The following is a 44,257-nucleotide window of genomic DNA, read 5'->3' as shown; positions in this document are numbered from 1 at the left end:
AGGCCGTGACACGTGACCGCCAGGCCGGTTGTCCACCCCGGCCGGGCGGTCATGTTCGCGGCCTTCGCAGTGGCCACCGTGTTCCCGGGTCGCCAGTGCCGCGTCGGCCCGGCTGGATCTGCGCGCCACCATCCCACTTCACTGCGCGGCCGGGGAGGCGTTCGGGTCGTTCACGGTACGGGCCGGCGAAACACATGGCTTCACCCTGGGGTACGCGCCGGCTTACGATGCCGGCCCGCCGGCGGTGCTCGATGCCGAGCAGGTGATCGACAACGCCGTCGCGGGCTGGCGCTCCTTCATGGGCCTGCACGACTACCGCGGCCTCTACCGTGACCAGGTGCGACCTCACCAAACATCATCTCGAGCACCTGGCCGGCTACGCCGGCAGCCGCCCGGTACTGGTGGGCAACGACGCCTGGCGACAACGGCAGAGCGACGTGTCCGGTGAGGCGCTCGCCGCTGCCTGGCTGATGCGCGAACATCTCGACCCGATGCCGCCAGACGTCCGCGAACTGCTGCGCGCGTTGATCGAGCGGGCCGAGCAGGACTGGCACCTGCCGGACGCCGGGATGTGGGAGGCACGCGACGCCCCGCGCCACTACGTGTCATCTAAGGTGCAGTGCTGGACGGCGTTGGACCGAGCCGTCCGCTTCGGACCCGACCTCGGCTCCAAGGCCGACGTCGCCAGGTGGGCAGCGGTACGGGACGAGGTGCGACGAGCCGTGCTGAGGCGGGGCTGGAGCGACCGCTTGGCGGCCTTTACCGCGGCCTTCGACACCGATGAGCTGGATGCGTCCGTGTTGGTGATGCCGCTGGTCGGCTTCCTTTCCGCCAGTGACCCGAGGATGCGATCCACCATCCGGATGATCGAGGAAAGGTTGTCCCACAACGGTCTGCTGCGCCGCTGGGAGGGCGACCCGGCCGGCTTCGTGATCTGTTCGTTCTGGTTGGTCAGCTGCCTGGCGCTGGCGGGCGAGCGGGACCGGGCCGGGCAGCTTTTCGAACGGCTCGCCGACGGGTCAATGACCTGGGCCTCCTCGCGGAGCAGATCGACCCGTCCAGCGGGGAAGCCCTGGGTAACTTTCCTCAGGCGTTCTCGCACATCGGTCTCATCAACGCCGCGGGTGACCTCACCGACCTGGACGCTGGGCGTCATGACCTGCCGCCGGCACCGAATCGGCTCATCCCGGCCATCGGGGAGAGCGGTCGGCCGGGGAACGACCAGCGACGGTGAACGGGGTGGGGCGGTCAGCCCAAGGGATGTGCTTGGGCTGACCGCCTTCACCTGTCGCAGCGTCTGGTCTGAATCGGGCGGATGCCGCCGGATCAGTCGGTGGCGTTGGCTGCTTCGGTGATGAGCTTGGTCACCGCGCCGGGCTGGCTGGCCATGACGCTGTGCGAGGCGCCCTCCACCTCGACGATCTTGCGAGCGCCGGCCCGGTTGTACTCGAAGCGCTGCAGGTCGGCCGGGATGGCCTTGTCAGCGGTCGCGACCAGGCCCCAGGAGGGGATGGTGCGCCAGGCGACGCCCTGCGTCGGGTCGGCGAATGCCTGGGCGCTGAACGGCCGCTGGGTCGCGGACATCACCGTGGTGGTCGACTCCGGCAGGTCGGCGGCGAAGACCGCACGGAACTTGTCCGCCTTGAGGTAGAGGTCCGTGCCGGTCGAGCCGTCCGGGTTGGGGTACGGCACGTGGTTGAGCGCGGCCTCGATCTCGCTGCCCGGGTACTTCGAGATCAGTTCCCCGAGCGACTCGCCCGTGTCGGGCACGAAGGCCGCGATGTAGACGAGCGCCTTGACGTCAGGGTCGTTGGCGGCTGCGTTGGTGATCACCGCACCGCCGTAGGAGTGGCCGACCAGCACGATCGGCCCCTCGATGCTGTCCAGCACGCTGGCGAGGTAGGCGGAGTCGGTGGCGAGGCCACGCAGGGGGTTGGCCGGCGCGACAACCGGGTAGCCCTGGTCCTGGAGCCGCTTGACCTCCCCTTCCCAACTGTTGGTGGCGTCGGCGAAGCCACCGTGCACCAGCACGACCGTGGGCTTGTCCTTGCTTCAGCCGAAGTGCTGCATCGGTGCGGCGGAAGCCATCGAGGCGAGAATGCCCGCCACGGCGGCGGCACCGGCCGTTGCGAGCCAGGCGGAAGGCCGCAGGATACGGCGAAGGTTCATTTCTACTTCTCTCTCGTGGAGGGGAAATGGGTAGCGGCCGCTGCTACACCAGGGCAAGCAGCCGGGTGAGAGCCGTCCGCAGCGGTCAGCCACGGCGAAGGGCCGGATCAGGATGTGCAGGAATTTCCGCAGGTTCGGCAGCAGCTGTTCAGCTGGCTGTCGACGCCGGGACGGGCATGGGAGGCCCTGGTCGCGACCCCGTCGACCGACGGCAGGCGACCAGGGTCTTCCGCGGCGGTCGAACTACGAGGCGCTGGTCGCTCCGCTGGCCGCCTGCTTGATCAGCGAAGCCACCGCGGCGGGCTGGGACACGTAGATCGAGTGGCTCCCCGCGGCCTCCACCACTGTCGCGCCGGTGCGCTCGCTCATGGCCCGCTGCGCGGGCGGCGGGATCATCCGGTCCTCGGTGGCGACCAGGTACCAGCTCGGCTTGCCGCGCCAGGCCGGCTCGGTCACCTGACCGCCGAGGGCGTGCACGCCCCACGGCACCTGCGAGTCCGCCATGAAGGCGGCCTGCTGCGCTGGCAGGTCGGCGGCGAAGGAGTCGGCGAACCTCTCGCGGTCGAGCAGCAGGAAGCCGTCCCGGGGCGGCAGGATCGGCGGCACCGGTGCGCCGGGCGGCGGGTCGGCGATGAGGGTCTGGACCGACTCCCCCTTGTCGGGAGCGAACGCCGCGATGTACACCAGCGCGGCCACGTTGGGGTGGTTCCCTGCCTCGCTGATGACGACGCCTCCGTAGGAGTGGCCAACGAGGACGACGGGGCCATCCTGTCCGTCCAGGACCCACCGGGTGGCCGCCACGTCCCCTTCGAGCGAGACGGTGGGGTTCTGAACGATGGTGACGTTGAAGCCGTCCTCGGTGAGCTGGTCGTACACGCCCTGCCAGCCGGACCCGTCCACGAAGCCACCGTGCACGAGGACGACGTTCTTCGTCGTCCAGTCTGCACTCATTGTGTTCCTCCTGTTTCAGAGCGCCACCGTGTGGCGCGTCTACGACAGTAGGGCGGCCCGGGTGTCGGCCGATTCAGTCATTTGACTTGCCCTCTGGAATGCCCCAGGACGGCCCGCTGCCCATCCCGCGCGGGCCGCATGCCCACGCATGCCGGCCGTCATTTCGGACCACGGCGGTCAATACCGCCCTACTCCGCCCTGCACGTGACGACGTTTCCTGCTGGTTGCACCTTCGGTGTCACCCTGAGCCGTCTGTGGCCGGGCGCTATTCGTACTGCCGCGGTTCGTCGACTTCCTTCGTCGGCAGCTTCGTGAGGGCGTCCCGTAGACCGGCGCGAGACGTGATGCCCAGTTTGGGGAAGAGCTGGTACAGATGGGCGGCCACGGTGCGGGAGGAGAGAGCGAGCCGGGCGCCGATCTGTTTGTTCGTCATGCCCTGCGCCGCCAGGATGGCGATCTGTTGTTGCTGGGGCGTCAGCACGGCGAGATAAATGGCGCGGCCGGTGGGGACGGCGAGGCCTGTTGCGCGCAGCTCGGCGGTGGCGCGCTCGACCCACGGGTCTGCCCCCAGCCGTTGGAAGGTCTCGAGCGCCTGGGTGAGATGCCGTCGACTTTCTGTGGTGGCCTTGCTGCGGCGGAGACGTTCCCCGTAGATGAGGTGGACCCGGGCCAGGTCGAAGGGCCAGCGCTGGGTATCCGGCAGCGAGAGCGCCTCCTCGAAGAGCTCGACGTCCCGGCCGGCGGGAGCGGCGACAGCCGCAGCGGCGGCCACGAGTAGCGCCAGACGCGGGGAGATGGCGGCGATTCCCGCCTGCCGGGCTGCGGCGGCGTGAGCTGTGGCCTCCCGGTGCCGTTTCGTCCGGGCAGCGGCCTCGGTGAGGTCCAGCACGAGCCACATCGCGTGGGGGTTGTGGGAGGCCAGGACTCCTGCGGGGCTGACCGCGGCGGCGTGCTGGTATGCGGCCCCGACGTCCCCTTCGCCGAACGCCGCCAGCGCCCGCACGTGAGCGGCATAGCACTGGACCAGGGCGACGCCCCTGGGGGTGGCCCATCCGGTCATCTCGTCGGCCATCGATGACGCTACGTCCGTCCGTCCCCGAGCAGCGTGGAGAGCCCTCGCAGGAACACCCCGGGCCAGGTCAACACTCGATAGCCGTGGTCGTCACACAGTGTGAGGCCTTCCTCGATCGCGGCGAGGGTTCGGTCCCACTCCCCGGCGAAGAAGCCGTCGTTGGCGAGCAGGAACAATGCCTCGATCGCCGAGGCAATCGCGCCACCGGCACGTCCGTTGTCCACCACTCGCCACAGTGCGGCGCGGCATGAGGCGAGCCGGTCGACGTAGGCGCAGGCAATGCCGATGCGGACGATCCGGCTCGGGTTCGCCTCGCTCTCGAGGCCGGGCAGCATGGCGTCGAGCCGGTCAAGGGCCTCCGGTGCGGTACGAGCCGGGTCGCCGACGGTCCTTCTGATGACCCAGAGGAGCTCGGGGGTCCGGGAGCCGAGTTCGCTGAGTACCGCGTCGAAGGGCGCGTACAACTCCGGTCGGCCGCCGAACAGGCAGACCAGGAAAACATGTGCAACGCCTCGACGAGGTTCTTCTCCTCAACGAGATCTGTGTCGCTCTGCATCTCCAGGGCGCTGACGAGCAAGCGGTGCGCCGTGTCGACGTCACCGTCACCGTTAAGCAGGAGCGACGAGGCCGCGACTGCTGCGGCAGTCAAGCAGTCGTAGAACTCTCGCCGGAACCTGTCCAGGTCCCCGACGGCATCAGCCGGACCACAGTCATGCACACTGGTCACCAGAACAGCCCTTGGTTATCGATGTTCTTCCCTAGACAAGAAGATCATCGACCAAGGGCTGTTTCCGTGATCGGTCGGGGTCCCCGCAGGACCTCAAGGGGGTTAAAGATCAAGTCAGTCCGGCACACCCTCCGCCTCGCGTTTCCCACCGCCGGGCGCACGCTACGCCGCCTCATCGACGGACGAGACGCCTGACGACTCCGCTGCCGCCAGGCAGTCACGTGGTAGCTACACGTCATCGGCACCCTTCGAAATCCACGAGGTCAGTGCGGCATGGCGGCCACGACACGGGTCAGCGCGGCCAGGAAGAGTTCCTCGTCCAGCGGCTCCTCGATGGCGATCATCGAAACCGTGACGAGGGTGTGGTCCACCCGCACGGTGGCCTGCGCCATCCGGGCCCGCACGGTGGCACCGGCGACGGTCGAGAGGTCGTAGTCCACCCGCCAGGCCTGGTCACCGACGCGGGGCGCGGTTGCGGCGTGCACCTCGTAGCTCAGTTGAAAGCCGTCGGCGGTGGTGGTTCTGAAACGTGGACAGCGAGCGCGGGCCCGTTCCGCATCGTGCAGCACCGTGTCGGGCACCGCGGAGGCGTACGAGACAACGGTGACCGTCATCGACGACGACGCCAGCTGGCCGCCGTTGCCCAGGAACAGCTGCGCCGACGCGCGTCGATCGCGGGCGAGGGGTTCGAGGAACCCGTCGGTGGCCAACGGCTGGCAGGCGGGCGGGTCGTAACTCGGTTCCGCCGAGGAATTTCCCTGCTCGTCGTCGGCCGTCCGCTTCCAGTGCGGAGGCAGGTCCCGCGCCGCCGCCTCGGCGGCGGCCGTGGCCTCAGCGGTGGTGAGTGCACGCCCGGGACGCGCCGCAGGACGCTCGACAGCGGCTGGTGCCGACGGCACGGGTGCAGCCGTCACCCCGTCCGGCTTCCCGGAGACGTACGTCGCGCGCAGCAGCCCGCCGCCTGTCCCCAACAGCACCGCCAGCAAGGCAGCAGACCAGGCCCACCGAGCCGCCGGACGGTGCGCCACCAGACGCGCCAGCAGCCCGTGGACCGCCGTGTGCACGACGGCCACCGCCACGCCGGCCAGCAGAGCGGCCAGCGCCCCCTTGACCGCCAGGGTGTCCAGCAGCCTGAGCGCCCAAGGCAGGTCGTCGGGGAGATCACAGGTCGACCAGCGGAACCGGAACGCGGCGACGCATCCGCCGAGCGTCTGCCCGGCGAGGACGGCCACGGTGCCGAGCACGGCGACCACGGCGGCGCCCAACTGCCCCAGCACCAGGCCGAGGGGACGGCCCTTGGCAGCCAGCACGCCACCGACCAAAGCCTGCACCAGACCCGCCGCCGCGAGCTCCGCGTAGTAGAAGTAACCGGAGAAGCCCGCCGTGCCGACCAGTTGCGGGACGGACAGCCGAAGCACCGCCCGGGCGGCCAGCACGGCGCCGGCGAAACCGGCGGCCCCGAGCAACGCCACCCGCAGGGCGGCACGCACCCCCTCGCCGAGACGCTGGTCGTCCGGTACCGGTGAACCGCGAGCGTCGTCCCCGGACGAGGAGATTTCCGGCCCATCAGGAGCGCGGTCGACGACTTCCCGGAGGCCGTGGGCGTCCCGCTCCGGCCCGGCGGCGTCGCAGCGGCGCACCGCTGACCGGTGACGCCGACCGGGCCGGCCCCACAGCCCTGCGGCGAGCGGGTACAGCCAGGCCAGCGCCACCACGGGCGCCGCCAGCAGCCGGCCGCGGAAAATCTCCAGCGGCGGGTAGAACAGTGTCAGCACGGCGAACCCGGGCCCCGGCCAGATGTCCACGCCAGCACGGGCGAGGTCGGCGGCGCCGATGCTGTAGAGGTGACCGACCAGGTAGGGGGCCACGCGCACCGGGTGCCAGGTCCCGATCCAGACGGCGAACGGCACAGCGGTGACGGCCACGCCGAGCGCCCAGGCCCAGCGGCCGGCCGCGCCCGGCGCCGACCAGGTCCGAGCGCCGGCCGCGCTCACCCCGGCCTGCGCCAGCATGCCGCCGGCCAGCAACACCGCCGCGAGGAGCGCCGAGCCCGCCCCGAAACCGCTCATCGTCGCGCCGTCGCCGACCGGAACCCGACCACCGGTCCACGGGCTGCCGAAGACCCCCCAACTGCCCGGGGCGATGGAGATCGTCACCAGGTCACCGACAAGCCAGCCGAGGCTGAACCCGAGAGCCGCGACGACCACGGTCCTGGTCCGGTCGGCGGGCGACCCGGGGCCGAGGCGGGCCCGCCAGGCCGCCGCGCCCAGGATCCCGGTGACGACGGGCGCGACGATCCAGGCGGCGGCACGGGGCCCGGCTGCGCCGTCGTGCGTCACCGCGAGCACGACGTAGTGGGACAGTCCGCTGAATGCGATCACCGTGGTCAGGCCGGCGAGGAACAGTTCGCCGAAGCCGGGCCGGTGCCGACGTGCCGGGTCGTCGACCGCGGCCAGCCGGGCCGCGACGGTGGGGTGGACGCCGAGCCGGCGCAGCCATCCCCGGGCGCCGTGCGGCGTCGCCGTGAGGGTGACGGCTCGGCGCAGGTCGGCTCCGGCGCCGAACTCGGCGACGCGAGCGTCGGCGTGCGTCTCGCGGGCACGCAGCACCGCGTTGCGGGCGAGGTACGCCACGGCGACGAAGACGACGGCCCGCCCACCCACATGCGCCACCGTCGGTTCGTAGCCGGAAACGTCCCACGGCGCCCGGCCAGGGTCGGCCACGATCGTGGGATACAGCAGGACGACGGCCAGCGGGACGAGGGCCACTGCGACGCAGGCCCGCCAGAGCGCCACCACCGCGTACGCCAGGTCGACGTCCCGGTTGCGGAGGTGGGCGAGTTCGTGTAGCACGACGGCGCGGAACGTGCCGGGACCGGTGACCGACAGCGGCACCAGCCCGGCGTTGATCCGCACCGCGTACCGGCCGACCCGGCCGAAGGCGAGCCCGCCGGGGCTGCCGGCGGCCGGATCGAGCAGAAAGGACGGTGGCCGCGCCAGCCCGGCAACGCTGGTGAGCCGAACCAGTTCGGCGTGCAGCCGGGGAAACCGGCCGGGCGTGACCTCGACCAGCCTCCCCCGGCGGCGGATCCACCCGGGCGTGGTGAGAAACAGCGCCGCCGCAACGGCCAGGAGCACAGCGAGACCGACGAGCACCCATCCGGCCTGGGCCTGTTCGAACGGCGCGAGGCAGCGGACCAGGTCCTGCTGTGCCCGCTCACTGGCGGCAACGTACCTGTCGAGATCCGCGTCGGCGGCGGGCAGTGCGTGGCGGTACGCCTCGGTGCACCGAGCGTAGGTCACCCCTCCGGCGGCGGCGTGCTCCGGCACGACGTAGTAGAGGGAACCGAAGGCGTACGTGGCGGTGCCGAGCACCGCGATGACGAGCGCGACGAAACGCAGCGTGGTGCCGGTCACCGGCGGTTCGTCCGGACGCCGGGAACGTGCCGCGCGCACGGTCACCCGTCGTGGTGAAGGGCACCGACCACGGCGTCGGCGATCAGGCCGGCCCGGTCGTCGTCGACGCCGGCCTGCCGGCACCGGGTGAGGACGATCTCGCGGATCCGCGCGTGGTCCGCAGGAGGAGCGGGAGCCGGAGAGGCGGCGGGGGCGGCCTCGGGGTCGCCGGTGTGCGGGGCGGGAGTCGCCTGCCCGTCGGCCGGGTCGGCGTCGCGCCGCCGCCGGAGCAGGCCGCGCAGCCGGTCGCCCACCTCGATCGCGCCGACCGCCTCCATGGTGAGGTGACGGACCACCTCGGCGCTGATGCCCAGCGCCAGCGGGGTCAGCAGCGCGGCGGCCGCCTCGACGCCGAAACCGAGCATCTGGTCACGCCCGCCGCCCGGACTGGTCAGCCGCTGCGGGTCTCGGCGGTAGGCATCCCGCACGATGTCGAAGATCTCCCCCTCCTCGGGGGCAACCCGCGATACCACCCGGCGGGCCAGTTCCTGCACCACGGCGTCCTCGACCGACGGCAGTTCCGAAACGCGGCGACTCTCCACGGAGCTGACCATACTGACCGACGGCAGCACGAACTGTCGCGTTTCCGTCGTGGACGGTCCCACGGTCGCCTGCCGCGCCCTTGTGCACCGGTGCCCGGCGAACGGCAGACCCTCCCGGACCTGCTGGTGCCAACGACCAGTAGCACGCCTCTCCTCGGACTGCGGTCATGGCATCAGGTCCAGTAGAGCCAACCTGGCTGAGGAGTACTTCGCCTAGAAGCGAGCGTCAGTTTGGAAGAGCGTGATCCGTCGCCCGTGATGCCCGAAACGCCTGCGGCCGGCGGCAGAGCCTGGGCCCGTCGTGCCCGCTGATGACCGCTCCGCGCCACGGCTACTGGCCCGTGGATGGCCCATGCCGCGCCTCGGTCTACTTCCCTTGATCCTGGCGTCCTTCGCGCCACAGCTCGTGCTCGCGGAGCACCCAAGCGAGCCAATAGAGGCCGAAGGAGACCACGAAGACGGCGAGCAACACCAAAGCCGCGACGCTCACAAAGCCGTTCGACGGCGGCTCGTTCAGGGCGAGAAGCACGATGCCCAAGACAGAGTGAGGTCAACATCAGCGATCGAAAGACCGGTTGCTCCACCGGATGCTTGCGGGGACTCGGCCTCAGCACTCCTTCCCGAGGTGGGCTCATACTCACGATTCAGGCAGCTTCCGGCAAGGGGCTGATCCGGTTGGAGTGCTAGCAGCACGAGGCGCGTTTGTCGGGTAGCGGATCTCCTCGTCGGGCAGTCGGCAGACCGTCCAGCCTCCCCGACGGGGACCAAGTGGAGCGCCCTACCGAATGAACGACCTGGTCCCCGCCCGGGGAGGCTGGTAGCCCTTGTGGTGCCCGGCGAGGTGAGCCGCGGCGGCATCTCTGAGGAGGGTCGGGGTTCGGGGCGGAGTCCCGAGGTCTTCATGGACTGGTCGGTCCAAAGCGGGGCCGGCCGGCCCGGCGCGGCCCGCTTTGCGGGCCGCCTTGATCCAAAGAGCGAACGATTCGGCAGGCATCCCGGCTGGACGCTTGAGACTTGACCAGCGGTCAAAAATCGTTAGCGAGCGTCGACGACCGATCGTGGTCCCCAGAATGCCGACAAGGCTGGCCCGACGTTTCGGACCAGCCTTGTGATCTGCTGTTTCACCTTGTCGGGACGGCCGGATTTGAACCGACGACCCCTTGACCCCCAGTCAAGTGCGCTACCAAACTGCGCCACGTCCCGATGCTCCCGCGCGGTCCTCCCCGCGACAGCCGGTACAGCGTACCGCACGATCTTCCTTCCGCCGCAATCGCCCCTCCCGCGCCACGAGGGCCACCGGCTCCACCCGGCGACCCTCGTCACCACCTCTAAAGCGTCCTAGGAGGGTGGGTCAGGGCGAGGATCGGTCAGCCGTGCGCCTTGCCCCGGCCGCCCGGGCCGAGCTTCTTGCGGGGGCGTACCGAGATCTCGATCGGGCTGCCCTCGAAGCCGAACTCCTCGCGGAGCTTGCGCTCGACGAAGCGCTGGTACCCCGCGTCCAGCGGACCCGTCGTGAACAGGACGAAGCGCGGCGGCGCGACGCCGGCCTGGGTGGCGAAGAGGATCTTCGGCGCCCGTCCCCCGCGCACCGGGTGCGGGGTCGCCTGCACCAGGGCGGTCAGCCACGCGTTGAGCTGCGCGGTCGGCACCCGGGTCTCCCAGCTCGCCAGGGCCTTGCGCAGCGCCGGGGCGAGCTTGTCGACCGCGCGCCCGGTCTTCGCGGACAGGTTGAGACGGATCGCCCAGGGGATGCGGCGCAGCTCCCGCTCGATCTCCTTGTCCAGGTAGTACCGGCGGTCGGCGTCGACCAGGTCCCACTTGTTGAAGGCGATCACCAGGGCGCGGCCGGCCTCGGTGACCATCGACAGGATCCGCTGGTCCTGCTCGCTGATGACCTCGCTGGCGTCGAGCAGCACCACGACCACCTCGGCGGCCTCGATGGCCGACGCGGTACGCAGGCTCGCGTAGTACTCGGTGCCGCTGGCCTTGCCGACCCGCTTGCGCAGGCCGGCGGTGTCGACGAGTTGCCACGTCTCGCCGCCGATCTCGACCAGGCTGTCGACCGGGTCGACGGTGGTGCCGGCGACCGCGTCGACAACCGCCCGCTCCTCGCCGGAGAAGCGGTTGAGCAGGCTGGACTTGCCGACGTTGGGCCGGCCGACCAGGGCGACCCGGCGCGGGCCACGAGGCCGGTGCTCGACGATCTTCGGCGCCTCCGGCATCGCCTCCATGATGGCGTCGAGCAGCTCACCGGAGCCGCGACCGTGCAGGGCGGAGACCGCGTGCGGCTCGCCGAGGCCGAGCGACCAGAGCGAGGTCGCCTCCATCTCGATCGAGCTGTTGTCGGCCTTGTTCGCCACCAGGATCACCGGCTTGGCGCTGCGGCGCAGCATCCGCACCGCCGCCTCGTCGACGTCGGTGGAGCCCACCATGGCATCGACCACGAACAGCACCACGTCGGCCGTGGCGACCGCCGACTCGGCCTGCGCGGCGATGGCGGCGGCCCGGTCCTTCGCGTCCGGCTCCCAGCCGCCGGTGTCCACGACGGTGAACTGCCGGCCGTTCCACTGCGCGTCGTACGGCACCCGGTCCCGGGTCACCCCGGGGATGTCCTCGACGACCGCCTGGCGGCGGCCGATGATGCGGTTGACCAGGGTCGACTTGCCCACGTTGGGACGGCCGACCACGGCCACCACGGGCTGCGGGCCGGGCGCCTCCTCGACGTCGAGGTCCGGCTCCCGCAGCTCCACCCAGCCTTCGAACTCGCTCACGCCACTCCCCGCTCGGTCAGCAGGTCGCGCAGGCGCGCCACGACCTCGTCGATGCCCAGTTCCGTGGTGTCCAGCACCACGGCGTCCGCCGCCTGGGTCAGCGGGTCGGCCGTACGGGTCGAGTCGAGCCGGTCCCGGCGGGCCAGGTCGGCCGCGGTGACAGCCACGTCGGTGGCGTCCTCGACACTGCGCCGGGCCGCACGGGCGGCCTCGGAGGCCGTCAGGTAGACCTTCAGGTCGGCGTCCGGCGCGACCACCGAGCCGATGTCGCGCCCCTCGACCACGATCCGGCCGGCGGCGGCGATCATCTCCCGCTGCCGGGCGACCAGAATCGCACGGACGGCCGGCACGGCGGCCACGGCGGAGACCGCCGAGGTCACCTCGGGCCCCCGGATCTCCACCTCGACGTGCACGCCGTCAGCGGTCACGCCGTACCCCTGGGGGTCGGTGCCGATCCGCAGGTCGGTCTCGCCGGCGACCTTGGCCACCGACGAGGCGTCGGCCAGGTCGACGCCCGACCGCAGCACCGCCCAGGTGACCGCCCGGTACATCGCGCCGGTGTCCAGGTAGCGGGCGCCGAGGCTGACCGCGAGCCGCCGGGAGACGGTGGACTTACCCGAACCGGACGGCCCGTCCACAGCGACCACGCAGCGCCCGGTCCGTGCCTTTTCCTCCACCGTCGTCCTCCTCAGTCCGTACCTCGCGGATCCTGCCCGCGAGCGGAAACCACACACACTGCCTTCAATCATGCCCGTCGCCGCGCCGCGCGCCGGCATCACGCCACCACGAGGCGACGCGCGACACCCGGAGCGAGGCCGCCGGAAGCCTACCGGCACCGGTACCCGCAGCCGCCCGCCTCAGTCGCCGACGGCCTTGAACAGCGCGGCGACCTCGGCGTTGGTCAGCCGGCGGGTACGCCCGGAGCGCAGGTCGCCCAGCCGGATCGGCCCGATCGAGGTCCGCACCAGCCGCGACACCGGGTGGCCGACCTCGGCGAGCAGGCGCCGCACGATGTGCTTGCGCCCTTCGTGCAGGGTCACCTCCACCTGGGCGGTCTTGCCCAGAGTGTCCACCACCCGGAAGGAGTCGACCTTCACGGGGCCGTCCTCCAGCTCCACACCCGCCGCGAGGCGCTTGCCGAGGTTACGCGGGATCGGCCCGGTGACCTGACACAGGTACGTCTTCGGCACCCCGTACGACGGGTGCATGAGCCGGTGCGCGAGCGTGCCGTCGTTGGTGAGCAGCAACAGGCCCTCGCTGTCGGCGTCGAGCCGGCCCACGTGGTAGACCCGCTGCTCCACCCGGTTGCCGAGGAAGTCGGCGAGGGCGGTGCGCCCCTTCTCGTCGGCCATCGTCGAGACCACGCCGCGGGGCTTGTTCATCGCGAGGTAGACCAGGCGGGTGTCGACCTGGAGGCGCTGCCCGTCGACGTGGATGACGTCGCGGGTCGGGTCGGCCCGGTCGCCGAGCTGCGCGACCCGGCCGTTCACCGTCACCCGCCGACGGAAGATCAGGTCCTCGCAGGCCCGCCGGGAGCCGACGCCCGCGGCGGCGAGCACCTTCTGGAGGCGCTCGGGACCGGTGTAGACGGGCGCGTCGGACTTCGGGGCACGGTCATCGCGAGGCATCGGCAAGGTCTTCCACATCGTCGGGGAGGAACGGGGCCAGCGGCGGCAGGTCGGCGACGCTGTCCAACCCGAGCTTCTCCAGGAACAGGGTGGTGGTCCGGTAGAGGTGGGCGCCGCTCTCCGTCTCGGTGCCGCACTCCTCGACCAGCCCCCGGGAGACCAGGGTACGGATCACGCCGTCGCAGTTGACACCGCGGATGGCGGAGATCCGCGAGCGGGTCACCGGCTGCTTGTAGGCGACCACGGCCAGGGTCTCCAGCGCCGCCTGGGTCAGCCGCACGGACTGCCCGTCCAACACGAACCGCTCGACGTACCCCGCGTATTCCTGCCGGGTGTAGAGCCGCCAGCCGCCGGCGGCCCGGCGCAGCTCGAACCCGTGGCCGGCCGCCGTGTACCCGGCGGCGATCTCGGCCAGCATCGCCGCGATCCGCTCCGCCGGCTGCTCCAGCACGTCGGCGAGGGTCGCCTCGGCGACCGGCTCGTCCACCACCAGCAGGATCGCCTCCAGCGCGCCGCGCAGCTCCGCGTCGTCGAGGACCGGCGCCGGCTCCGGCGGTGCCGTCACCCGCCGCCGGGGTCGTGGCGCCCGGTCGGGTACGCGGGCAGCCTCCCCACCCGGCGCCGGCTCCCCGGCCTCGGCCGTCGGCGCCACCGGCTCCCGGGCCTCGGCCGTCGGCGCCACCGGCTCCCCGGCGTCCACGCTCGGCCGCTGCTCCTCGCCCGCGGGCCGCCCCACGCCCGCAGCCGCCTCCTCGGCGGCCGCGCCGTGATCGTCGCTCGCGGACTCCCCCGAGATCTCGGCAGGTTCCGGCCCCTCCGGGGGCCGTTCCTCGCCCCGACCTTCGGTGCGATCGGCGGGCGGTTCCGGACGGCGTTCCCACGGGGGGATCCAGGCGGCGGCCTGGTCGGCCAGGGAGTCCCGGCGCTCCTCGTCACTCATCCCGCTCGCCCTCCGTCGATCCCGTCCCGTCCCCCGCCGCAGCCGGCTCCGGCGGCACGGGCTCCCCCGGCTCGGCCGCGCCGGCCGGCTCCCCCTCGGCCGCGGGTGCGCCGGCCGGTGACGGGGTGCCGGCGTACTCGTCGATGTCCAGGTCGGGGCCGCCGTCGGCGGGGCCGGTCCAGCGTACGGTCAGTTCCTCCAGGGCCTGGTCCTGGACGAACGCGACGAGGCCCTCCCGGTACAGCTCCAGCAGCGCGAGGAACCGGGCCACCACCTCCAGGGTCGCCTCGCAGTCCGCGCAGAGCCCGGAGAACGTCGCGGTGCCGGCCCGGCGCAGCCGCTCGGCGATGATCCCGGCGTGCTCGCGGACGCTGACCCGGACCATGTGCACGTGGGCGATCGACACCTCGGGCACCGGCTTCGGGGTGAACGCCTTCACGGCGAGCGCCCGCAGCCGCTCCGGCCCGATGCCGAGCACCAGGTCGGGCAGGGCCTGCGCGTACCGGGGCTCCAGGGTGACCGCGCGCGGCCAGCGCCGCCCGCCGGCCTCCTCCAGAACCCCGATGTGGGCGGCCGCCTCCTTGTACGCCTTGTACTGCAGCAGCCGCGCGAAGAGCAGGTCCCGCGCCTCCAGCAGCGCCAGGTCCTCCTCGTCCTCGACCTCGGCGGCGGGCAGCAGGCGGGCCGCCTTCAGGTCCAGCAGGGTGGCGGCGATCAGCAGGAACTCGCTGGTCTCGTCCAGGTCCCACTGGTCGCCCATCGCCCGGATATAGGCGATGAACTCGTCGGTGACCTTGTGCAGCGCCACTTCGGTGACGTCCAGCTTGTGCTTGCTGATCAGTTGCAGCAGCAGGTCGAACGGGCCGGTGAAGTTCGCCAGCCGGACGGTGAAGCCGCTGGTCTCCTCGACCGTCGCCGCGTCGGCGGGCACCACGCCGTCAACCTCGGCGGCCAGCTCCGCGGCGGCCACGGGATCGTCGGCGCCGTGCGGCGGGTCGAGGGGCGGAGCGGTCACCGGAAAACCGTAGTCCACGGCGCGGACACCCGGCGTTCGGCCCAGGGCGTGTGTCGTGGTCACCGCCCGACCGCTCCCGGACTACGCGCGCTCCGACTGGGCGGCGATCACCTCGCGGGCCAACTGGCGGTAGTTGCGCGCGCCCGAGGAGGCCGGGTCGAGGGTGGTGATCGGCGCACCGGCGACGGTGGACTCGGGGAACTTCACCGTCTTGGTGATGACCGTCTGGTAGACCTTGTCGCCGAACGCCTCCACCACCCGCTGGAGCACCTGCCGACAGTGGGTGGTGCGGCTGTCGTACATGGTGGCGAGGATGCCCTCGAGCTCCAGGTCGAAGTTGAGCCGCTCGCGCACCTTGTCGATGGTGTCGAGGAGCAGGGCCACACCCCGGAGGCTGAAGAACTCGCACTCCAGCGGGATGAGCACCCCGTGGGCGACGGTCAACGCGTTGATCGCCAGCAGGCCCAGGGAGGGCTGACAGTCGATCAGAATGAAGTCGTACTCCTTGCGGACGCTCCTGAGCACGCGGGCCAGGGCCATCTCGCGGGCGACCTCGTTGACCAGCTGGATCTCGGCCGCGGAGAGGTCGATGTTGGCCGGGAGCAGGTGCAGCCCGGCCACGTCGGTCTTGATGAGCACGTCCTCGGCGGTGACGTCGTCCTGCATCAGCAGGTTGTAGACCGACAGGTCGAGGTTGTGCGGGTTGACGCCGAGGCCCACCGAGAGGGCGCCCTGCGGGTCGAAGTCGACCAGCAGCACCTTGCGGCCGTACTCGGCCAGCGCCGCGCCCAGGTTGATGGTCGTCGTGGTCTTGCCGACGCCGCCCTTCTGGTTGGCCATCGCGATGATCCGCGCCGGGCCGTGCCGGTCGGTCGGCATGGGCTCGGGGATCGGCTTGCGCATCGTGTACGCCGCCGGATCGGCCGGACCCAGATCCGCGCCGAGCGTGGCCTGCTGCTCACGGAGCTCCGACGTCCAGGTCTCGGCACGGTCACCGTTGCCTGCCATGTCCTCGTTGCCCCCTCCCGACGACCACCCGGCGTCGGAGTCGACCGACGTCCCTTTCGCGGCGCCGCCGCGCACCCTGCGTCCGCGTCGCCCCGCCAGGTCCGCGCCGAACCCGACTCTACGCCACCGGCGAGCAGGGCGTTCGGCACCGGTACGGCGTGTCGGCGGGCGGCGTCCTAGCCCCGGGCCCGCGGGTGGGCCGTCGCGTACACCTCGCGCAGCCGCTCGACGGTGACCAGTGTGTAGACCTGTGTGGTGGTCACCGAGGCGTGGCCGAGCAGTTCCTGCACCACCCGGACGTCCGCCCCGCCGTCGAGCAGGTGGGTGGCGTACGAGTGGCGCAGCGTGTGCGGGGAGACCGCCGCCGGCCCGTCGACGGGCAGCCCGGCCCGCTGGGCGGCCCGGCGCAGGATCGTCCATGCCCCCTGCCGGGACAGCGGCCCGCCCCGGGCGTTGAGGAAGACCGTCGGGGTGCCCCGGCCGGCGGCGGCCAGCGCGGGCCGGGCCCGGACCAGGTACGCGCGCAGCGCCTCGACGGCGTACCCGCCGATCGGAACGAGCCGGCTACGGCCGCCCTTGCCGCGCAGCAGCACCGCTCCCTCGGTGGTGTCGAGGTCGTCCACGGCGGCGCCGACCGCCTCGGAGATGCGCGCGCCGGTGCCGTACAGGAACTCCAGCAGCGCCCGGTCGCGCAGCGCGAGCGGCGCGCCGTCGCCGGTGGCGGTGACCGGGCCGGCCGTCTCCAGCAGGCGGACCACGTCGTCGACCGGCAGGGCGCGCGGCAGCCGGCGCGGCGGCGTGGGCGGGCGGACGTCGCGGCTCGGGTCCACGCCGGCCAGTCCCTCGCGCAGCGCGAAGCGGTGCAGGCCGCGGACGGCGCTGGCCGCCCGCGCGGCGGACGAGGCGGCGAGCGGCGGCTGCCCGTCGTCGCCGGCGCGCAGCCGGGCGAGGTGGGCCTCCACCTGACCGGAACCGACCGCCGCCAGGTCGGTGACCCCGGCCGACGCCAGGGTGTCGAGATAGCGGTCCAGGTCCCGGCGGTACGAGGCGAGGGTGTTCGCGGACAGTCCACGCTCGACGGTGAGATGGTCCAGGTAGCCGCGGACGGCACGGCGCAGGGCCGGCGCGGGCTCCACGCCCGTGCCGGCCCTGTCGTGCACTGTGGTCAGGCTGCCGCCCCTCAGGCCAGGACCTCGGCCAGCGGCAGGGTGGCCATGCCGTGCGCCTCCGCGACCGGGCCGTAGACGACCTGGCCGGCGTGGGTGTTGAGGCCCAGGGCGAGCGCCGGGTCGCGGCGCAGCGCCTCCCGCCAGCCGTGGTTGGCCAGCTCCAGGGCGTACGGCAGGGTGACGTTGGTCAGCGCGTACGTGCTGGTGTGCGGGACCGCGCCCGGCATGTTCGCCACGCAGTAGAAGATTGACTCGTGGACCTTGTACGTCGGGTCGGCGTGCGTGGTGGGGCGCGAGTCCTCGAAGCAGCCGCCCTGGTCGATGGAGATGTCGACCAGGACGCTGCCCGGCTTCATCCGGGAGACCATCTCGTTGGAGATCAGGGTCGGGGCCTTCGCGCCGGGCACCAGCACCGCGCCGATGACCAGGTCCGCGTCGAGCACGGCCCGCTCGATCTCGTACGCGTTGGAGGCGACCGTCTGCAGGTGGCCCCGGTAGATGGCGTCGGCCTGGCGCAGCCGGGCGACGTTCTTGTCGAGCAGCAGCACCTCGGCCTGGAGGCCGAGCGCGATGGCGGCGGCGTTCATGCCGGACACGCCCGCGCCGATGACGACGGTCTTGGCCGCGTACACGCCGGAGACGCCGCCCATGAGGATGCCGCGCCCGCCGCCCTGCCGCTGCATGTGGTACGCGCCGACCTGCGGGGCGAGCCGGCCGGCCACCTCGGACATCGGGGCGAGCAGGGGCAGCGACCGGTCGGGCAGCTCGACCGTCTCGTACGCGATGCCGGTGACCTTGCGGTCGATGAGCGCGTCGGTGCACTCCTTCGAGGCGGCCAGGTGCAGGTAGGTGAAGAGCACCTGCCCCTCGCGCATCCGGTGGTACTCCTCGGCGATCGGCTCCTTGACCTTGAGCACCAGCTCGGCGGTGTCCCACACCTCGTCCGCGGTGGCGAGGATCTTGGCGCCGGCGGCGGCGAAGTCGTCGTCGCTGATGCTGGACCCGACGCCGGCACCCGACTCGACGAAGACCTGGTGGCCGGCGCGCACGAACTCGTTGACGCCCGCCGGCGTGATCGCCACGCGGTACTCGTGGTTCTTGACCTCGCGTGGGATTCCGACCTTCACGATGCAGACACCTTCCTCCGGGGCTGCCGCCCCGACTGCTCGGCGCCACGACGGCCCCATTGCCGCCGCGGTCCACCGGTCCCGCCGGCGGCAGTCTAGGCGCGCCGCCGTCCGCGGGGAGCCAGCACAGTGACATGCGGTGACCGCTCCCCCTGACGAAGTGTCAGGCGCCGGCCTGACCGGCGGTCGGAGACCACCTCAGCCGTCAGGACAGTGTTCACCATTATCGTCCCACTCGGCGTGTCCCGCCGGGGACAGGAGGCAAGTCGATCACTATTGTGTCGCCCCATGACCACTCCTCCGTACCAGCCGGGTTACCCGGCGGGCGTTTCCGACAAGAGCAAGATCGTCGCGGGTCTCCTCGGCATCCTGCTCGGCACCTTCGGTGCCGGCCGGTTCTACACCGGCCACACCAAGATCGCCGTCCTGCAGCTCGTGGTGAGCCTCGTGACCTGCGGCGCCGGTGGCCTCTGGGGCCTCATCGACGGGATCCTGATCCTCGTCAACGGCGGCACCGACGCGCAGGGCCGGCCCCTGCGCGACTGATCCGACGCGTACGAGAAGGGGCCGCGCGGTTCGCCGCGCGGCCCCTTCTCACGTACGCCCTCAGCGGGGCAGTGGCGCGTCCGCCCGGCGCAGCGCCGACCAGCCCACGTCGCGGGCCCGCGCGGCGGCGAGCAGCCCGGCGACCGCCGAGGCGTTGGTGATCTCGCCGTTCAGCACCATGCCGACCGCCTCGTCCAGGTCGATCCGCACCACCTGGAGGTCGGCCTCCTCCTCCCGGCGGTCGTGCCGCTGGTCGGCCGGCACGTCGGCGAGGTCGCGGGCGAGGAAGACCCGGACCAGCTCGTTGGTGAAACCAGGCGAGCTGTGCAGGTCGACCAGGACGTCCAGCCGCCCCGCGCTGAGGTCCGCCTCCTCGGCCAGCTCCCGCCCGGCGGTGACGGCCGGATCCTCGCCGGTGACGTCCATCAACCCCGCCGGCAGCTCCCACAGGTGCCGCCCGACCGCGTGCCGGTACTGCCGGATCAGCACCACCTGGCCGGCGTCGTCCAACGCCACCACGGCCACCGCCCCGACGTGCCGGACGTGGTCGCGGACGGCCGTGCCGCCGCCGGGCATGGTCACCTCGTCGCTGACGACCTCGAAGATCCGGCCCCGGTAACGCTCCGTGCGCGAGCGCAGCTCGTACCGGTGCTCGACGGCACTCACGCCGCCGCCCCGGGTGTAAGGCGCCGCGCGCTCACGACTTCGCCGTGGCCTTCGTCGCGGCCGTGCCGCCGTTGCGGGAGGCCTTCGCCGCCGCCGGCGCCGTGCCGTCCAGGTCGACCGGGAGCTGGTCGGCCTCCGAGTACGCGATCGCCGCCTTCACGAACGACGCGAACAGCGGGTGCGGCCGGGTCGGGCGGCTCTTCAGCTCCGGGTGCGCCTGGGTGGCCACGAAGAACGGGTGCAGGTCGCGGTCCAGCTCGATGAACTCGACCAGCCGCCCGTCCGGCGAGGTGCCGGAGATGTGCAGCCCCGCCTTGGTCAGCGCGTCGCGGTAGGCGTTGTTGACCTCGTACCGGTGCCGGTGCCGCTCGCTGACCTGGGTGCTTCCGTACGCCTCGGCGACGAGCGAGCCCTCGGCGAGCGCCGCCGGGTACGCCCCGAGCCGCATGGTGCCGCCCAGGTCGCCCTTGCCGGCGACGATGTCCTCCTGGTCGGCCATCGTGGCGATGACCGGGTGGGCCGCGTCCTCGTCGAACTCCAGCGAGTTGGCGCCGTCCAGCCCGGCGAGGTGACGGGCCACGTCGATGGTCATGCACTGGAGGCCGAGGCAGAGGCCGAGCAGCGGGATGCCGTTCTCGCGGGCGTACCGGGCGGTGCCGATCTTGCCCTCGATGCCGCGCACGCCGAACCCGCCCGGGATCACGATGCCGTCCACGCCCGCCAGGGCGGCCGCGGCGCCGGCCGGGGTGACGCACTCGTCGCTCGGCACCCAGCGCAGCTGCACCCGGGCCCGGTGACCGAAGCCGGCCGCCCGGATCGCCTCGCTGACCGACAGGTACGCGTCGGGCAGGTCGACGTACTTGCCGACCAGCGCCACGGTCACCGCGTGGCGCGGCTGGTGCACCCGCTCCAGCAGGTCGTCCCAGCTCGACCAGTCCACGTCCCGGAAGGAGAGGCCCAGCCGGCGCACCACGTACGCGTCGAGACCCTCGCGGTGCAGCACCTTCGGGATGTCGTAGATGCTCGGGGCGTCCGGGGCGGCGGTGACCGCCTCCAGGTCGACATCGCAGTAGAGCGACAGCTTCTGCTTCACCTTGTCCGGGATGTCCCGGTCGCAGCGGAGCACCAGCGCGTCCGGCTGGATACCGATGCTGCGCAGCTGCGCGACCGAGTGCTGGGTCGGCTTCGTCTTCAGTTCGCCCGACGGCGCCAGGTACGGCACCAGCGACACGTGCAGGTAGAAGCAGTTGTCCCGGCCCAGGTCGTGGCGAACCTGCCGGATCGCCTCCAGGAACGGCAGCGACTCGATGTCGCCGACGGTGCCACCGACCTCGGTGATGACCACGTCGGGCACCTGGCCGTCGGCGTCCGGGTCGGCCATGCCGAGGATGCGCGACTTGATCTCGTTGGTGATGTGCGGGATGACCTGGACGGTGTCGCCCAGGTACTCGCCACGCCGTTCCTTGGCGATCACGTCCGAGTAGATCTGACCGGTGGTGACGTTGGCCTTCCCGGACAGGTCCCGGTCGAGGAACCGCTCGTAGTGGCCGACGTCGAGGTCGGTCTCGGCGCCGTCCTCGGTGACGAAGACCTCGCCGTGCTGGAACGGGTTCATCGTGCCGGGGTCGACGTTGAGGTAGGGGTCGAGCTTCTGCATGACCACGCGCAGACCGCGCGCGGTGAGCAGGTTCCCGAGGCTGGAGGCGGTGAGGCCCTTACCCAGCGAGGAGGCCACGCCCCCGGTGACGAAGATGTGCCTGGTCGTCCGTGCTGAAGGGGCCAAGGCCTGCTCCCGTGTCGTCCGTCGCGGTCGTGCAGACCGCCGTGCCGATCAACCAAGTGATCACGCGATCCACGGGATTCCACGGTAACACCTCGCCGGCCCCCGGGCCCGGGCGCACCCGCGTCGGAGCGCCGGGTGTCGCGCGCCGGTCAGCCGGTCGTGACCTCGCTCGATGTCCGGGCGGTCGGGATCCGCCCCCCGCTGTCCGGGGCGGCACCGGCCGACCCGTCCCCTCCTGAGCCCCCGGGGGCCGGGCCCGTACCGGCCGCGTCCCCGGCGTTCCCGCCGCCGGCGTCCGGGGCCCGCGTCGGGCGACCGGCCGCCGGGCCGCCACCGGTGGGCGCGCCGTCCCGCCGCGGAGCGCCGCCTCCCCGACCGTCGCCGGGGTCGGCCGGGCGGGAGCCGCCCCCGGCCGGACCGCCGTCGCGGGTGGTCTCCGGCCTCGTGCGGTCGGTGGAGTGGTCGAGCACGCGCAGCGAGGCCAGCGCCGCCATCGGCACCACCAGCGCGGCGGCCGCACCGGCGACGTCGAGCGCGGAGCCGCCCAGCACCCCGCCGATCACCGCCGCCACCGCGGTGCCGGTCATCGCCGCCCGCACCGCCGGATAGATGCCGAAGAGCCGCATCAGGCCACCCCACGGCTGCATCAGGGCGAACCAGACCAGGAGGGCACCGGCCACGGCGAGCACCGTCAGCGGGCTGTCGACCAGCGTCTCGACGTTGGCGGTGCTGGACCGGTGGACGGTCAGCCCGCCGGTGCCGTCGCCGATCGCGGCGACGAACCGGCCGAGGCTGCCCCGCTCGGCGACCGGGCGGCGCGCGTCCACGACGGCGACGCCGATCGTCAGGGCCAGCCCGGCCATCGTCGCCCAGGCGAGCCGGCTCAGCGTCAACCAGCCGCCGGCGCTGATCGCCGCGGCGACGCTCACCCCGGCGGTCAGCGCGACCGCGCCGATCGAGTCCGCCCCGAGGTACGGGCTGCCGACCAGCACCACGGCGGCGCCACCGACCGCCACCATCACCATCGGCCGCCAGGACCGGCGGACCCGCTGGGCGAGCCAGCCGGCGGTGAGCAGCGCCCCGGCCAGCAGCACGCCGAGCCCCACCGTGCCCAGGCCGGCGTACCGGCCGCCCTCCAGAGCCGAGTAGCCCACCACCGCGTTGAGCTGGAGACGGGCGCCGGTCAGCACGTCCGCGCCGACGGTGAGCGTGGCGAGACCGGCGACCGCGCCCAGCGGGCCGAGGGTGCTCGCGTACCCGGGTAGCGACCGCACCAGCACCGTCGCCGCGACCACCAGCGAGACGGTGGCGGCGGCGAACCACACCCCGGCGTGGTCGCCGCGCCACCACGGCACCACGTCGGCCAGCAGCGCCGCGGGCACGGCGAGAGCGGCGGCGACGAGCAGCAGTTCCACCGTCGCCACGACCCGCCGGGACACCGGCTCCGGGCCGTACGGGCCGGCGTGCCGGCGGGCCCGGCGCAGCAGCGGCAGGACCGCCACCGCGAGCACCACCTGGGCGGCGGCGAGGAGACCGAAGAACCAGCCGGCGACCTCCCGCTGGGCGCCGGCCTCCCGGTCGGCGTCCGCCGGGCCGGCGATCGCGGCGGCGAGGTCGGCGGGCCGGCCGTCCAGCGGTTCGGCGGGCCGGCCGAGGAACGGCCGCTCGGGCAGCGGCCGGCCCAGCGCGGTCAACGCGGTCGGGGCGAGGTCGACCAGTTGCAGGTACCCCTCCCGGGCGGTGGTCGGGGAGGTCAGCCAGCCGCGTTCCCAGCCCGGGCCGTGCGCGACGGCGACGTGCAGCCGGGACGGCGCCTCGGTGTCGGACACCCCGGCGACGATCACCAGGGAGCGGGGTGGGCGGGCGGCCAGCACCCGGGCGAGCCGCGTGTCGGCCGCGCGGGCCGCCGCGGCCCGGGCCGCCGGGTCGTCGCCGGCGACCGTGCCGAGGTCGACGATGCTGAGCACGCACGAGCGCAGCAGGCCGGACGGGTCGGCCGGCAGCTCCGGGGCGTACCGGTCCACCCGCCCGAACGGCCGTGCCGCGGCCACCGCCGCGCCCGGGCCGACCGCCACCGAACAGCGCACCGACTCCGACAGGGAGCCGGGGACCGCGCCCCACGGCAGCCGCTCCTGGTTGTGCAGGACCACGCTCTCCTGGTCGGGCAGGTTCGCGCCGATCCCGTCCGGCCGCTCCACCGTGACGTCGGTGGCGGGGCAGGTGCCGGCCGGCCGGCTGGCGGGCCACGCCGCGAAGCTGCCGGCCCCCAGAGTCAGCCAGCCGTCCACCGGGCAGGTCGGCCGGTGCGCCGAACGCACCGACAGCGCGCCGATCGAACCGTCGCGGGCCATCCGCCACAGGGTCGGCGTGGTCTCCGGGTCGACGTCGTCCCAGCGCAGCCCGGCCACCCCGACCAGAACCACGTAGTCGGCGGTGCGCTCCGGTGTGCGGTTGGCCGGGCGGGCGGCCAGCGCGGTGACACCGAGCGCCACGACGAGGAGGGTCAGCAGGACCGGGGCGAGTCGGCGCAGCATCACCGGCGTCCCGTCGACCGGGTGCCGGTGTCGGGGGCCGTCGGGCCGGCCGCGTCCAAGGTCAGCTCGGCGTAGAGCGCGGTGAGCTGGGCGAGGGTGTCCGCCTCGGTGGGCCAGGTCGCCGTGCGGGCGGCACCCCGACGGCCCAGCTCGGCCCGGCGGGGAGGGTCGTCCAGCAGGCCGCGCACGGCGTCGTCGACCGCGTCGACGTCGCCCGGCGGCACCAGCACGGCGGCGTCGCCGACCAGCGCCGGCAGGCCGCCGACCGCGGTCGCCACCAGCGGTACGCCGGCCCGCATCGCCTCCTGCGCGAACAGCTGCCGGGCCTCCCAGTCGCTGGTCACCAGGGCGAGGTCGGCCCCGGCGAGCAGGTCGGCCACGTCGGTGCGGTGCCCGAGCAGGGTGACCGGCGCCCGGGCGGCGGAGATCCGGGCGGCCAGCGGCAGGTAGGCGGGGCCGCTGCCGGCGATCACCACGACCGGCGCCGGCGTCCGCGTACGCCACCGCGCCGCGGCGTCCACCAGCACGTCGTACCGCTTCTGCGGGTGCAGTCGACCGACCGAGACGATCAGCGGCTGGTCACGGCCGACGCCGAACTCGGCGCGGACCGCCTCGCGGCGCCGCCGCGGCGGGGGCAGCGTCGGCGCGGCCACCGGCGCGAGCCGGGCGTCCGGCGCGCCCAGCCCGGTGGCGCGCTCGACCAGGTCGGCGGAGGCGCCGAGGCTGACCCGGGCGCCCCGGGCGACGATCCGCTCGACCAGTCGCGACACGCTGCCGCGCAGCCCGCCGGCGAGCACGGCGTTGTGCCAGGTGACCACCAGCGGAACCGCGGGTCGGGCGAGGACGGCCACCAGCCCGGCGCGCAGCCCGTGGGCGTGCAGCACGTCGACCGGCTCGGTGGCGAGGGCCCGGCGCAGCGCGGCCACCGCGCGCGCGTCCGCGGGCGTGGGGCTGGCCGGGATCTCCACCGCCTGGAAGCGGGCGCCGACCCCGGTGAAGCCGAACTGCTCCTCGGTCGCGGCGGGGCCGCAGACCAGCACGGAGGCGCCGGCGGCGGTGAGGCCGGCGGCCAGCGAACGGACGTGCTGCCCGACGCCACCGGTGCTGGAGGCGAGCAGCAGGGCGACCGTGCCGTGCCAGCCGGCGCGTGAGGTCGGTTCCGTCACCGGGACACCGTCTCCTTCCCGTCGCCCCGCTCCGGGGGGACCCCGTCCTCCCGCGTGCCGCCGTCCGGGGCGTCGGTCGTCCCCCGGCGGGCTCGCCCGAGGCGCCGCAGCACCCCAGCGAGCAGCGGTCGTACGTCCGGCCGGTCGAGCGTCCAGGCCACCGCGAGGAACACGGCGCCGACCAGGACACCGGACAGCATGCCCTGTACGAGTGCCGCCGGTGCGCCCGGGGTGCCGTCGCCGGCCGCCGCGAGCCACCGCGACGCCGCCCATCCGGCGAGGGCGGCCAGCACCGCCGCGAGCAGTCCGGCGCCGGCGGCCCGGGCGGCCCCGGCGAGCGCGGCGGCACCGGCCGCCCGCCGGAGCGCGACGACCAGCAGGACGCCGAGCACCAGCATCCCCACCGAGTTGCCCAGCGTGACCGCCGGCACCCGGTCGCGCAGCGGCAGCGCGGCGGCCAGCAGGAGCACGGCGACGGGCACGACGAGGAACCCGGCCGCGATGGCGCGGGTGGCCGCCCGCGTCCCGCCGCGGGCGTAGAGGGCGCGGCTCAGCAGGGCGAAGAGCGCGTACCCGACCAGACCGGGCGCGAAGCCGGCGATCGCGGCGGCGGCGGTGCCGGCCGCGGGGCCGTCGAAGAAGAAGTGACCCACCGGGACGGCCGTGCCCACCAGGGCGGCGGCACCCAGGAGGCTGAACAGCAGCACGCCCCGCACGGCCGGCGCCAGGGTCGCCCGGTACGCCTCCTCGTCCCCCGCGGCGTGGGCGGCGGCCAGGTTCGGGTACGCGGCCACCGCGAGCGGCACCGCCAGCACGGCCCACGGCAGCAGGTAGACGGTCTGCGCGAGGTTGAAGACGCCGACGTCGGCGGTCGCGCCGTAGGCCACCTGGTTCAGGCTCACCACCAGCGCCACCTGCTGCGCCGTGACGGTCACCGCGCCGGCCACGGCGAGCCCGCCGACCCGGGCGCGGGCCCCGGCGGGGAACCGGAACCCGGGCAGCGGCGTGACCCCGAGCCGGCGGAACGGAATCAGCAGGGACAGGGACAGCACCACCACCCCGGCGGTGGTGCCCGCCGACAGGAGCAGTTCCCCGCCGCGGCTGACGTCCGCCACACCGGCCAGCCGCCCCTCGGCGAGGGTGAAGCCCAGGTACACCGCGATGACGGTGACGCTGGACAGCAGCGGCGCGATCACCGGCCACGCGAACCGGCGGTGCGCCTGGAGCACCCCGGTGAGGACGATGCCGACGCCGTACAGCGGCAGCTGCGGGGCGAACACCCGCAGCATCCGCTCGCCGCTGGCCTGCTGGGCGACGCTGAGGCCGGCGCCCTGCAGTTCCACGATCGGACCGGCCAGCAGCGCCACCACCAGCGCGAGCGGCACGAGCAGGGCGAGGGTCCAGGTGAGCAGCGCGCCCGTGGTGCGGGCCACGGTGGCCCGGTCCCCCGCCGCCACCGGCCCGGCCAGCAGCGGCACGACCAGGCTGGCCAGGGCACCGCCGGCGACGATCTCGAAGATCACGTTGGGGACGGCGTTGGCCACCACGTACGTGCCGCCGAGGTCCGTGGGGGCGAGGGTAAAGGTGAAGACGGCGGTGCGGCCGAAGCCGGCGAGCCGGCTCACCACGGTGAGGACGGCGATCAGCGCGGCCGCCCCGGCGACGCGGCCGGCGCCGGCGAGGGGTGCCGGAGTCGTCACGTCAGTCGGCGCGACGGCCCAGCGCGTCCAGCTCGCGCAGCCCGGGGGTACGCTGGATGACCTGGGTGAAGCTGACCTTCTCGCTGGCCGCGGTGAGCCCGGCGAGGACGGCGAGCAGCCCGGCCCGGCCGACGGGGCCGGTGCGGGCGGCGAGCGTGACGCCCAGCAGCGCACCCAGCGCGTTGGCGCCGCTGTCGCCGAGCATCACGTCCTCGCCCAGGTCGGCGGGGAGCAGGCCGGCGGCGGCGCCGACCGCGCCGGCGGCGATCCCGCCCTGCGGCCCGCGCAGCAGCGGGGTGCCGACCAGCAGCCCGGACTTCAGTGCCCGGCCCGGCCGCAGGTCGAGCAGGTTGAGCAGGTTGGCGGTGCCGGCGATCACGCCCGCGCCGAGCAGCACGTCGACGCCGCGTCCCACCGCGCCCTGCCGCTGCCGCCGGCGGTGCCGGGCGACGGTCGGGTCGGCGGCGAGCAGCGCGGCGGCACCGAGCCCGGCCGCCCCCACGCCGACGATCTTGACCAGCCCGGCGGTGACCCGCCCCTCGCGCAGCGCGGCGAGGTGCCCGGCGAAGCCCTTGGCGGCCTTCTGCTCGGGCCGCGCGCCGACCACGTCGTCGTAGAGGCCGACCGCGCCGGCGCCCAGCCCGGCGACCAGGGCCGCCCCGCCCGCCGCGCCACCGGACGCGCCGAACGCACCGGCCGCGGCGGCACCGGCGGCGAGCGCCGGGCCGGCGGCCAGGGTCACCGTACGGCCGCGGAAGTTCGTCCGCTCCAGCGCCGGGCCGGCCGGGGAGGTGCGCACCTCGCGCAGCGCGTACCGGGCGACGGCCGCACCGGCACCGGCGACGAGGATCCGACCGAGCAGCCTCACGCCGTCACCCCGCTCCGCTCGGCGACGGCGCGGGACGCCCGCCTGCTGTGCCTGACGGTTCGCTCGGCACGCTCGCTCACACCGCCCCCTCTCGACGCGGGATGGACGGACCGGACACCGGGGTGGATGCGTCGCTCACTGGGGCAGTCTAGGCAGCAGGGAGGTGGCGCTGTCGCCGACGCCGTACTGCCCGGCCTTCTTCTCGGTGAGCTGCTGCACCAGCGTGAGCGCGGTGACCAGCTGGCCCTGGACGGTGTTCGCGTTGTCGACCGTCGAGATCGACTCGGCCAGCACGGCGTCGCCCCGGACGAACGCCACGAGGTTGCCCCCCGCCGAGCCGTTGCCGGCGACGACGATCGCGCCGGTCCGGTCGAACTGCTCGGCGACCTTGACGACCGACTCGTCCTTCTTGGCGGAGTCCTTGTCGACGTACGGCTGGCCGCTGACCACGACGACCGCCTCGGCGGAGGCGGTGACCCGCTCGGAGGTGGTGAGGTAGTTCGCGTTCGTGTACGCGGCCAGCACGGCCCGCCGGTCGGCCTCGCTGACCGGCGTCCCGCCGGGCGCCCGGTCGAGCAGCACGGTGGCCAGCAGGGCGCTGGAGGTCTCCACACCGTGCCCGTTGGGGGGCAGGTTCGCCGTCGCCGCGCTGGTCGGGCGGGCCGCCGCGACCGCCAGCTCCAGCAGGTCGTTGTTGTTGTCCGGGTTGATGAACTTGTCCTGTAGGTCGACCCGGCCGACCACGTCCGCCCCGCCGAGCTGGAGCATCTTGATCACGCCCTCGGTGTGGTCGCGCCCGGTGGGCAGGCTGAGCACCAGCACCCGCTTGCCGGCCAGCTTGCCCGGCAGGACCACCCCGGCGATCTCGGCCGCGAAGTCCTCCTCGCGGGCGAGCTCCTCCTCAAGGTTGTTGACCGCCTGCCGCATCTGCTGGTTGTCCTTGCGCAGGGCGTTGACGTTCTCCTTCAGGGAGTCGGCAACCGGCCCGTTGAGCGCGGCGGTGCCGACCACCAGGCCGATCGCGAGCGCCAGGAAGACCGCGGTCAGGGACACCACGTGGTACCGGAAGTTGATCACACCTGCAGCCTCTAGGTCGGTGGAGCGGCGTCAGAAGAGCCGTTCCAGCTGGAACACAAAATTGTTCCACCACTCGGAGACCACGCCCAGGTACGCCTTGCCGACGGTGGAGACCGCCACGGCCGAGGCCATCGCGGCGATCGCGGAGAGCACCAGCAGCAGCAGGGAGGACCCCGAGATGCTCTGCCGGTAGAGCCGGCTCACGCCCTTGGCGTCGACCAGCTTGCCGCCGACCTTCAGACGGGTGAGGAACGTCGACGCCATGCCGCCCCGACCCTTGTCCAGGAACTCGACGAGCGTGGCGTGCGTGCCGACGGCCACCAGCAGCGAGGCGCCCTTCTCGTCGGCGAGCAGCATCGCCAGGTCCTCGCTGGTGGCGGCGGCCGGGAACGTGACCGCCGGCACACCGAGGCCGTTGACCCGGGCCAGCCCCGGCGCCCGCCCGTCCGGGTACGCGTGCACGATCACCTCGGCGCCGCAGCGCAGCACGTCGTCGGTGACCGAGTCCATGTCGCCGATGATCATGTCCGGCGTGTAGCCGGCCTCGACCAGGGCGTCCGCCCCGCCGTCCACGCCGATGAGCACCGGCTTGAACTCCCGGATGTACGGGCGCAGCACGTCCAGGTCGGCCTTGTAGTCGTAGCCGCGGACCACGATGAGGCAGTGCCGCCCCTGGATCTCGGTGCGGATGTCCGGCACGCCGACGCCGTCGAGGAGCAGGTCCCGCTCCTGCTTCAGGTAGTCCATGGTGTTGGCGGCGAATGCCTCCAACTGGACCGAGAGCCCCTCGCGGGCGTCGGCCATAGCCTTCGCCACGGTCTCCGCGTCCTGGCGGGCGCCGTGGGCCACCGGCTCCTCGCCGACGTAGACGGTGTTGCCCTCGATCCGGACGGTGTCGCCCTCGCGGATCTGCTCGAAGACGCACTCCCCCAGGTCGTCCAGGAGCGGGATGCCGGCGCTGATCAACACCTCCGGCCCCAGGTTGGGGTAGCGGCCGGACACCGACGGCTTCGCGTTGAGCACGGCGGCGACACCGACCGCGACGAGCGAGTCGGCGGCCACCCGGTCCAGGTCGACGTGGTCGATGACCGCGATGTCGCCGGGCCGGAGCCGGCCGACCAGGCGTTTGGTCCGGCGGTCGAGGCGCGCGGTGCCGACGATCCGGCCCGGCTCCGCGGGTCGGGTCCGGCGCAACGTGGGTAGACGCATCGTGACCATCCTGGCATGTGAGGCAGGCATCTCCGGCGCGACATGCCTGAGCAGGGCCGCCTGTCCAGGGAAGCACACTACGGCGCGGGCTGGTGTGCCCGTGGTCACAATCCGCTCCGCGCTACCCCCGCCGCTCCCGCGCCGCCACGGCCAGCAGCTCCTCCGCGTGCGCGATACCCAGATCCGAATCGGGCAAACCCGCGAGCATCCGAGCGAGCTCGCGTGCACGCTCCGTGTCCTCCACGACGCGGACCCCGCTGGTGGTGACCGCGCCGCCGGTGTCCTTCGCCACCACCAGGTGCCGGTCGGCGAACGCGGCGACCTGCGGCAGGTGGGTGACCACCAGCACCTGGTGGCTGCGGGCCAGCCGGGCCAGCCGCCGGCCGATCTCGACCGCCGCCCGGCCACCCACCCCGGCGTCCACCTCGTCGAAGACCAGCGTCGGCGGCCCGCCCGAGCCGGCGAAGACCACCTCGATGGCGAGCATCACCCGGGACAGCTCACCGCCGGAGGCGCCCCGCTGCAACGGCAGCGACGGCGCGCCCGGGTGGGCCAGCAACCGCAGCTCCACCTCGTCACCGCCGTCCGGCCCGACGCCGACCTCGACCCCGTTGACCGGCAGGCTCGGCTCGGACCGCCCGGCCGCGCGGGGCAGCACCCCCACCTCGACGCGCGCGTGCGGCATAGCCAGCCCGGCCAGCTCCTCGGTGACCTGCGCGGCGAAGCGCGTCGCCGCCTCCTGCCGCGACGCCGACACCCGGCCCGCCAGGTCGGCGACCTCGCCCGCCAGCCGGGACGCCTCCCGGTCCAGCTCGTCGAGCAGCTCGTCGGAGGTGTCCAGGTCGGACAGTCGCGTCCGCGCCCGCTCCGCCCAGGCGATCACCCCGTCGACGTCGTCGGCGTACTTGCGGGTGAGCGCGCGCAGCGCCGCCCGCCGCTCGTAGACCGCCTGCAACCGGGCCGGGTCGGCGTCCAGCCCGGCAAGGTACGCCGACAGCTCGGCGGCGACGTCCGCGACCAGGGTCGCCGCCTCCTCCAGGCGCGCTGCCAGCTCCCCGAGCGCGGGGTCGGTGCCGGTCTGCGCCTCCAGCGTGCGCCGCGCGGTGCCGAGCAGGGTGGTCGCGTCCGGGGTGTCGTCGGCGGCCTCCACGCCCCCGGCCACGCACTGCTGGGCGAGCTGCGCGGCCGTGCGCAGCCCCTCGGCGTGCTCCAGCCGCTGCGCCTCCGCCTTCAGCTCGTCGTCCTCCCCCGGCTGCGGGTCGACCCGGGTGATCTCGTCCAGCCCGAGGCGCAGCAGGTCGGCCTCCTGGTTGCGCTCGCGCGCGTTGCGCCGCCGGTCGGCCAGGTCGTCGACCACCGACCGCCACCGTGCGTACACCTCACGCAGCGCGTCGAGCAGCTTCTCGTGCTCCGCGCCGGCGAACCGGTCGAGCGCGGCACGCTGCTCGCCCGGGCGCAACAGCCGGAGCTGGTCGGACTGGCCGTGCACGGCGAGCACCTGCTCGCCCACCTCGGCGAGCATCGACACCGGCATGCTCCGGCCACCCAGGTGGGCGCGGGAGCGCCCCTCCACCGTGACCGTGCGGCTGAGCAGCACCGACCCGTCCTCGTCCGGCTCGCCGCCGGCGTCGGTGATCCGGGCGTGCACCGTGTCGGCGACCTTGCCGGACAGCCGCAGCCGGCCCTCGACCACCGCGCGGCCCGGTTCGGCCCGGACCCGGCCGGCGTCGGCCCGCCCGCCGAAGAGCAGCCCGAGACCGGTCACCACCATCGTCTTGCCCGCGCCGGTCTCGCCGGTGATGACGTTCATGCCGCCGGTCAGCGGCAGCGTCGTGTCCTCGATGACGCCCAGTCCGGTGATGCGCAGCTCTTCCAGCACAGCACCCGACAGTAGACGCGGGCCCCGACAGTTGACCAGCCGGCGACTCCGCGTCGTGGCCCGGCGGGCGGGGTCGTACAGTTCTGCCCCGTGCTGGACGTGATCGGTCTGACCCCGGACGAGGAGCAGGTCTACCGCTGCCTCGTCCAGCTCACCGCCGCCCGGGTCGAGGAACTGGTCGAACGGCTGCGCCGGCCGCGCGCCGAGGTGCTCGCGCGGCTCGACGCGCTGCGGGACAAGGGTCTGGTCCTGCCGACCGGGCCGGAGCCGGACGCGCCCCTGCGGCCGCTGGCGCCGGACGTCCCGCTCGGCGAGGCGCTGCTGCGCCGGCAGGAGGCCCTGGAGGCGGCCCGCGCCGCGGTCACCCAACTGACCGAGGAGTACCGGGCCGGGATGCGGCGGCACGACGCCGACCATCTGGTGGAGGTGGTCACCGGCGCCCGGGTGCTGCGCGAGCGGCTGCGGGACGCGCAGAACGCCGCCCGGGTCGAGGTGCTCTGGTTCTGCCGGGCGAACCCCATCGCGATGCCGGGCCACGAGAACGTCGAGGAGTTCGACGCCCTCGCCCGCGGCGTCCGCTACCGGGCCATCTACGAGCGGGAGATGCTCCTCGAGCCGGGCGCGCTGGAGGACGTCGAGCGGGGCGTACGCGCCGGGGAGAACGCCCGCGTCCTCGACCGGCTCCCGGTCCGGCTGGCCATCGTGGACGGACGGACGGCGATCTGCCCACTCGTGCCGGAGCGCGGCGACGGCGAGCCCACCGCCGCGGTGATCGGCCGCAGCCAACTGCTCGACGCGCTGCTCGCCCTCTTCGAGAGCCACTGGCTGATGGCGACGCCGCTGCGCTCGTCCACCCCGGCGCCGCACCCGGGCGCGGACGGCTACCGGCCGGACGCCGAGGAGGCCCGGCTGCTGTCGCTCTTCGTGGCCGGCGTGCCGGACAAGTCCATCGCCTCGCAGCTCGGGGTGAGCCGACGCACCGTGCAGCGGCGCCTGGGCGACCTGATGACCGTGGCCGGGGTCGACACCCGGCCCGGCCTGGCCTACCAGGCCGCCCGCCGCGGCTGGCTCTGACCCGGCCGGCGCCCGCCACCGGCCGCGCCGCCGTCGACACCGCCACCCGAAGGCGGTGCCGACGGCGGCTCCGGCCGCGGCCCGGCCCGGTTGCCCACCACTCCTCACGGGCAACCGGACGGGCCGCCGGGGACGTCCGCGCGGTCAGGGGGGGTCGACCCGCGCGGACGCCGGCTCAGCGCAGGCCGTACGCGTCGATCACGGTCTGGTCGACGACGTTGCCGGCGCGGTCGGCGGCGTGCACCCGCAGCGACACCGCCCCCGTGCCGGCGGGCACCTGCGCGGTGTACCCGGTGCCCGAGCCGCGCACCGGCACCGACCGCCACGTCGCGCCGGAGTCGAACGACACCTCCATCCGCAGGCTGGTGCCCTTCGGAGCCGGTACGCCGGCCGGCTGGCGCAGCGTCAGCCCGAGCTGGTGCCCGCGCCCACCGGAGACCTCGCCACGCAGATCGGCCGGGACCTGGTAGTCGACCTGGAGCAGCGACAGCGGCTGCGCCCCGTCACCCGCCGGGCGGGCCGAGGTGAACTCCCAGGCCGTCTCGGTCCGGGTCGCCCACCGCCACTCCTCCGAGGAGCGCTGCGTGGTCACGTCGAGCCGGTAGCGGGCCGGTGCCGCGGTGGTCGACACGGGCTCCCAGCCGCCGGAGAGGTCGGCGATCGGCCGCCCGTCCCGGCTCAGCCGGCGCTCGACGGTGTCCTGCTCCTCGCCGAACCCGGCCGGGCTGTAGTGACCGTCGGCGTCGACGAACTCGGCCACCCGCAGGTCGAGGGTGTCCCCGCTACGCGTGGGCACCGGCAACCCGCCACCGGCCGGCACCGCCGGGCGCACCACCGGAGCGTGCCAGGTCTCGGTGATCCGGTCGTCGGCGGCGTACCGCCGGGGCTGCTGGATCGCGCCCCCGGTCAGCCGGCCCCAGGACCAGGGGAGCCGGTGCAGCACCCGCTGCTGCCACCAGTTGTCCCCGGCGCTGACGAACTCCTGCCGCGTGGTGCCGGTACGCACCAACCGCTTTTCGTCCATCCAGGAGTACTCCTGCCACGGCCGCCAGCCGAACCGCTGCTCGCCGGCCCAGTCGAACCCGCCGGTGTCGGCGTAGCGGGCGGTCACCTCGGCGGTGTTGTCCGCGGTCACCCGGTGCACGATGCGATCCGGAACCCGCCCCTTCGACACCTGCCACACGTCATACAGGTAGGGGCTGTTCGGGGTCAGCGTCAGGTCCAGCGTCACGCGTCCGGCCTTCGCCGCCGCGATCATCCGCTGCCCGTCGTCGTACGCGACCACCATCGACGGGATCGGCAGGCGGTCCCCGTCGGGAGCCCAGACCGTCCACGCGCTCCAATTCGCCGGCCGGACGATGAGCACCATCGCGGCGCCGGCCGCGGCGGCGTCGGCGACCAGCTGGTCCTCCGCAACGTGTTCGGGGTCGCCGGCGACCAGCGCCGCCGCACCTCGGACCCCGGCCCGGGACAGCTCGGCGGGGGTGCCGTCGCCCGCCCACACCAGCGGCAGCTTCCGCCGGCCGTCGGGAGCCGGCGACTGGTGCAGCAGGTTGATGTCCAGCGGACCGGCGACGTTGCTGACCTCGGCGTCCACCAGGGGGGCGACCAGCTGCCAGCGGGAGGAGAACTCGAACTCGCCCTGGCTCACCTGCCGGGTCGGCGTGACGTTCACCTGCTGGATCGTGCTGAACGTCATCACGCCGTGGTCGACCTGCCGGCCGTTACCGAAGATCCGGTGCTCGTAGAAGCTGATCACCGCCCGCTGCTCGGTCGGCTTCGGCGTCTCGATCCGCACCGGGGTGCCCTTCCGCGGGTCGAGCACCACGGTCAGGTCCCGGTCGACCATCAGCTCCGGGTCGGTGACCAGCGTGATCTGCTCGTCCAGCGGAGCGCCGTGCTCAATCAGCCCCTCGAGCAGGTACGGGCCCTCCTCGACCTGCACCTGCACCTCGCCGGGGATCCAGCCGAGCTGGTCCGACTCGCGGTTCTCGCCGAAGAGCGTGAACACCGTCACGACGCCGGGCTGCCCGGCCATGTCCAGCGCGCGCAGGGTGACAGTGTGGATGGGGCCGCTGAGGGTCAGCCCGACGGCCGTACGCACCGCGACACCGTCCGCGCCGGTGGCTACCAGCCACCCTCCGTGCACTCCCCGGTCCAGCTTCGCCGGGTCGGCGCGCAGCGGGACGTTCACGCTGCCGCCGGCCGGCACGGTCACCTCCGTGCCGTCGAGCGACACCCCGTCCGGCTCGATCACGCCGCGGTCCAGGTTGCGGAGCTCCAGGGCCAGCCGCAGGGTCTGCGGGGACGATGTGCCGTTGGTGTACGTCACGGTCCGCTCCGCCACCGCACCGCCGGTGTTGACCCGGCCGAAGTCGGCGGTGGCCGATCCGTACACCCGCTGGCTCAGCGCGCGGGGCACGTCGACCCGACCGCCGCCCTGCTCGAAGACCGTCAGCGCCGGGTTCGCCTTCGTCGTGCTGACCAGCGCGTCCTTGAGCGTGCCGGCGGTCCAGTCGGGGTGTTCCTGGGCGAGGATCGCGGCCGCGCCGGCGATGTGCGGGGTCGCCATCGAGGTGCCGGACGCCCGCGTGTACGCGTCGTCCACCGGCGTCCCCATGGCGGTGCCGGTGGCCCGGGCGGCGACGATGCCGACGCCCGGCGCGGTGATCTCCGGCTTCACGCCGTTGTCGCCCAGCCGCGGGCCCCGGCTGGAGAACTCGGCCAGATTGTCGTCGCGGTCCACCGCGCCGACGGTGAGCGCCGCGCCGGCCGCGCCCGGCGATCCGACGGTTTGCGCCGCGCCGGAGTTGCCGGCGGCGATCACGAAGAGCGTGCCGGTCTCGGCGGTGAGATCGTTGACCGCCTGGCTCATCGGGTCGGTGCCGTCGGTCGCGGAGCCGCCGAGGCTCATGTTGACGACCTTCGCGCCGGAGCGGGCGGCCCACTCCATGCCCGCGATGATCCCCGAGGCGTAGCCGCTGCCGCCGTCGCCGAGGACCTTGCCGACCAGCAGGCGGGCGCCGGGGGCGACACCCTTGCGCAGGCCGTCCGAGGCGGCGCCGCTGCCGGCGATGGTGGCGGCGACGTGGGTGCCGTGACCGTGCCCGTCCCGGGGGCTGCCGCTGCCGGAGAAGTCCTGCGCGTCGGCGATCCGGCCGGCCAGATCGGGGTGAGTGGCGTCGACGCCGGTGTCGAGCACCGCCACCGTGACGCCGCTGCCGTCCCGACCGGCCGCCCAGGCCGCCGGGGCGCCGATCTGTGGCACGCTGTGCTCCAGCGCCGGGCGGACCCGCTCGTCCAGCCAGACACGGGCGATCCCGCCGCCGAGCCGGGGCGTGCCGGCGGCGGTCCGGGCCTCCGGCGTGCCGCGCAGCGTGGTCCACAGGCCGCCGAGGTCGCCCTTGCCGACGCGCAGCGCGGCGCCGTTGATGCTCTCCAGCGGCCGGGCGTCGGTGGCACCGGTGAGGGGCCGGACCCGGCCGGCGGCGTTCTCCTGGTAGCGCACGATCAGCGGCAGGGCGCCCTGCGCCGCGTCGCCGTACCCGTCGGCGACCAGTTCCTGCACGTCGAACAGGTTGGGGTCGACGGCACCGGCGGAGACGTACGGCACGACGTCGCTCGGGAGCACCCGCAGCCCACCGTCGGCCTCGACGGTGTGGAAGGTGATCCGGTCGCGACCGGGGCCGGGGCGGACGGTGGCGGCGACCCGGCCGGGTGCGGCCGGGACGAGGTCCACCTGGTCGCCGGTGATGAGGGTGATGCGGGCGGGGGTGGTGCCCGGGGTGGACGTGCCCGGGCTCGGTCCGGTGGGCCGGGCGGGCGGGTCGGCGGACGCCGGTACGGCGAGGCCGACCACCAGCGCCCCGGCCGCGCAGGCGGTGAGCCAGCGTGGGGGCCAGTGCATGCGATGCGCTCCTCTACTCCAGGGGCCGGTCTCCGGGAGATCGACCGCTCGGAGTCTGCGACGGAGCGCGTGGGGTGGTCACTAGGTACGGCACGCCGCACCGGCGACATGTCGCCAGGTGGACATCCGTTCGTTGCCGGCCGGACCACCGGATGTCCGGCGGGTCACCACCGGATGCGCCACCCGGTGCGAAGGTGCGAATCCGCGACGGTGGCCGGCAGGAGCCCGGGAGGGGGCGTCAGCGGCGGCTGCCCCGCCAGCCGTGCACCGGCAGGTCGAACTTGGCCACCAGCCGGTCGGTGAACGGCCGGGCCTTCAGCCGCACGATCCGCACGGGCAGGCCGCCCCGCCGCACCGTCACCCGGGCGCCCGGCGGCAGGTCGTAGACCCGCCGGCCGTCGCAGCACAGCACCGCCAGGGTGGTGAACGGGTCGACGGTGATCGAGAACGTCGAGGTGGGCGCGGTGACCAGCGGCCGGCTGAACAGCGCGTGCGCGCTGATCGGCACCAGCAGCAGCGCCTCCACCTCCGGCCAGACCACCGGGCCGCCGCCGGAGAACGCGTACGCCGTGGAGCCCGTGGGCGTGGCGCAGACGACGCCGTCGCAGCCGTACCGGGACAGTGGCCGCCCGTCGACGTCGACGAGGAGTTCGAGCATCTGGGCCCGCTCGCCCTTCTCGACGCTGACCTCGTTGAGCGCCCAGGACTCGATCGTCGGGCCGCCGTCGAACTCGGCGGTCACGTCCAGGGTGAGCCGCTCGTCCACGGTGTAGTTGCGGCCGACGACGTCCCGGACCGCGGAGTCGAGGTCGTCGATCTCGGCCTCGGCGAGGAAACCGACCTTGCCCAGGTTGATGCCGAGCAGCGGCACCTTCGCCGGCCGGGCCAGCTCGGCCGCCCGCAGGAAGGTGCCGTCGCCGCCGAGCGCGAAGACGATCTCGGCGCCCTCGGCGGCCTCCGGGCCGGTCACCGGCACCACCCCGGGCAGGTCCAGGTCGTCGGCCTCCTCGGCGACGACCCGGACGACGAAGCCGGCCGCGATCAGGTCGGCGGCGACCGCCCGGGCGTGCTCGGTGCTGCGCCGGCGCCCGGTGTGCGTCACCAGCAGCGCGGTCCGGCTCACCGCGCCGGCCGTCCCGTCGGCACCGCGCGGTCGGCAGTCCCACGCGCCCCGGGGCTCGCCAGCTCGCTCACCCGGCCACCTCCTCCGTCGCCGTGTCCGGCAGGTCGCCGGACGCCGGGCCCCCCGGCCCGGCCGTCACCACGGCACGCACCCGCTCCGGATCGGCGGCGGGCGCATCCCGGCGTAACCATACGAAGAACTCGACGTTGCCGCTCGGCCCCGGCAGTGGACTGGCGCACACGTCGGCGAGGCCGAGACCGAGGTCGGCCGCCGCGGCGGCCACGTCCAGCACCGCTTCGACCCGAAGCTCCGGCTCGCGCACCACGCCACCGGCGCCGACCCGCTCCTTGCCCACCTCGAACTGCGGCTTGACCATCAGCGCGAGGTCTCCGTCGGGCCGGGTGCAGGCGGCGAGCGCCGGCAGCACCAGCCGCAGGGAGATGAAGGACAGGTCGGCGACGGTCAGGTCGACCGGCCCGCCGATCGCCTCCGGGATCAGCGTACGGACGTTGGTGCGCTCGAACACGTGGACCCGGTCGTCGGTACGCAGCGACCAGGCGAGCTGCCCGTAGCCGACGTCGACGGCGACCACCTCGGCCGCCCCCGCGCGCAGCAGCACGTCGGTGAAGCCGCCCGTGGATGCGCCCGCGTCGAGACAGCGCCGGCCGGCCACGGTCAGCCCGCCGGGGCCGAACGCCGCCAGCGCACCGGCCAGCTTGTGCCCGCCCCGGGAGACGTACTCCGAGGTCGGATCCGCGCCGGTGACCACCAGCGGGTCGGCGGGGTCGACCATCGCGGCGGCCTTGCGGGCCGGCACCCCGCGCAGCTGGACCCGGCCGGCCTCCACCAGCGCGGCGGCCTGCTCGCGCGAGCGGGCCAGGCCGCGGCGGACGAGTTCGGCGTCCAGCCGTGTACGACGTGCCATGGGTGGTTCTCCGGCTCCTCAGGACTGGTCGATGCTGGCGAGGGTCTCCCGCAGCGTCTCGTAGGCCGCCTCGTACTGCGCGATCTGGTCGGCCGGCGGGAGCCCGGCGGCGTTGACCATCGCCTGCACGGCGGCGTCGACGGCCGGGTGCCGTACCTCCTCGTCGTCGCCGACCTGAACGGCGTCCGGGCGCGGCCCGGGCCGGTGTCCGGCGGGCGGTCCGGGCCGCGGGCCCGGCTGCGGTCCGCCGGGCCCGCCGGGCCGGACATGCTGCGGTACGCCGGGCGGCGGCGGGCCGGGGCGGGCGCCGGGCGGCGGACCGGGGCGGCCCGGGGCGGTCACGACCGGCTCCCGGCGCGGCGGGTGACGGGGCTGCCGGTCACGCCGCACCGCCCGGCTGCTGCTTGCGCGGCGCCTTCTTCGCCGGCCGCGGGGCGGGTGACTCCTCGGTGAGCGCGAGGTCGGTCGGCGGCCGGGTGGACACGACCTTCTTCGCGACCGCCTTCTTCACGACCGCCTTCTTCGCCACGGCCTTCTTCGCCACGGCCTTCTTCGCGGGGGCGGGCGCCGCGGCGGCGTCCCCGGGCGTCGTGACGGGCGCGGCGGCCGAGGGCGGCGTGGCAGGCTCGGCGGCGCCGGGACCGGGCCATTCCTCGGTCGGTTCCCCGGCGCCGGGCGCGACCGGGCCCGGACCGCCGACGGCGGCGCCCGTCCCGGCGGCCGTGGCGACCGGGGTGGTGCGGGCCTCACGGAGCTGCCGTTCCAGCTCGTGCACCCGGCGGGTCAGCTCGGCCACCTCGTCGGCGGTGGCGAGCCCGACGGCCCCGAGCGCCCGGTCCACCTCGAACCGGACGAGCTTGGTCAACGCCTCCCGGTTGGCCGCGCTGGTCGACATCAGCTCCTCGGCGAGCGCCTGGAGCTGGGTGGCCGTCGCGCCGCCCGTGCCGACGAGCCGGCGGACCGCCTCCTGTGCCTTCTTCCGGGGCGCCTCCGTCAGGCCCATGGCCAGCTCGAGGTAGGCGCGCCACGCGTCCTGCATGCCTGAGTCCTTCCGCGGGGCGGGGGTGTGCGGTCCTCACGCTACCGGGCCCGGCGGAACCCACCGTGCGGTACGGTGCCGGGGAGTGCGTGGCGAGCCGTGAGGGGGCGATGGTGGCCAGCGTGGACGAGTGCCGGCAGGCGTTGCGGGATCTCGCCGCCCGGCTGGACCGCAACGCCGAGGCGGTGCGGGAACGTGTCGACCTGGACCGCACGCTCGCCTGCCGGATCACCGACCTGGACACCGCGTTCCACGGCCGGCTCGTCGACGGCCGCCTGGTGGACCTCGCCGACGGCGACGACCCGAAGGCCAAGATCGCGATGAGCACCGCCAGCGACGACCTGCTCGCCCTCGTCCGCGGCGAGCTGGACGTCACCCGCGCGGTGGCGTCCCGGCGGGTCTCGATCAAGGCGAACCCGTTCGACCTGATGAAGCTGCGCAAGCTGCTCTGACCGCGGGCGACCGCGCCGGGTCAGTCGGCGAGCAGATCGAGCGCCGCGAACGCCAGCTCGGCCTCGGGCGAGGCGGCCCGCACCGACACCGGTTCCGCCACCGACCACGCCGCCGCGCAGAGCGCCGGCAGCGCGTCCAGCGGGCGTCCCGCCCCGGACAGCTCCACCCGCCCGTCGCGCAGCGCCGCCGACCAGCCGGCGGCCTCCGCCGGGCCGGGCACCCGCACGACGGCCGCCGGGTCGAAGAGGCCCGCCAGGTTCTCCGACACGTACGTCGGCCGCTGCTCGGGCACGGCGGCCAGCAGCTCCGCCACGCCGCTGACGCCGGTGAGTACGAGCAGGCTGTCCAGTCCGGCCCGGACGGCGCCCTCGATGTCGGTGTCCAGCCGGTCGCCGACGACGAGCGTGCGGCCGGCACCGGCGTGCCGGGCGGCCGTGGCGAACAGTTCCGGCGACGGCTTGCCCACGACGACGTCCGGGTCGCGGTTGAGCGCCGTCCGCAGGGCGGCCACCAGGGCGCCGTTGCCGGGCAACGGGCCACGACCGCTGGGCAGGGTCCGGTCGGTGTTGGTGGCGATCCAGGCGGCGCCGGCTCGGATCGCCACCGCCGCCTCGGCGAGGTCGCTCCAGCCGACCTGCGGCCCGTACCCCTGGACGACCGCGACCGGCGACTCCTCGGCCCGCGTGACCGGGGTGAGCCCGACGGCGCGGACCTCGGCGCGCAGCGCCTCCGCGCCGACCACCAGGACCGGCGCCTCCGCCGGGTACCGGTCGCCGAGCAGCTCCGCGGCGGCGGCCGCGGACGTCAGGACCTCCTCCGGCCGGGCCGCGACGCCCATGCCGGTGAGCAGGTCGGCGACCTCACTCGATCGGCGGGAGGCGTTGTTCGTGGCGTACGCGACCGCACGCCCCTCGGCGTGCAGCCGGCCGACCGCCTCCACCGCGCCGGGGATCGGCCGGTCGATCAGGTAGATCACTCCGTCCAGGTCGAAGACGACCAGGCGGTACCCGTCGACCAGCCGCCGCCCGTCCGTCATCGCCCGTCGGCGCCCGGCTCGTCGCTGCGGGCCGCGTCGACGTCGGTCGCGCCGGCGTCCTGCGCGCCCCCGAGGCGGCGGGCCTCGGCGTCGGTGAGCTCGTCCTCGGCCAGGTCGTCCGCCACGGCACCGGCGTCCGGCACGGCCGCGCCCTCGACGTCGGCGTCGCGGTCGTCGAGATCGGCGTCGGCGTCGGCGTCGGCGTCGTCAGCGGCGAGACGCTCGTCCGCGTCCGCGTCCGCGTCCGCGTCCGCGTCGGCCGGCTCGGCGTCGCGGGCGTGGCCCGCGCCGGTGAGGTCGGCGTCCGGCTCCGCCGGGACCGCGCCCGGCGCACCGGGGCCGGTGGCGAAGTCGTCAGCCTCGTCCTCGTCGCCCTCGATCACCACGCCGTCGAGCTCCAGCAGGCGCTCCGCCGCGTCGGTCTCGCCGTCGGTGTCGACCTCCGCCGCGCGGGAGAACCATTCGCGGGCCTCCTCGCGACGGCCGACCGCGAGCAGCGCGTCGGCGTACGCGTACCGCAGCCGGGCCGTCCACGGCTCGGCCGCGTCACTCGTCAGCTCCGGCACCTGGAGCATCGCCACCGCCGCGTCCTTCTGGCCCAGGTCACCGCGTGCCCCGGCGGCCACGATCAGCAGCTCGATCGCGACGGCCTGGTCCAGCTTGGTCCGGTCCGCGCCCCGGAACAGGTCGATCGCCCGCTCCGGACGGCCCAGGGCCCGCTCGCAGTCCGCGAGGACGGCGAGGTGGCTCTGGAGGCCGGTCATCCGGTGGTACGTCCGCAGCTCGGCCACCGCCGTCTGCCACTCCCCCGCGTGGTACGCGGCCAGCCCGACCGCCTCCCGGACCGCGGCGATACGCGAGGCGAGCCGGCGGGCCGCGAGGGCGTGCGCCAGCGCCTCGGCCGGGTCCTCGTCGATCAGCTGACCGGTGGCGACCAGGTGCCGGGCGACCTTCTCCGCCACACCCTTGGCCAGGGAGAGCAGTTCCGCCCGCACGTCCTTGTCCAGGTCGGTCGCGACGATCTCGTCGGGCAGCTCGGGCGCGGCCGGAGCCTCGGCCTCGCGCTCCCGGCGTTCATCCCGGAAACCGCCCTCGCGGCGCTCGCCGCCACGGAAGCCCTCACGCTCACCGCCACGGAAGCCACCCTCACGGCGCTCGCCGCCACGGAAGCCCTCACGGCGCTCACCGCCACGGAAACCGCCCTCACGGCGCTCACCGCCGCCCTCGCGGCGCTCGCCGCCACGGAAGCCCTCACGGCGCTCACCGCCACGGAAACCGCCCTCACGGCGCTCACCGCCGCCCTCGCGGCGCTCGCCGCCACGGAAGCCACCTTCGCGGCGCTCGCCACCGCGGAAGCCCTCACGCTCACCGCCACGGAAGCCACCTTCACGGCGCTCACCGCCACGGAAGCCACCCTCGCGACGCTCGCCGCCACGGAAGCCCTCACGGCGCTCACCGCCACGGAAGCCACCCTCGCGGCGCTCGCCACCGCGGAAGCCCTCACGGTCACCGCCACGGAAACCACCCTCACGGCGCTCGCCACCGCGGAAACCCTCGCGACGCTCGCCGCCCCGGAAGCCGCCCTCACGGTCACCCCGGAAGCCACCTTCGCGACGCTCACCGCCGCGGAAGCCGCCTTCGCGGCGCTCGCCGCCACGGAAGCCCTCACGGTCACCGCCGCGGAAGCCACCTTCGCGGCGCTCACCGCCACGGAAGCCCTCACGCTCACCGCCACGGAAGCCACCCTCGCGGCGCTCGCCGCCCCGGAAGCCGCCCTCACGGTCACCCCGGAAGCCACCTTCGCGACGCTCACCGCCACGGAAGCCCTCACGCTCACCGCCACGGAAGCCACCCTCGCGGCGCTCGCCGCCCCGGAAGCCGCCCTCACGGTCACCCCGGAAGCCACCTTCGCGACGCTCACCGCCGCGGAAGCCGCCCTCGCGGCGCTCGCCGCCACGGAAGCCCTCACGCTCACCGCCGCGGAAGCCACCCTCGCGGCGCTCACCGCCACGGAAGCCCTCACGGTCACCGCCGCGGAAGCCGCCCTCGCGGCGCTCACCGCCACGGAAGCCCTCACGCTCACCGCCGCGGAAGCCACCCTCGCGGCGCTCACCGCCACGGAAGCCCTCACGCTCACCGCCGCGGAAGCCACCCTCGCGGCGCTCACCGCCACGGAAGCCCTCACGCTCACCGCCACGGAAGCCACCTTCACGGCGCTCACCGCCACGGAAGCCCTCACGCTCACCGCCACGGAAGCCACCTTCACGGCGCTCACCGCCACGGAAGCCGCCCTCACGGTCACCGCCACGGAAGCCACCGTCCCGGGGGCCGGACCGGTAGCCCTCCTCGCGACGGAAGCCCTGGTCGGGACCGCGGAATCCCTCGCGGTCGCGACCACGGTCGCCGCCTTCGCGGCGGTCGCCGCCACGGAAACCCTCACGGTCCCGGAAGCCGCCCTGCCGCTCGCCGTCGCGGGGCCGGACGTCGCGCCGGCGGTCGCCACCGCGGTCGTCCCGGTACGACGGTCGGTCGTCACGGCGCGGGGCGCCGTCGCGGCCGGCCGGACGGTCTTCGTTTCGACGCGGGCGGTCCTCGCCGTGCGGTCCTGAGCTCACAGGTTCATCCTTCCTGATTGCGCCACCTGGGGCGCCACGCAGTCGAGGGCCGACCCGGATGGGGCGGCCCTCGACTGGAAGAT

35 protein-coding genes, 1 tRNA gene and 1 pseudogene are annotated in these 44,257 nt (G+C 74.2%); 5 read left to right on the top strand and 32 right to left on the bottom strand.

From position 1 onward, the window contains the following. Window positions 1-341 precede the first annotated feature (341 nt). Window positions 342-1,234: pseudogene (locus HCJ94_RS31575) on the top strand (glycoside hydrolase family 15 protein); the annotation flags it as partial. 92 nt (window positions 1,235-1,326) lie between these two features. On the opposite strand, the gene HCJ94_RS26020 reads toward HCJ94_RS31575, so the two are convergent. The 16 genes from HCJ94_RS26020 to ald form a co-directional block, all read right to left on the bottom strand. Continuing rightward, complete coding sequence (locus HCJ94_RS26020) at window positions 1,327-2,031, bottom strand: alpha/beta fold hydrolase (RefSeq protein ID WP_309227435.1); 705 nt, start codon at window positions 2,029-2,031, stop codon at window positions 1,327-1,329. 381 nt (window positions 2,032-2,412) lie between these two features. Continuing rightward, window positions 2,413-3,120, bottom strand: coding sequence for an alpha/beta hydrolase (locus tag HCJ94_RS26015; RefSeq protein ID WP_168003676.1), 708 nt, complete (start codon window positions 3,118-3,120; stop codon window positions 2,413-2,415). A gap of 265 nt (window positions 3,121-3,385) precedes the next feature. Continuing rightward, on the bottom strand, window positions 3,386-4,192 hold the full coding sequence (locus tag HCJ94_RS26010; protein ID WP_168003675.1) for a helix-turn-helix transcriptional regulator: 807 nt from the start codon (window positions 4,190-4,192) through the stop codon (window positions 3,386-3,388). Between the two features lie 8 nt (window positions 4,193-4,200). Beyond that, entirely contained in the window at window positions 4,201-4,656 is a 456-nt protein-coding gene (locus tag HCJ94_RS26005) for a hypothetical protein (RefSeq protein ID WP_168003674.1), read from the bottom strand. Between the two features lie 526 nt (window positions 4,657-5,182). Further along, the gene (locus tag HCJ94_RS26000; RefSeq protein ID WP_168003673.1) at window positions 5,183-8,335 is read right to left on the bottom strand and encodes a M48 family metalloprotease; all 3,153 of its coding nucleotides are present in this window, start codon (window positions 8,333-8,335) and stop codon (window positions 5,183-5,185) included. 41 nt (window positions 8,336-8,376) lie between these two features. Continuing rightward, window positions 8,377-8,916, bottom strand: coding sequence for a hypothetical protein (locus HCJ94_RS25995; protein ID WP_168003672.1), 540 nt, complete (start codon window positions 8,914-8,916; stop codon window positions 8,377-8,379). A gap of 367 nt (window positions 8,917-9,283) precedes the next feature. Further along, a complete protein-coding gene (locus tag HCJ94_RS25990; RefSeq protein ID WP_168003671.1) occupies window positions 9,284-9,445 on the bottom strand; it encodes a hypothetical protein in 162 nt (53 codons plus the stop codon). A gap of 600 nt (window positions 9,446-10,045) precedes the next feature. After that, window positions 10,046-10,119: transfer RNA gene (locus tag HCJ94_RS25985), tRNA-Pro, on the bottom strand. Between the two features lie 164 nt (window positions 10,120-10,283). Next, window positions 10,284-11,687 (bottom strand): ribosome biogenesis GTPase Der, encoded by a 1,404-nt coding sequence (der, locus tag HCJ94_RS25980; protein WP_168003670.1) that lies wholly within the window; start codon window positions 11,685-11,687, stop codon window positions 10,284-10,286. After that, window positions 11,684-12,364, bottom strand: coding sequence for a (d)CMP kinase (gene cmk, locus HCJ94_RS25975; RefSeq protein WP_168003669.1), 681 nt, complete (start codon window positions 12,362-12,364; stop codon window positions 11,684-11,686). The genes der and cmk overlap by 4 nt, the downstream gene beginning before the upstream one ends. A gap of 180 nt (window positions 12,365-12,544) precedes the next feature. Then, on the bottom strand, window positions 12,545-13,315 hold the full coding sequence (locus HCJ94_RS25970; protein ID WP_168003668.1) for a pseudouridine synthase: 771 nt from the start codon (window positions 13,313-13,315) through the stop codon (window positions 12,545-12,547). After that, a complete protein-coding gene (gene scpB, locus HCJ94_RS25965) occupies window positions 13,302-14,255 on the bottom strand; it encodes an SMC-Scp complex subunit ScpB (RefSeq protein WP_168003667.1) in 954 nt (317 codons plus the stop codon). Before scpB ends, HCJ94_RS25970 begins: the two co-directional genes overlap by 14 nt. After that, window positions 14,248-15,270, bottom strand: a complete 1,023-nt coding sequence (locus HCJ94_RS25960) for a segregation and condensation protein A (RefSeq protein WP_168003666.1) — start codon at window positions 15,268-15,270, stop codon at window positions 14,248-14,250. The genes scpB and HCJ94_RS25960 overlap by 8 nt, the downstream gene beginning before the upstream one ends. 81 nt (window positions 15,271-15,351) lie before the next feature. Next, window positions 15,352-16,278, bottom strand: coding sequence for a ParA family protein (locus HCJ94_RS25955; protein ID WP_168003665.1), 927 nt, complete (start codon window positions 16,276-16,278; stop codon window positions 15,352-15,354). Window positions 16,279-16,454: 176 nt separating this feature from the next. Beyond that, window positions 16,455-17,438 carry a site-specific tyrosine recombinase XerD gene (locus tag HCJ94_RS25950; protein ID WP_309227434.1) on the bottom strand — a complete coding sequence of 328 codons (984 nt, stop codon included), beginning with the start codon at window positions 17,436-17,438 and terminating at the stop codon, window positions 16,455-16,457. Between the two features lie 20 nt (window positions 17,439-17,458). Continuing rightward, entirely contained in the window at window positions 17,459-18,574 is a 1,116-nt protein-coding gene (ald, locus tag HCJ94_RS25945) for an alanine dehydrogenase (protein WP_168003664.1), read from the bottom strand. A 213-nt stretch (window positions 18,575-18,787) separates the two neighbouring features. Between ald and HCJ94_RS25940 the strand changes: the two genes are divergently transcribed. Further along, window positions 18,788-19,120, top strand: coding sequence for a TM2 domain-containing protein (locus HCJ94_RS25940; RefSeq protein WP_309227433.1), 333 nt, complete (start codon window positions 18,788-18,790; stop codon window positions 19,118-19,120). A 60-nt stretch (window positions 19,121-19,180) separates the two neighbouring features. Here the strand turns inward: HCJ94_RS25940 and HCJ94_RS25935 are convergent, their stop codons facing one another. The 9 genes from HCJ94_RS25935 to recN all read right to left on the bottom strand — a co-directional run bounded on the left by HCJ94_RS25935 (window position 19,181) and on the right by recN (window position 32,002). Next, the gene (locus HCJ94_RS25935; RefSeq protein WP_168003662.1) at window positions 19,181-19,786 is read right to left on the bottom strand and encodes an NUDIX domain-containing protein; all 606 of its coding nucleotides are present in this window, start codon (window positions 19,784-19,786) and stop codon (window positions 19,181-19,183) included. A gap of 31 nt (window positions 19,787-19,817) precedes the next feature. After that, complete coding sequence (pyrG, locus tag HCJ94_RS25930; RefSeq protein ID WP_168003661.1) at window positions 19,818-21,569, bottom strand: CTP synthase; 1,752 nt, start codon at window positions 21,567-21,569, stop codon at window positions 19,818-19,820. A gap of 149 nt (window positions 21,570-21,718) precedes the next feature. Beyond that, complete coding sequence (locus HCJ94_RS25925; protein WP_168003660.1) at window positions 21,719-24,103, bottom strand: hypothetical protein; 2,385 nt, start codon at window positions 24,101-24,103, stop codon at window positions 21,719-21,721. Next, on the bottom strand, window positions 24,103-25,269 hold the full coding sequence (locus HCJ94_RS25920) for a glycosyltransferase family 4 protein (RefSeq protein ID WP_168003659.1): 1,167 nt from the start codon (window positions 25,267-25,269) through the stop codon (window positions 24,103-24,105). The genes HCJ94_RS25925 and HCJ94_RS25920 overlap by 1 nt, the downstream gene beginning before the upstream one ends. Next, window positions 25,266-26,969: a murein biosynthesis integral membrane protein MurJ gene (murJ, locus tag HCJ94_RS25915; RefSeq protein WP_168003658.1), complete on the bottom strand. Its 1,704-nt coding sequence runs from the start codon at window positions 26,967-26,969 to the stop codon at window positions 25,266-25,268. Before murJ ends, HCJ94_RS25920 begins: the two co-directional genes overlap by 4 nt. Window position 26,970: 1 nt before the next feature. Continuing rightward, window positions 26,971-27,837: a hypothetical protein gene (locus HCJ94_RS25910; RefSeq protein ID WP_168003657.1), complete on the bottom strand. Its 867-nt coding sequence runs from the start codon at window positions 27,835-27,837 to the stop codon at window positions 26,971-26,973. A gap of 135 nt (window positions 27,838-27,972) precedes the next feature. After that, window positions 27,973-28,914, bottom strand: coding sequence for a copper transporter (locus HCJ94_RS25905; RefSeq protein WP_168003656.1), 942 nt, complete (start codon window positions 28,912-28,914; stop codon window positions 27,973-27,975). Window positions 28,915-28,944: 30 nt separating this feature from the next. Continuing rightward, a complete protein-coding gene (gene steA / locus HCJ94_RS25900) occupies window positions 28,945-30,123 on the bottom strand; it encodes a putative cytokinetic ring protein SteA (protein ID WP_168003655.1) in 1,179 nt (392 codons plus the stop codon). 121 nt (window positions 30,124-30,244) lie between these two features. After that, window positions 30,245-32,002 (bottom strand): DNA repair protein RecN, encoded by a 1,758-nt coding sequence (gene recN, locus HCJ94_RS25895; protein ID WP_168003654.1) that lies wholly within the window; start codon window positions 32,000-32,002, stop codon window positions 30,245-30,247. 90 nt (window positions 32,003-32,092) lie between these two features. Here recN and HCJ94_RS25890 point away from each other — a divergent pair, with 90 nt between their 5' ends. Then, window positions 32,093-33,076: a helix-turn-helix domain-containing protein gene (locus HCJ94_RS25890; RefSeq protein ID WP_168003653.1), complete on the top strand. Its 984-nt coding sequence runs from the start codon at window positions 32,093-32,095 to the stop codon at window positions 33,074-33,076. Between the two features lie 175 nt (window positions 33,077-33,251). On the opposite strand, the gene HCJ94_RS25885 is transcribed toward HCJ94_RS25890, so the two are convergent. From HCJ94_RS25885 to HCJ94_RS25865, 5 genes are all read right to left on the bottom strand, one after another. Beyond that, window positions 33,252-36,983, bottom strand: coding sequence for a S8 family serine peptidase (locus HCJ94_RS25885; RefSeq protein WP_168003652.1), 3,732 nt, complete (start codon window positions 36,981-36,983; stop codon window positions 33,252-33,254). Between the two features lie 238 nt (window positions 36,984-37,221). Beyond that, a complete protein-coding gene (locus HCJ94_RS25880) occupies window positions 37,222-38,106 on the bottom strand; it encodes an NAD kinase (RefSeq protein WP_168003651.1) in 885 nt (294 codons plus the stop codon). Between the two features lie 67 nt (window positions 38,107-38,173). Next, complete coding sequence (locus HCJ94_RS25875) at window positions 38,174-39,031, bottom strand: TlyA family RNA methyltransferase (protein WP_168003650.1); 858 nt, start codon at window positions 39,029-39,031, stop codon at window positions 38,174-38,176. Window positions 39,032-39,049: 18 nt separating this feature from the next. Then, complete coding sequence (locus HCJ94_RS25870; RefSeq protein ID WP_168003647.1) at window positions 39,050-39,373, bottom strand: hypothetical protein; 324 nt, start codon at window positions 39,371-39,373, stop codon at window positions 39,050-39,052. Between the two features lie 37 nt (window positions 39,374-39,410). Continuing rightward, window positions 39,411-40,070 carry a phasin family protein gene (locus HCJ94_RS25865; RefSeq protein ID WP_168003649.1) on the bottom strand — a complete coding sequence of 220 codons (660 nt, stop codon included), beginning with the start codon at window positions 40,068-40,070 and terminating at the stop codon, window positions 39,411-39,413. Between the two features lie 113 nt (window positions 40,071-40,183). Here HCJ94_RS25865 and HCJ94_RS25860 point away from each other — a divergent pair, with 113 nt between their 5' ends. After that, on the top strand, window positions 40,184-40,522 hold the full coding sequence (locus HCJ94_RS25860) for an SCP2 sterol-binding domain-containing protein (RefSeq protein ID WP_168003677.1): 339 nt from the start codon (window positions 40,184-40,186) through the stop codon (window positions 40,520-40,522). 20 nt (window positions 40,523-40,542) lie between these two features. Here the strand turns inward: HCJ94_RS25860 and HCJ94_RS25855 are convergent, their stop codons facing one another. Both HCJ94_RS25855 and HCJ94_RS25850 read right to left on the bottom strand, forming a co-directional pair. Next, window positions 40,543-41,559, bottom strand: coding sequence for an HAD-IIA family hydrolase (locus HCJ94_RS25855; protein WP_168003648.1), 1,017 nt, complete (start codon window positions 41,557-41,559; stop codon window positions 40,543-40,545). Beyond that, a complete protein-coding gene (locus HCJ94_RS25850; protein ID WP_309227432.1) occupies window positions 41,556-42,554 on the bottom strand; it encodes a tetratricopeptide repeat protein in 999 nt (332 codons plus the stop codon). Before HCJ94_RS25850 ends, HCJ94_RS25855 begins: the two co-directional genes overlap by 4 nt. Here HCJ94_RS25850 and HCJ94_RS25845 point away from each other — a divergent pair. Further along, window positions 42,498-44,168, top strand: coding sequence for a hypothetical protein (locus tag HCJ94_RS25845; protein ID WP_168003646.1), 1,671 nt, complete (start codon window positions 42,498-42,500; stop codon window positions 44,166-44,168). The two genes, HCJ94_RS25850 and HCJ94_RS25845, sit on opposite strands and share 57 nt — an antisense overlap. The last annotated feature ends 89 nt before the right edge of the window (window positions 44,169-44,257 follow it).

This window comes from Micromonospora thermarum (assembly GCF_012034245.1).
Classification (GTDB): Bacteria; Actinomycetota; Actinomycetes; order Mycobacteriales; family Micromonosporaceae; genus Micromonospora; species Micromonospora thermarum.
Note: the sequence above shows the minus strand (reverse complement) of the source record. Positions and strands in the feature narration are given on the sequence as shown.

What these genes read in the sequence shown, in the direction of transcription:
- HCJ94_RS26015 (WP_168003676.1), bottom strand. Translation starts at nt 3,120, where the DNA reads ATGAGTGCAGACTGGACGACGAAGAACGTCGTCCTCGTGCACGGTGGC.
- HCJ94_RS26010 (WP_168003675.1), bottom strand. Translation starts at nt 4,192, where the DNA reads ATGGCCGACGAGATGACCGGATGGGCCACCCCCAGGGGCGTCGCCCTG.
- HCJ94_RS25970 (WP_168003668.1), bottom strand. Translation starts at nt 13,315, where the DNA reads ATGCCTCGCGATGACCGTGCCCCGAAGTCCGACGCGCCCGTCTACACC.
- scpB (WP_168003667.1), bottom strand. Translation starts at nt 14,255, where the DNA reads ATGAGTGACGAGGAGCGCCGGGACTCCCTGGCCGACCAGGCCGCCGCC.
- HCJ94_RS25955 (WP_168003665.1), bottom strand. Translation starts at nt 16,278, where the DNA reads ATGGCAGGCAACGGTGACCGTGCCGAGACCTGGACGTCGGAGCTCCGT.
- HCJ94_RS25925 (WP_168003660.1), bottom strand. Translation starts at nt 24,103, where the DNA reads ATGCTGCGCCGACTCGCCCCGGTCCTGCTGACCCTCCTCGTCGTGGCG.
- steA (WP_168003655.1), bottom strand. Translation starts at nt 30,123, where the DNA reads ATGCGTCTACCCACGTTGCGCCGGACCCGACCCGCGGAGCCGGGCCGG.
- HCJ94_RS25885 (WP_168003652.1), bottom strand. Translation starts at nt 36,983, where the DNA reads ATGCACTGGCCCCCACGCTGGCTCACCGCCTGCGCGGCCGGGGCGCTG.
- HCJ94_RS25875 (WP_168003650.1), bottom strand. Translation starts at nt 39,031, where the DNA reads ATGGCACGTCGTACACGGCTGGACGCCGAACTCGTCCGCCGCGGCCTG.
- HCJ94_RS25865 (WP_168003649.1), bottom strand. Translation starts at nt 40,070, where the DNA reads ATGCAGGACGCGTGGCGCGCCTACCTCGAGCTGGCCATGGGCCTGACG.
- HCJ94_RS25855 (WP_168003648.1), bottom strand. Translation starts at nt 41,559, where the DNA reads ATGACGGACGGGCGGCGGCTGGTCGACGGGTACCGCCTGGTCGTCTTC.